General features: G+C 72.7%; 49 protein-coding genes. 16 read left to right on the plus strand and 33 right to left on the minus strand.

The window, feature by feature from the left end; all coding sequences use genetic code 11:
• Positions 1 to 23 precede the first annotated feature (23 nt).
• The 5 genes from ACWBNA_RS07640 to ACWBNA_RS07660 all read right to left on the minus strand — a co-directional run bounded on the left by ACWBNA_RS07640 (position 24) and on the right by ACWBNA_RS07660 (position 6,204).
• Positions 24 to 452, minus strand: a complete 429-nt coding sequence (locus ACWBNA_RS07640; RefSeq protein WP_482703448.1) for an OsmC family protein — start codon at positions 450 to 452, stop codon at positions 24 to 26.
• Positions 453 to 513: 61 nt separating this feature from the next.
• Positions 514 to 2,313 carry a vWA domain-containing protein gene (locus ACWBNA_RS07645; RefSeq protein ID WP_482703449.1) on the minus strand — a complete coding sequence of 600 codons (1,800 nt, stop codon included), beginning with the start codon at positions 2,311 to 2,313 and terminating at the stop codon, positions 514 to 516.
• A complete protein-coding gene (locus tag ACWBNA_RS07650; protein ID WP_482703450.1) occupies positions 2,310 to 3,371 on the minus strand; it encodes an ATP-binding protein in 1,062 nt (353 codons plus the stop codon). The genes ACWBNA_RS07645 and ACWBNA_RS07650 overlap by 4 nt, the downstream gene beginning before the upstream one ends.
• Positions 3,372 to 3,573: 202 nt before the next feature.
• Entirely contained in the window at positions 3,574 to 5,676 is a 2,103-nt protein-coding gene (locus ACWBNA_RS07655; protein WP_482703451.1) for a phage holin family protein, read from the minus strand.
• A 96-nt stretch (positions 5,677 to 5,772) separates the two neighbouring features.
• Positions 5,773 to 6,204 (minus strand): hypothetical protein, encoded by a 432-nt coding sequence (locus ACWBNA_RS07660; RefSeq protein ID WP_482703452.1) that lies wholly within the window; start codon positions 6,202 to 6,204, stop codon positions 5,773 to 5,775.
• Positions 6,205 to 6,288: 84 nt separating this feature from the next.
• On the opposite strand from ACWBNA_RS07660, the gene ACWBNA_RS07665 reads away from it, so the two are divergent.
• Positions 6,289 to 7,062 carry an MBL fold metallo-hydrolase gene (locus tag ACWBNA_RS07665; RefSeq protein ID WP_482703453.1) on the plus strand — a complete coding sequence of 258 codons (774 nt, stop codon included), beginning with the start codon at positions 6,289 to 6,291 and terminating at the stop codon, positions 7,060 to 7,062.
• A complete protein-coding gene (locus ACWBNA_RS07670; protein WP_482703454.1) occupies positions 7,059 to 7,685 on the plus strand; it encodes a DedA family protein in 627 nt (208 codons plus the stop codon). The genes ACWBNA_RS07665 and ACWBNA_RS07670 overlap by 4 nt, the downstream gene beginning before the upstream one ends.
• Here the strand turns inward: ACWBNA_RS07670 and ACWBNA_RS07675 are convergent.
• From ACWBNA_RS07675 to ACWBNA_RS07690, 4 genes are all read right to left on the minus strand, one after another.
• A complete protein-coding gene (locus ACWBNA_RS07675) occupies positions 7,682 to 8,752 on the minus strand; it encodes an MBL fold metallo-hydrolase (RefSeq protein WP_482703455.1) in 1,071 nt (356 codons plus the stop codon). The genes ACWBNA_RS07670 and ACWBNA_RS07675 overlap by 4 nt on opposite strands.
• Positions 8,749 to 9,996: an aminotransferase class I/II-fold pyridoxal phosphate-dependent enzyme gene (locus tag ACWBNA_RS07680; protein ID WP_482703457.1), complete on the minus strand. Its 1,248-nt coding sequence runs from the start codon at positions 9,994 to 9,996 to the stop codon at positions 8,749 to 8,751. The genes ACWBNA_RS07675 and ACWBNA_RS07680 overlap by 4 nt, the downstream gene beginning before the upstream one ends.
• A 168-nt stretch (positions 9,997 to 10,164) precedes the next feature.
• The gene (locus ACWBNA_RS07685) at positions 10,165 to 10,911 is read right to left on the minus strand and encodes a hypothetical protein (protein WP_482703458.1); all 747 of its coding nucleotides are present in this window, start codon (positions 10,909 to 10,911) and stop codon (positions 10,165 to 10,167) included.
• A 159-nt stretch (positions 10,912 to 11,070) separates the two neighbouring features.
• Entirely contained in the window at positions 11,071 to 11,865 is a 795-nt protein-coding gene (locus tag ACWBNA_RS07690) for an RNA polymerase sigma factor SigF (RefSeq protein WP_482703459.1), read from the minus strand.
• A gap of 249 nt (positions 11,866 to 12,114) precedes the next feature.
• Here ACWBNA_RS07690 and ACWBNA_RS07695 point away from each other — a divergent pair, with 249 nt between their 5' ends.
• Entirely contained in the window at positions 12,115 to 13,911 is a 1,797-nt protein-coding gene (locus ACWBNA_RS07695) for a thiamine pyrophosphate-requiring protein (RefSeq protein WP_482703460.1), read from the plus strand.
• Here ACWBNA_RS07695 and ACWBNA_RS07700 read toward each other — a convergent pair.
• Entirely contained in the window at positions 13,865 to 14,050 is a 186-nt protein-coding gene (locus ACWBNA_RS07700; protein ID WP_482703461.1) for a hypothetical protein, read from the minus strand. The two genes, ACWBNA_RS07695 and ACWBNA_RS07700, sit on opposite strands and share 47 nt — an antisense overlap.
• Before the next feature lie 130 nt (positions 14,051 to 14,180).
• Between ACWBNA_RS07700 and ACWBNA_RS07705 the strand changes: the two genes are divergently transcribed.
• From ACWBNA_RS07705 to ACWBNA_RS07725, 5 genes are read left to right on the plus strand one after another with little or no spacing between them, the layout of a single operon-like run.
• Positions 14,181 to 14,564 carry a DUF2795 domain-containing protein gene (locus tag ACWBNA_RS07705; RefSeq protein WP_482703462.1) on the plus strand — a complete coding sequence of 128 codons (384 nt, stop codon included), beginning with the start codon at positions 14,181 to 14,183 and terminating at the stop codon, positions 14,562 to 14,564.
• A gap of 26 nt (positions 14,565 to 14,590) precedes the next feature.
• Positions 14,591 to 15,016 carry a CBS domain-containing protein gene (locus ACWBNA_RS07710; protein ID WP_482703558.1) on the plus strand — a complete coding sequence of 142 codons (426 nt, stop codon included), beginning with the start codon at positions 14,591 to 14,593 and terminating at the stop codon, positions 15,014 to 15,016.
• On the plus strand, positions 15,013 to 15,534 hold the full coding sequence (locus ACWBNA_RS07715; RefSeq protein ID WP_482703463.1) for a hypothetical protein: 522 nt from the start codon (positions 15,013 to 15,015) through the stop codon (positions 15,532 to 15,534). The genes ACWBNA_RS07710 and ACWBNA_RS07715 overlap by 4 nt, the downstream gene beginning before the upstream one ends.
• Positions 15,516 to 16,058 (plus strand): type 1 glutamine amidotransferase domain-containing protein, encoded by a 543-nt coding sequence (locus ACWBNA_RS07720; RefSeq protein WP_482703464.1) that lies wholly within the window; start codon positions 15,516 to 15,518, stop codon positions 16,056 to 16,058. Before ACWBNA_RS07715 ends, ACWBNA_RS07720 begins: the two co-directional genes overlap by 19 nt.
• Entirely contained in the window at positions 16,058 to 18,175 is a 2,118-nt protein-coding gene (locus ACWBNA_RS07725; RefSeq protein ID WP_482703465.1) for a catalase, read from the plus strand. The genes ACWBNA_RS07720 and ACWBNA_RS07725 overlap by 1 nt, the downstream gene beginning before the upstream one ends.
• 22 nt (positions 18,176 to 18,197) lie before the next feature.
• Here the strand turns inward: ACWBNA_RS07725 and ACWBNA_RS07730 are convergent, their stop codons facing one another.
• On the minus strand, positions 18,198 to 18,476 hold the full coding sequence (locus ACWBNA_RS07730; RefSeq protein WP_482703466.1) for a DUF6158 family protein: 279 nt from the start codon (positions 18,474 to 18,476) through the stop codon (positions 18,198 to 18,200).
• 56 nt (positions 18,477 to 18,532) lie between these two features.
• On the opposite strand from ACWBNA_RS07730, the gene ACWBNA_RS07735 reads away from it, so the two are divergent.
• Positions 18,533 to 19,681 carry a baeRF2 domain-containing protein gene (locus ACWBNA_RS07735; protein WP_482703467.1) on the plus strand — a complete coding sequence of 383 codons (1,149 nt, stop codon included), beginning with the start codon at positions 18,533 to 18,535 and terminating at the stop codon, positions 19,679 to 19,681.
• Between the two features lie 171 nt (positions 19,682 to 19,852).
• On the opposite strand, the gene ACWBNA_RS07740 is transcribed toward ACWBNA_RS07735, so the two are convergent.
• Entirely contained in the window at positions 19,853 to 21,472 is a 1,620-nt protein-coding gene (locus tag ACWBNA_RS07740; protein ID WP_482703468.1) for an ABC-F family ATP-binding cassette domain-containing protein, read from the minus strand.
• Between the two features lie 50 nt (positions 21,473 to 21,522).
• Entirely contained in the window at positions 21,523 to 22,176 is a 654-nt protein-coding gene (locus tag ACWBNA_RS07745; RefSeq protein WP_482703469.1) for a histidine phosphatase family protein, read from the minus strand.
• A gap of 63 nt (positions 22,177 to 22,239) precedes the next feature.
• Here ACWBNA_RS07745 and ACWBNA_RS07750 point away from each other — a divergent pair, with 63 nt between their 5' ends.
• The 3 genes from ACWBNA_RS07750 to ACWBNA_RS07760 all read left to right on the plus strand — a co-directional run bounded on the left by ACWBNA_RS07750 (position 22,240) and on the right by ACWBNA_RS07760 (position 24,866).
• Positions 22,240 to 23,733: a phosphatase PAP2 family protein gene (locus ACWBNA_RS07750; RefSeq protein ID WP_482703470.1), complete on the plus strand. Its 1,494-nt coding sequence runs from the start codon at positions 22,240 to 22,242 to the stop codon at positions 23,731 to 23,733.
• 98 nt (positions 23,734 to 23,831) lie between these two features.
• A complete protein-coding gene (locus ACWBNA_RS07755; RefSeq protein ID WP_482703471.1) occupies positions 23,832 to 24,653 on the plus strand; it encodes a class I SAM-dependent methyltransferase in 822 nt (273 codons plus the stop codon).
• 42 nt (positions 24,654 to 24,695) lie between these two features.
• Positions 24,696 to 24,866 (plus strand): hypothetical protein, encoded by a 171-nt coding sequence (locus ACWBNA_RS07760; protein WP_053747436.1) that lies wholly within the window; start codon positions 24,696 to 24,698, stop codon positions 24,864 to 24,866.
• Between the two features lie 39 nt (positions 24,867 to 24,905).
• On the opposite strand, the gene ACWBNA_RS07765 is transcribed toward ACWBNA_RS07760, so the two are convergent.
• The 13 genes from ACWBNA_RS07765 to ACWBNA_RS07825 form a co-directional block, all read right to left on the minus strand.
• Positions 24,906 to 25,169 carry a gas vesicle protein K gene (locus ACWBNA_RS07765; RefSeq protein ID WP_053747435.1) on the minus strand — a complete coding sequence of 88 codons (264 nt, stop codon included), beginning with the start codon at positions 25,167 to 25,169 and terminating at the stop codon, positions 24,906 to 24,908.
• Positions 25,170 to 25,276: 107 nt separating this feature from the next.
• A complete protein-coding gene (locus ACWBNA_RS07770; protein ID WP_053747233.1) occupies positions 25,277 to 25,465 on the minus strand; it encodes a gas vesicle protein in 189 nt (62 codons plus the stop codon).
• Complete coding sequence (locus ACWBNA_RS07775) at positions 25,462 to 26,268, minus strand: GvpL/GvpF family gas vesicle protein (RefSeq protein WP_482703472.1); 807 nt, start codon at positions 26,266 to 26,268, stop codon at positions 25,462 to 25,464. Before ACWBNA_RS07775 ends, ACWBNA_RS07770 begins: the two co-directional genes overlap by 4 nt.
• A complete protein-coding gene (locus tag ACWBNA_RS07780; RefSeq protein WP_482703473.1) occupies positions 26,265 to 26,588 on the minus strand; it encodes a gas vesicle protein in 324 nt (107 codons plus the stop codon). Before ACWBNA_RS07780 ends, ACWBNA_RS07775 begins: the two co-directional genes overlap by 4 nt.
• Positions 26,585 to 27,724 carry an SRPBCC family protein gene (locus ACWBNA_RS07785; RefSeq protein ID WP_482703474.1) on the minus strand — a complete coding sequence of 380 codons (1,140 nt, stop codon included), beginning with the start codon at positions 27,722 to 27,724 and terminating at the stop codon, positions 26,585 to 26,587. Before ACWBNA_RS07785 ends, ACWBNA_RS07780 begins: the two co-directional genes overlap by 4 nt.
• Complete coding sequence (locus tag ACWBNA_RS07790; RefSeq protein WP_482703475.1) at positions 27,721 to 28,458, minus strand: DNA primase; 738 nt, start codon at positions 28,456 to 28,458, stop codon at positions 27,721 to 27,723. Before ACWBNA_RS07790 ends, ACWBNA_RS07785 begins: the two co-directional genes overlap by 4 nt.
• On the minus strand, positions 28,455 to 28,718 hold the full coding sequence (locus tag ACWBNA_RS07795) for a gas vesicle protein GvpG (protein WP_482703476.1): 264 nt from the start codon (positions 28,716 to 28,718) through the stop codon (positions 28,455 to 28,457). The genes ACWBNA_RS07790 and ACWBNA_RS07795 overlap by 4 nt, the downstream gene beginning before the upstream one ends.
• 7 nt (positions 28,719 to 28,725) lie before the next feature.
• On the minus strand, positions 28,726 to 29,505 hold the full coding sequence (locus ACWBNA_RS07800) for a GvpL/GvpF family gas vesicle protein (protein ID WP_482703477.1): 780 nt from the start codon (positions 29,503 to 29,505) through the stop codon (positions 28,726 to 28,728).
• Positions 29,502 to 29,927, minus strand: coding sequence for a gas vesicle structural protein GvpA (locus tag ACWBNA_RS07805; RefSeq protein WP_482703478.1), 426 nt, complete (start codon positions 29,925 to 29,927; stop codon positions 29,502 to 29,504). The genes ACWBNA_RS07800 and ACWBNA_RS07805 overlap by 4 nt, the downstream gene beginning before the upstream one ends.
• A 58-nt stretch (positions 29,928 to 29,985) precedes the next feature.
• Complete coding sequence (locus ACWBNA_RS07810; RefSeq protein ID WP_482703559.1) at positions 29,986 to 30,351, minus strand: gas vesicle protein GvpO; 366 nt, start codon at positions 30,349 to 30,351, stop codon at positions 29,986 to 29,988.
• 104 nt (positions 30,352 to 30,455) lie between these two features.
• A complete protein-coding gene (gene ligD, locus ACWBNA_RS07815; protein WP_482703479.1) occupies positions 30,456 to 31,418 on the minus strand; it encodes a non-homologous end-joining DNA ligase in 963 nt (320 codons plus the stop codon).
• Positions 31,415 to 33,265, minus strand: a complete 1,851-nt coding sequence (locus ACWBNA_RS07820) for a transketolase (RefSeq protein ID WP_482703480.1) — start codon at positions 33,263 to 33,265, stop codon at positions 31,415 to 31,417. The genes ligD and ACWBNA_RS07820 overlap by 4 nt, the downstream gene beginning before the upstream one ends.
• Complete coding sequence (locus ACWBNA_RS07825; protein WP_482703481.1) at positions 33,262 to 35,172, minus strand: NAD(P)/FAD-dependent oxidoreductase; 1,911 nt, start codon at positions 35,170 to 35,172, stop codon at positions 33,262 to 33,264. The genes ACWBNA_RS07820 and ACWBNA_RS07825 overlap by 4 nt, the downstream gene beginning before the upstream one ends.
• Before the next feature lie 162 nt (positions 35,173 to 35,334).
• Here ACWBNA_RS07825 and ACWBNA_RS07830 point away from each other — a divergent pair, with 162 nt between their 5' ends.
• Positions 35,335 to 36,297: an LLM class F420-dependent oxidoreductase gene (locus tag ACWBNA_RS07830; protein WP_482703482.1), complete on the plus strand. Its 963-nt coding sequence runs from the start codon at positions 35,335 to 35,337 to the stop codon at positions 36,295 to 36,297.
• A 132-nt stretch (positions 36,298 to 36,429) separates the two neighbouring features.
• Here the strand turns inward: ACWBNA_RS07830 and ACWBNA_RS07835 are convergent, their stop codons facing one another.
• The gene (locus tag ACWBNA_RS07835; RefSeq protein WP_482703483.1) at positions 36,430 to 37,488 is read right to left on the minus strand and encodes an SDR family oxidoreductase; all 1,059 of its coding nucleotides are present in this window, start codon (positions 37,486 to 37,488) and stop codon (positions 36,430 to 36,432) included.
• Between the two features lie 6 nt (positions 37,489 to 37,494).
• Positions 37,495 to 38,004 carry a phage holin family protein gene (locus ACWBNA_RS07840; protein WP_482703484.1) on the minus strand — a complete coding sequence of 170 codons (510 nt, stop codon included), beginning with the start codon at positions 38,002 to 38,004 and terminating at the stop codon, positions 37,495 to 37,497.
• Between the two features lie 163 nt (positions 38,005 to 38,167).
• Between ACWBNA_RS07840 and ACWBNA_RS07845 the strand changes: the two genes are divergently transcribed.
• Positions 38,168 to 38,518, plus strand: coding sequence for a VOC family protein (locus tag ACWBNA_RS07845; protein WP_482703485.1), 351 nt, complete (start codon positions 38,168 to 38,170; stop codon positions 38,516 to 38,518).
• 86 nt (positions 38,519 to 38,604) lie between these two features.
• Here the strand turns inward: ACWBNA_RS07845 and ACWBNA_RS07850 are convergent, their stop codons facing one another.
• The 5 genes from ACWBNA_RS07850 to ACWBNA_RS07870 all read right to left on the minus strand — a co-directional run bounded on the left by ACWBNA_RS07850 (position 38,605) and on the right by ACWBNA_RS07870 (position 44,539).
• The gene (locus ACWBNA_RS07850; RefSeq protein ID WP_482703486.1) at positions 38,605 to 39,180 is read right to left on the minus strand and encodes a GNAT family N-acetyltransferase; all 576 of its coding nucleotides are present in this window, start codon (positions 39,178 to 39,180) and stop codon (positions 38,605 to 38,607) included.
• A gap of 158 nt (positions 39,181 to 39,338) precedes the next feature.
• Positions 39,339 to 40,262, minus strand: coding sequence for a S66 peptidase family protein (locus ACWBNA_RS07855; RefSeq protein ID WP_482703487.1), 924 nt, complete (start codon positions 40,260 to 40,262; stop codon positions 39,339 to 39,341).
• The gene (locus ACWBNA_RS07860) at positions 40,259 to 42,382 is read right to left on the minus strand and encodes a prolyl oligopeptidase family serine peptidase (protein WP_482703488.1); all 2,124 of its coding nucleotides are present in this window, start codon (positions 42,380 to 42,382) and stop codon (positions 40,259 to 40,261) included. Before ACWBNA_RS07860 ends, ACWBNA_RS07855 begins: the two co-directional genes overlap by 4 nt.
• Positions 42,383 to 42,399: 17 nt before the next feature.
• Positions 42,400 to 43,713: a M20/M25/M40 family metallo-hydrolase gene (locus tag ACWBNA_RS07865; RefSeq protein ID WP_482703489.1), complete on the minus strand. Its 1,314-nt coding sequence runs from the start codon at positions 43,711 to 43,713 to the stop codon at positions 42,400 to 42,402.
• Entirely contained in the window at positions 43,706 to 44,539 is an 834-nt protein-coding gene (locus ACWBNA_RS07870) for a M55 family metallopeptidase (protein ID WP_482703490.1), read from the minus strand. Before ACWBNA_RS07870 ends, ACWBNA_RS07865 begins: the two co-directional genes overlap by 8 nt.
• Before the next feature lie 141 nt (positions 44,540 to 44,680).
• On the opposite strand from ACWBNA_RS07870, the gene ACWBNA_RS07875 reads away from it, so the two are divergent.
• The gene (locus ACWBNA_RS07875; RefSeq protein WP_482703491.1) at positions 44,681 to 44,908 is read left to right on the plus strand and encodes a hypothetical protein; all 228 of its coding nucleotides are present in this window, start codon (positions 44,681 to 44,683) and stop codon (positions 44,906 to 44,908) included.
• The gene (locus tag ACWBNA_RS07880; RefSeq protein ID WP_482703492.1) at positions 44,905 to 45,177 is read left to right on the plus strand and encodes a hypothetical protein; all 273 of its coding nucleotides are present in this window, start codon (positions 44,905 to 44,907) and stop codon (positions 45,175 to 45,177) included. Before ACWBNA_RS07875 ends, ACWBNA_RS07880 begins: the two co-directional genes overlap by 4 nt.
• The last annotated feature ends 28 nt before the right edge of the window (positions 45,178 to 45,205 follow it).

The raw sequence follows: 45,205 nt of genomic DNA on the forward strand, positions 1-45,205 counted from the left end.
ACGGTCGTGGTGTGCGGGTCCGGTCAGGCGAGCTTCGCGGACAGGGTGATCGGTACGGCCTTCAGGGCCTGGCTGACGGGGCAGTTCACCTTGGCGTCCTCGGCGGCGGCGAGGAAGCCGTCCTCGTCCAGGCCCGGCACGGTGCCCTCGACGGTGAGGTGGATGCCGGTGATGCCCTCTCCTGGCTGGAAGGTGACGTCGGCGGAGGTGACGAGCTTGGTGGGCGGGGTGCCGGCCCCGGCCAGGGCGTGCGAGAACGCCATGGAGAAGCAGCTGGAGTGGGCGGCCGCGATCAGCTCCTCGGGGCTGGTCTTGCCGTTCGCCTCCTGCGTGCGAGCAGCCCACGTCACCGGCTGCTCGTCGATGGCGCCGGAGGAGTCGAAGGTGACGACTCCGTTGCCCTCGAGCAGGTTGCCTTCCCAGACGGTGTGTGCGGAGCGCGTGGTTGCCACGGTCATTCCTTTCCTGTGGTCCCGAATCCGAGTTTCGGACTCCATACGATCACACTCCGGCTCAGCTCACCCGGAAGACCGGTCCGCGGACGCTGAACGGCAGCCGCGCCCCCTGCGGGATCAGGTAGGCGTGCTCGCGCCGCACCCGCAGGACGTCGCACCAGCCGTCGGTGATCACCAGGATGGGTGCGGCGGGCGGGAAGTCGTCGGCGCGGTGCAGCAGGTCGATGCCGGGCTGCAGCACGGTGCCGCCCCGGCCGTGCACCCGCACCCGGCCGGCGATGTCCGTGACCGGCAGGTAGCCGGCGTCGTGCGGGGCGGCGTCGCAGAACACGACCCGGGCGGCCGGTACGTCGCGGGCCTCGGCGTACGAGGCGATCGCGCCCAGCGCCTTGCCGAGCAGGGTCCGGTCCATGGAGCCGGAGGTGTCGAGGACGACGCCGAAGGTGCAGCGGGCGATCTCCTCGGGCGGGAAGTACCGTCCCGCGCGCGGGATGTCGGGGGTGGCCGCCTGGCGGCGGGAGGGACGCGCGAACGACCGCACCGGCTCCGGACGGGGCACGAACTCGTCGAACCAGCGGGCCAGTCGCGCGTCCCAGGGCAGCGGCGGGTGGCTGAGGGCGCGGATCTCCTGGACCAGGCCGCCGGGCAGGAAACCGCGGTCCTGCCCTTGGTGCAGGTCGAGGCCGTGGGCGAGGCCGCGCCGGTAGAACTCGTCGAGGTCGACGCATTCGCCGGGCGGGCGGAGCGGGCCGCCCAGGATGTCGCCGCGGCCCTTGCCGCGCAGCGTGGACAGGCGGCGCATCCGCCGCAGGTCGACGGCGATGCGGTCGTAGACCTCCTCCGCGGACAGGCCGGTCAGTTCCGGGTCGTGGAGCAGGCCCGCGGGCATGGTGCCGACCTGCATCTCGGTCAGCCAGCCGTTGATGACGTAGTCGCAGGCGACGTTGAAGAGGTACGGGTCGCGGGTGCCGCAGCGGTCGCCGTGCCGCAGGGCCGCGTGCAGCATCTCGTGCGCGAGGACGAACCGCCATTCCTCGTCGTCCAGTTCGCGCAGGGGGTTCACGTAGATCTCCCCCGCCTCGGCGTTCACCGCGGCGACGGAGATGCCGTGGGCGCGGGCGAGTTCGGCGTCGGCGACGAGTCGGATGCCGGCCGCGATGCCGCCCAGCAGCGGGTAGGAGGACACGAACCAGCTCAACGCCCGTTCCCAGGGCCGCAGTCGGGTGGGGCCGCCGGTCATGGAGTCGCGGCGGCCGCCCGCCAGGTCGAGGGCGGTGGACAGGGTGCGGGTCAGGGCGGTCGCGAACGCCGCCTGCCAGTCGGGCACGTGCGGGTCCCACTTGCTCCAGGGCACCAGGAGCTGGTCGGCCTCTCCGCCCGCCGTACCGCAGTGCTCGTACGCGCCCGGGATGCCGGCTCGCCGCCAGCCGGCGGCGAGCTGCTCCTCGTCACCGCCGGGGTAGGACGGCGGCAGATGGTCCGGCGCCCGGCCTACGGGAGAGGTCAGCAGGAAGCGGTTGACGACCGTGCAGCGGGCGGCGAGGTCGTGGCGGTCGGGCTGGACGCGCTCGCCGTGGGCGGCGGGGACGTGGCCGAAGCCGAGGTGGAGGAGGGCGTGGGCGATGGCCCAGGCCCAGGCGTCGGGCTCCGCGAGGCGGGTGGGGTGCAGGTGCACCCGGCCGTTGGAGGTGACGCGGGCGAGGCCGTCCCGGGGAGCCAGCTCGCACTCCTCGTCGCGGCACGTCGTGGCGTCGATCGCGGCGAGCGCCGGGTTCGCCCGCACCAGCCGCAGGCCCTCGGCGCACGCCTCGGCGGCCGGGTCCCTCCTGGGCATGGCCCGCTTGCCGCCTCGGCTCATCGGCGGGCCTCCACCAGCCGGGGCATGTCGCGGGCCGCCTCGATGAGGAACCAGGCGGGCAGGAGGGGGTTGCCGTCGGCGTCGGAGGCGATGACGCTCTGGGCGACCTCCACGGAGATCTCGGCGAGCTGCACGAGCAGGGACTTGGCGCGGTAGGCGGTCTGGCGGCCGTTCGCCGACATGTGTTCCTTGCCGGCCGGGAGTTCCTTGATCAGGCGGCCGCGGAAGGACTCGGCGAGGTAGTAGAGCAGGTCGCGGTCCTCCATGCGGTTCGGCCAGCGGGCGTCGCCGCGCAGGATCGCCTCGATGCCGAACCGGCTGCGGACGATCTTGACGTAGCCGCAGAAGGCGGTCGCGTGCGCGGGCGTCAGCGTGCCGTGCGCGAGGACCTTCAGGGTCTCCTCGTCGAGGCCCTGGCCGAAGGAGTGCAGGGCGTCGGAGAGCATGTGCCAGGACCGGGGTGTGGAGAAGGGTTCCTCGGTCTTCGGCGGCTTGGACCACAGGTGGTCGGGCCGGTTGGTGAGGTGGTCGAGGATCCACGGGTGGATGCCGTTGCCCGCCGCCCAGACGAGCCAGTCCTTGGCGGAGGCCTCCAGGTGCACGTGGGTGAGGCGGTTGACGAGGGCGGAGGCGATCGGGCGGGCCAGCGCGTTGTCGGTGGCGCGGTTGCCGGCGCCGATGACGATGGAGCCCTCGGGGAGCTCGTAGGTGCCGATACGGCGGTCCAGGATCAGCGAGTAGAACGCCTTCTGCACGTCCGGCGTGGCCGCGTTCAGCTCGTCCAGGAACAGGCAGTACGGCTCGGCGCGGGCGATGGTCTCGGGCGGGCAGAACACCGAACGGCCGTCGCGGATCTGGGGGACGCCGATGAGGTCCTCGGGGGCGAGCTGGGTGCCGAGCAGGCTCACGCACTCGAGGCCCAGTGAGTCGGCGAAGTCCCGCACCAGGGAGGACTTTCCGATGCCGGGGGCGCCCCAGACGAAGACCGGCCGCACGGTGGCGAGGCCGAGCAGCAGCTCGGGGAGGCGGGAGGGCGTGACGGTGACGGCTGCCTGCAAGTAGCGGCTCCTGGAGGGATGTTCGAGAAGGGCGCGCCGGTGTGCGGCGTCCGGTACGGACAGTGTGGGCGCGGCGGCCCGCGGGCGCAGCCCATTTTCCGGGGCCCGGTGTCGGCGTCGTGGCACCGCGGCCGCCTTCGGGCGGGGCGCGGGCAGGCGTGCTCGGTGACCGGCGGCGGGAGGCCGGCAACGCGCGGGGGGTTCAGGCGGCGCTTCGGTCCTGGCCCGCCGCCAGCGGTACCTGAGGGCCGTCCGTCTCGCGCAGCCAGCGGCGCAGCACCCGGTGGATGTGCTCGGCTCCGGCGAGGTGCGTGCCGTCCTCGGCGGGTGCGGACAGGGCGAGCGGCGACAGCAGGAAGGCCTTGGCCTGGGCGCCGCCGAGGCCGCCGTGCGAGCCGATCTGTTCCTCGAAGGCGAGGACTTCGCCGTCGGCGGGGTCGTACCAGGAGTTGACCATGATGTCGGCGGTGTGCGGGAAGGAGTGCGTGCGGCGGACGGCGTCGGCGGCGCCGGGCCCGAAGTCGGCGAGCGGGCCGGGGTTGTCGTCGAGTTCGTCCAGGGGGATCTCGGTGCCGAACGGGCCGAGGACGACTCCGCCGTGCTCCTCGCTGCGCACCAGCAGGAAGCCGATGCCGGGGTGGTTGGCGAGGGTGGTCAGCAGGGCGGGGTGGCGGGCGTCGATCTCCTCCTTGCTCATCCGGTGCGCAACGTCCGGGAAGGAGACCAGGCCGAGGTTGCCGGAGGCCAGCACGATGGGCTCCGAGCGGGGGCCGGTGGGGCGGTACTGTTCGCCGCCCTCCTCGACGGGCCGGTGCAGTGCGGTGCGTACGGCCGCGCGGGCCTCGGCGCCGCTGTGGGTGCGCCGGGCCTTGCGGGGCACGGGCAGCCCGCAGCCGGCCCGGACCAGGTCGCCGAGGGTGAGGCCGTAGCGGGTGCGGAAGGTCTCGCCGGGGCTCTGGCCGTGGTCGGACAGGACGACGATGCGGTACGGGCGCGGGGCGTGCTCGGTGACGTTCTCGATCAGGGCGAGGGAGCGGTCGAGGCGTTCGAGGACCTTGAGGGCGTCGCGGCTGGTCGGCCCGGAGTGGTGGGCCACTTCGTCGTACGCGACGAGGTCGGCGTAGACGGCGGTGCGGCCGGCGAGCATGTCGCCCGTCACCGCGGCGACGACGACGTCGCGTTCGACGACGGTCGCGAAGGCGCGGATGAAGGGGTAGAGGCCGCCGCGTCCCACGCGCGGGCGGACCTTGCGGGCGCGGGCCCGGGTGGACTGGGCGATCTCGCGGCCGGCTTCGGCGACGAAGGACATGGCGGTGCGCACGGCGTTGGCCGGGTCGGAGAAGTAGGCGAAGTAGCCCGCCCTGGAGCGGTTCTCGCGGCTGCGGCGGCGGGTCGCGATGGACAGGACGAGGGCCTGTTCGTCGGCGCCGCCGGAGAAGAGGTTGCCGCGGCTGGCGCCGTCGGCGCCGAGCAGTCCGCCGTCGCCGGTGGCCTCGACGGCGCGGCGCTGGAGTTCGGCGGCGCTGGTGGGGCGGTTGCAGACCATGACCTCGCCGCGGTCCTTCTCGTACCAGCGGAAGGCGGGCACGTCGTGGTTGCTGCCGTGCAGGATGCCGAGCTGGCTGGCGCCGGTCTGGCTGGACCAGTCGGTGCGCCACTCGGTGAGCCGGTGGGTGGGCCGGCCCCGGCCGCCGCCCCCGCCGGCGTTGTCGCCGGTGCCGAGCCAGCGGGCGACGGTGGGCATCAGGCCCTGGCCGACCGCGTCGAGCAGGATGCCGTGGCCGACGCCGTCGAGCTGGAGGAAGACGGTGCCGGGGGTGGCCGGGCAGGCCGGGGCGCCGCCTCTGCGGCGGCGGTCGGCGAGGCGGTACAGGCGGCGCCGGTAGGCGTCGTCGTCGCGCACGGCGAGTGTGGCGCCGGTGGCGGAGGCGACGGCCGACATCACGGCGGCGACGACGACCGCGGTCTCCGGGGCGGCGTCACCCTGCTCGGCCGGGTTCAGCCGCAGGGCGAGCAGCAGCAGCGCACCGTTGAGGAAGAAGACCAGCAGGCCCAGCACCAGGGCGGGGACGAGCAGCAGGAGGCGTACCAGGAGGGGCCAGAACAGGGCCGACAGCAGACCGAAGGCGCCCGCCCCGAACGCGGCGGTGACGGCGATCCGGGTGGCGCTGTCGCCGTCGGGGGACTGGAGCCTGAAGTCCGGCAGGATGCCTGCCAGGACGAGCATCGTGAGGGTGGAGACGGCCCACACGGCGACGCTCCGCCCGACCTGACTGGCGACCCGCCGCCAACGCCCTCCACGCACGCCCTGCACACCTCACGTCCCGGCCCGGCCCGTCATCGGTGCGGGCCCGGGGCAAGCCTGTCATACGGGTCTGTCCGAGCGGCCTGCCCGGCGGGGCTAGCGCCCGTCGTACCCGGCTGTCGGCATGGACAGTCTCCGGTGCACCCGGGCTTTCATCTGGGCGTCGTACGACGGTTCCGCGCGTCCCACCGTCTCGACCCGCACCCCGCGGCGCGTGCACTCGGCGGTGAACTCGTCGACCGACGACAGGGCGCTGTGCAGGACGCGCAGGCTCGGGGCGACGAACACGTCGCGGCCGGGCCGGACGCCCTCCCACAGGACGCCGTGGTCGGGCCGGAGCCCGCACACGAGGAGTTCCCGGGTGACGACGTAGCCGCGTTCGGCGGCCCAGCGGGCGCACATCGCGTGCTGGCTGCGGGAGTCCACCAGGAAGGGGTCGTCGTCGAGCGCCTCCAGGGGCGTCAGGCTGGCGATCGCCGTGACACGCAACGGCGGGCGCGTGCCCGAGGCACCGCGAACCTCTCCCATGGAGTCCCCCCTCACCTCCGGGTTTCGCCGCCGACCCTACTCCTGCCCGTAGGCTTCGGGGAGTCGCGCGAAGGAGGCAAAGAGGTGCCGGTGGAGATCACCTGGTGGGGTCACGCCACGTGCACGGTCACGGACTCGGACGTTCGTGTGCTCACCGACCCTCTGTTCGCCCGCCGCCTCGCTCATCTGCGGCGCCGTCGCGGGGCGTTGCCGCCGCCCGGCGCCTGGCGTGCGGACGTCGCGCTGGTGTCCCATCTGCACGCCGACCATCTGCACGTGCCCTCGCTGGCGCGGCTGGCACCGGGCACGCGCCTGCTCGTGCCCCGGGGCGCACCACGGTCGGTGCCGGGGCTGCGCCGGCTCGCGCATCTGAGGGTGAGCGAGGTGGCTCCCGGGGACGAGACGAGAATCGGCGACCTGCTGGTGCGGGTCGTGCCGGCCCGGCACGACGGCAGGCGGCTGCCGCTCGGGCCGCACCACTCCCCCGCCCTCGGCTTCGTCGTGGAGGGCGAGGGCCGGACGTACTTCGCCGGGGACACCGGCCTGTTCGACGAGATGGCGAAGGAGGTCGGCCCGGTCGACGTGGCGTTGCTGCCGGTGGGCGGCTGGGGCCCCTACCTCGGCGAGGGGCACCTGGACGCGGGGCGGGCCGCGGAGGCGCTGGCCCGGCTGGCGCCGCGCAGTGCGGTGCCCGTGCACTACGGGACGTACTGGCCGATCGGGATGGACGCGGTGCGTCCGCACGAGTTCCACACGCCGGGCGACGAGTTCGTGCGCCTCGCGGCCCAGCGGGCGCCGCGGGTGTCGGTGCACCGGCTCGGGCACGGGGAGAGTGTGCGGCTGGAGGCCGCCCGGTGACGTGGCTCGCGGCCGTCTCGACCGGTGTGACGCCGGAGTCCACCCAGCAGGCGATCGGCTATCCGACGCTGTTCGTGCTGGTGCTGCTCGGGGCGCTGATACCGGTGGTGCCGACGGGGGCGCTGGTGAGTTCGGCGGCCGTGGTGGCCTTTCACCAGACGGCGCCGTTCGCGTTGGCGCTGGTGTTCGTGACGGCCTCGGCGGCCGCGTTCCTCGGTGACATCACCCTGTACTGGCTGGGGCGGCGCGGCATGCGCTCGAAGAACGGCTCGCGCTGGCTGGAGGCGATCCGCTCGCGTGCGCCCGAGGACCGGCTCGCTCAGGCCCAGGCGAAGCTGGCCGGTCACGGGGTGGCGGTCCTGGTGCTGTCCCGGCTGGTGCCGGCCGGCCGGATCCCGGTCATGCTGGCCTGCCTGATGGCGAAGTGGCCGATGCGCCGCTTCGCCCGCGGCAACCTCCCGGCCTGCCTGGCCTGGGCGGTGACGTACCAGCTGATCGGGATCCTGGGCGGATCGCTGTTCAGCGAGCCCTGGCAGGGCGTGCTCGCGGCGGTCGCGCTGACCGTGGTGATCAGCGCGGCGCCGAGTGTGTGGAAGCGGGTCCGCCGTCCCGCGAAGGCCTAGGGCCCCTCGTCGAGGATCCGGGAGCCTCCCACCGGCAGGTCCCACAGGTCCTCGCGGTGCAGGGCCGCCTTCTCCCAGGCCGCCCGGACCCGGGTGAGCGGTTCGAGCACCGGCTCCGCGGACAGCACGAACGTCGCCCAGTGCATGGGGGCCATGCGCCGTGCCCCGAGGTCCCGCGCGGCGCGCACCGCCTCTTCCGGGTCGCAGTGGACGTCGCTGAGCCACCAGCGGGGGTCGTAGGCGCCGATGGGCAGCAGGGCGAGGTCGATGCCGGGGTAGCGCTGTCCGATGCGGGTGAACCAGTGGCCGTATCCCGTGTCGCCCGCGAAGTAGACGCGCTGTCCGTCGGGATCGGTGAGCACCCAGCCGCCCCACAGGGTGCGGCAGGTGTCAGTGAGGGAGCGCTTGGACCAGTGGTGGGCGGGCACGAAGTCGAGGCGGACGCCGTGCAGTTCGGCCGCCTCCCACCAGTCCAGCTCCGTGACGTTCGTGAAGCGGCGGCGGTGGAACCAGCGGGCCAGCCCGGCCGGCACGAACACCGGGGTCTCGCGCGGGAGTCGGCGCAGGGTGGGGGCGTCCAGGTGGTCGTAGTGGTTGTGGCTGATGACGACGGCGTCGATGCGCGGCAGGTCGCTCCAGGCGATGCCGACGGGGGTGATGCGGGCCGGGGTGCCGAGGATGCGGCGGGACCAGACCGGGTCGGTGAGGACGGTCAGACCGCCGATCCGCACCACCCAACTGGCGTGCCCCGCCCAGGAGACGGCGATGGTGCGCGCGTCCACGCGGGGCAGCGGGGCCGGTGCGAAGGGCAGCCGGGGGATGTCCGCGAGGCCCTCGCGGCCGGGGCGGATGGAGCCCTCGCGGGCGAAGCGGGCCATCGACTTCAGGTCGGGCAGCGGGGCGGTCAGCCGGTCGTGGAAGGAGCGCGGCCACACCCGGCGTTCGCCGAGCGGCCTCGGGGCGGGGAGGGACACGAAGGAGGAGGCAGGCGTGAGGGAGGACGGGGCCGCCGGGGCGTCGGTGTCGTGGTCGGGGGTGCTCGTGGTCGACTCTGACTGCTGCGTCATCGAGGAGGCTCCCATCGCTGAGCGTCGTCGCGGAGATCGTCGAAGACCGATTCCAGGAGGACCAACGCGCGTCGCACGTGGGGCAGTTCCAACGGCGAAGGTGAACCGAGGCAGGTGGCGTTCTCCTCGTCGGTGCCGCCCAGCAGCGGGCCCGTGGACAGCCGCACGCGCAGCGCCCCGAGGTCGTCGCCGAAGCGGTGGCCGCCCGGTGCGGGCATGCCGAGCCGGGCGGTGAGGTAGTCCTCCAGTTCCTGGGCGTCGCCGATGCCGTGCCCGGTGAGCGCGGTGCGCAGCGGACCGAGGTCGACGTAGAGGTGGCGGCCGGCCTGCGGGGGCAGGGCCAGGGCTCCCGCCGTGACGACGGCCGTGTGCGCGGCGGCGGCCACGCGCGCGTGCAGGCGTACGGCGGCTGCGACGCGGGCCCTCACCGGCTCGGGTTCCGTCAGGGCGTACGTGGCGGCGGCGGCGACCGGGGCGGCGACGCGGGCGCCGAGCGCGGTGAGCACGTCGAGCACACGCGCGCGCAGGGCGTCGCCGGCCTCGCCCTCGGGGAAGCGGGCGACGGCGGCCGGCCAGCCGGTGGGCAGCAGGGCGCCGGCCAGGTCGGTGACGACGGTGACCTGGGCGGGCAGCATCTCGGCCGGGCTGACCAGGACGGTGTCGTGCGGGAGGTGCAGGGTGTCGCGCCAGGTCTCGTCGCTGACCAGGTGCAGGTTCTCCGCCGCGGCGGCCTCGAGGGACTCGTGCAGCAGCTCGGGCGGGGCCACGGTGGCGGTCGGGTCGTCGGCGACGGAGAGTACGAGCAGCCGCGGGTCCCCGCCTTCCTCACGGACCCGGCGGACGGTCTCCAGGAGGGCGTACGAGTCCGGGACCCCGCCGCATTCCGCCGGTGTCGCGACATGGAAGGCGGGTCTTCCCAGCAGGCGTGCGTACGGCGCCCACCAGGCGGCGCAGGGGCGCGGCACCAGGACGTCCCCGCCGAGGGCGGCGGTCAGCGCGAGCAGCAGGGACGGCGAGCCGGGGGCGGCGACCACGCGGTCGGGTTCGGTGGGCAGGCCCCGCCGGTCCCAGTAGCCGCACGCCGCCTCCAGAAGGGGCCTGCCGCCGCCGACCGGTTCGCTGCCGGCGCGGCCCGCGGCCGCGGCCAGTACGGCGGACAGCTCGGGCAGCACGGGCAGCCCGTCCTCGGGAAGCGGTGGCCCGAAGCGGACGGGGCCGTGGCCTTCCGGGTCCGTCCGCGGCATGCGTACCTCCGGGGTGGGGGGCTTCTCTCTTCTGCAGTGGTCTTCGCCCGGACGGGTCGGGTGGCTCGTGCGGTGCGGGTGGTGCCCTCGGTCTGTGACTACCCCGACAGGCGCCGTGGCATGGGCGTCGATCCGGGTTGCGCGGGTCACACGGCGGCTACGGCGGTGTCAGTCGTCGGTGGCGGGTCCCTTCCGGCGCAGCCGGTACACGGCGCCGCCGAGCGCCCCCGCGATCAGCAGGCCGCCGGCGGCCAGGGCGGGCACCGAGTCGGTGAAGGTGCCGCCTTCGCCGGCCCGCACGCCGCGCTGGACGACGGCGCCGCCGCAGGAGTCGGTGTGCGACTCGACGCAGGCGGCGGTGGGCAGGCAGGAGTCGGTGTGCGGCTCGACGCAGGCCGGGGTCGGAGGGCAGGAGCCGGTGTGCGCGTCGTCGCAGGGGCTGGTGGAGGCGCAGGAGTCGCCGTGGGATTCGGTGCCGCACTGCTTGCCGCTCCCGTGGGACACCGTGAACGTGGCGCTCCACTGCGCGCCTTTCCCGCCCGGTGCCGCGGGGCAGGTGCCGTCGACGGTCCACGCGGAGTCCTGGCCGACCCCGTCGACGGCGCCTTCGAGGCTTTCCGCGGGGGCGATCTCGGCGGTGGCGCTGTAGGCGGGGCCGGAGAGTTCGTCGTCGCCGCCGGAGACCAGCCGCAGGGGGAGGGTGCCCGTCTCGAAGGCCTCGGAGGTGGCGTCGATCGTGTCGGGCGGTGAGCCGCCGGTCGGGTCGCAGGTGACGGAGACGGTGACGCTGCCGCCCGGGGAGACGCTGCTCGGTGCGACCTCGGCGGCCGGCTCCGCGAGGGCGGCCGGTACGGCGATGCCCAGGACGGCACCGGCCAGGACGGCGGCGGACAGGGCACGGGCGCTGCGGCGCATGGGGAGGGCTCCTTCGGCCGACGGCTGCGGGGGCACGACCGCCGTGTCCCCGCCCCCATCACAGCCCGCCCTCGGCTCGGTCGCGCGCGGCCGGACACCATTCGCGCGACGGGGACCGCCGAGCGGGTGACACCGCGAGGCCCCCTCGCCCTCGCGGTGTCAGGCGGCGGTGTCCCGCATGATCTGTTCCCTCATCCGCCCGCAGCAGCGGCTGATCAGCCGGGACACGTGCATCTGCGAGATGCCCAGCTGCTCGGCGATCCGGCTCTGTGTCATGTCCCCGAAGAACCGCATGTAGAGGATCGCCCGCTCACGCTCGGGCAGGGCGGCCAGCCGGGGCTTGACCGCCTCGCGGTCCACGACCGTGTCCAGCGCGGGGTCGGGCGAGCCCAGCGCGTCGCTGAGCGAGTAGCCGTCCTCGCTGCCGGGCAGCTCCGCGTCCAGGGAGAGCGCGGTGAAGCTCTCCAAGGCCTCCAGGCCCGCCCGGACGTCCTCCTCGCTGAGGTCGGCGTACTCGGCGATCTCCGCGACGGTGGGCCGGCGGCCCGGGATGCTCTGGGACAGGTCCTGGCTGGCGAAGCGGACCCGGTTGCGCAGGTCCTGGACGCGGCGCGGCACGTGCAGGGTCCACATGTGGTCGCGGAAATGCCGCTTGATCTCGCCGGTGATGGTGGGCACGGCGTAGCTCTCGAAGGCGTTGCCGAGTTCGGGGTCGTACCGGTCGACGGCCTTGACCAGGCCGAGGGCCGCGACCTGGCGCAGGTCGTCGAGGCTCTCGCCGCGGCTGCGGAAGCGGCCGGCGAGCCGATCGGCCATGGGCAGCCAGGCCTCGACGATCTGGCCGCGGAGGGTGTCGCGCCGCGGGCCGGGGGCGAGCTCGGCGAGCGTGCGGAACGCCTCTGCCGTGTCGGGTGCGTCGTCGTGCGGGTGCTTCGCGCTCACTTTGGTGGACATGGTGCGTCGCAACTCCCTGGGAGGGGTCCTCTGGGATGGACGGTCACCGTGGGGAGGGGGCGTCCGCGGTGCGGACGGACGCGGCCGTGGCGGCGTCCCGCCGCTCCCACGGACGTGCCTCCGGTCCGAAGCACTGCCAGTGCGCCTGCCCCCGGCCCCCGGACGCAAACACCGGGCAGGTTTTCCGTGGACGCGCAGGGTGACTCGTAGGGGTGCTGCCTGTGTCACCCATGACCGGGAGGTCCGTACATGAGCACCAAGGTCTCCGACCACGTCCTGGAGCGGTTGCGGGAGTGGGGTGTGGAGCACGTCTTCGGCTATCCCGGCGACGGCATCAACGGCCTGCTCGCCGCCTGGGGGCGGGCCGACAACCAGCCCCGCTTCGTCCAGTCCCGGCACGAGGAGATGTCCGCGTTCCAGGCGGTCGGCTACGCCAAGTTCAGCGGTCGGATCGGAGTGTGCGCGGCGACCTCGGGGCCCGGCGCGATCCATCTCCTGAACGGCCTGTACGACGCCAAGCTCGACCACGTGCCGGTGCTGGCGATCGTCGGCCAGACGCACCGCACCGCGATGGGCGGCTCCTACCAGCAGGAGGTGGACCTGCACTCCCTGTTCAAGGACGTCGCCTCGGAGTTCGTGGAGACGGTGACGGTCCCCGAGCAGCTGCCGAACGTGCTGGACCGGGCGATCCGTACCGCGTACGCCCGCCGCTGTCCGACGGCGATCATCATCCCGGGCGATGTGCAGGAGCTCGACTACTCGCCGCCCACGCACGAGTTCAAGATGGTGCCCTCCAGCCTGGACCTCGGTTCCTGGACGTCGGTTCCGTCCGACGAGTCCCTCAGGCGGGCGGCGGAGATCCTCAACGCCGGGGACAAGCCGGCGATCCTGGTCGGTCAGGGCGCGTCCGGCGCGCGGGCCGAGGTGGAGCACATCGCCGAGCTGCTCGGCGCGGGCGTCGCCAAGGCGCTGCTCGGCAAGGACGCCCTGAGCGACGAACTGCCGTACGTCACCGGCTCGATCGGGCTGCTCGGGACGCGTCCGTCGTACGAGCTGATGCGGGACTGCGACACCCTGCTGACCATCGGGTCGTCCTTCCCGTACACGCAGTTCCTGCCGGAGTTCGGCAAGGCGCGGGGCGTGCAGATCGACATCGACCCGCACATGGTCGGGATGCGGTATCCGTACGAGGTGAATCTCGTCGGCGACGCGAAGTCCACGCTGCAGCGGCTGATCTCGATGCTGGACGCGGACCGCGGCGGGCGCGAGTGGTCCGACACGGTGCGTGACAACGTGTCGCGCTGGCGCGAGGTGATGGAGCGGCGGGCCCAGCTGTCGGCCGACCCGATCAACCCCGAGTACGTGGCGCGCACGCTGGATCCGCTGCTGCCGTCCGACGCGATCGTCACCTCCGACTCCGGCTCCACGGCGAACTGGTACGCGCGGCACCTGACGATGCGCTCCGGGATGCGCGGCTCGCTGTCCGGGACGCTCGCGACTATGGGCTGCGGGGTGCCGTACGCGATCGGCGCGAAGTTCGCGCACCCGGACCGGCCGGTGATCGCGCTGGTCGGGGACGGGGCGATGCAGATGAACGGCCTGGCCGAGATGATCACAGCGGCGAAGTACCGCGACCTGTGGGAGGACCCGCGGCTGGTCGTCGCCGTCTGGAACAACCACGACCTCAATCAGGTCACGTGGGAGATGCGGGCCATGGAGGGCGCCCCGTCCTTCCTGCCCTCGCAGCAGCTGCCGGACGTGCAGTACGCCGCGTTCGCCCGCTCGCTCGGGCTGACCGGGATCCGGGTGGAGAAGCCGGAGGACGTCGAGGCGGGCTGGCGGGCCGGCCTGGACGCGGATGGCCCGGCGGTGATCGAGTTCCTCACCGACCCCGCCGTACCGCCGATCCCGCCGCACGCCACCTGGGAGCAGATGGAGGCCACGGCCGCGTCGATCCTCAAGGGGGACGCGGATCGCGGGGCCGTGGTCAAGCGGGGGTTCAAGGCGAAGATGCAGGAGTTCCTGCCGGGCCGCGAGAAGAAGTAGCGGCAACGGCCGGGGACGGGGCGGCGACCGGTTCGTACCGGTCGGCGTCCTCCTCGGGCAGCAGCAGTTCCTCGTAGCGGCCCAGTGCCAGCACCACGCCGAGCATGAGGAACGGGATGATCACAGCGAGCAGCGCCATGGCCTGTCCTTTTCCAGGAATGTGCGCGGGGGGTGCGGGACCGGGTCTCCCGGCATCGGCGGGGCAAACCCCGTGTCGGTGTCCGGTCCTCGGGTACGCGGTGCCCACCCCGAAGTTCTTGGAGGGAGCCATGCAACGAGGCAGCGACCGGCTGAGCCGTCATCGCGATGACGAGATGAAGCACGAACTGCAGGGTCTGCTCAGGTCCGGCCACCCCACGCGCAGCGAGGAGTGGCACGACCCGGAGCCGACCGCCGACGACGATCCGGCGGTCTGGGGCGGGCCCGTGGCACCGGGCCGGGCCGGGGCGTCGCTGGAGACCGTCCGCCTGGAACTGGCCCGGATCCTGGGCCGCAGTTCCTTCCCGGCCACTCCGGTGGAGCTGGCAGGCACCCTGCGCCGCAAGAACGCTCCCGACGTCCTCGTCGAGGCCGTGGAGGGACTGCCCCGCAACGAGTCCTACGCCACCGTGCAGGAACTGGCGCGGACGCTGACCAGGAGGGAGGGCGCCTAGTGGCGGCCGACTTCGTGAAGGACGTCATGACCCCGGGCGTGGTCGCCGTACGCCCGGACGCCTCGCTGGTCGAGGCGGCGCAGCTGATGCGCACGCAGGACATCGGCGACGTTCTGGTGGCCGACGGACAGCACGTCGTCGGCATGCTCACCGACCGGGACATCACGGTGCGTGCCGTCGCCGACGGCGCGGACCCGATGACGGTGAGCGCGCAGACGGTGTGCACACCGGACCCCGTGGTGGTCGCCCCGGGCGACACGGTGTCGACGGCGGCGGCGCTCATGCGTGAGCACGCCGTACGCCGTCTGCCGGTCATCGAGGACGGACTGCCGGTCGGAATGGTGAGCCTCGGCGACCTCGCCGAGGCCGAGGACCCGGAGTCGGCGCTCGCCGACATCAGCCGGGCCCTGCCGGACGACGGACGGAGCGCCGGCGGGCTGGACGCCCTGTGAGCCCTGGCCGCGACCAGGCCGCGACGATCGCCGCCACCGGCACCACCGTGGACGTCGGCGAGGTGACCACGCGCTACCCGCTGTACGGGCTGCCGCCCAGCTGGTCCGTGCCCGGTCCCACCGACTGGGCCGTGCACCGGCGCACCCGCATCGAGGACACCTCGCAGCACATCCACAGCTTTCCGGAGTCGCTGCCGTTCGGTGCGCCGGCCTCCTTGATGTGCCCGCACGCCGACCAGGTCAGGTCGCTGCTGCGGGGCGGCCGGGGCGAGCAGGACGCCTGGCGTCGCGTCCCGCGCCGGGCGCCGCACTCGCCCGGCTGCCTCGCGGCAGTCACCGCCGCGATCGGCGTCTGCGTGTCCCTGCCGTACGGCGAGGAGCTGCCGCGCTGCCGGCTCGCGGCCAGGGCAAGGAAGAAGCGCGCGGGAGCGACGAGGCCCACCGGCCCCCGCCCTCGACGCGCGCCAGGAAGCTTTTCAGGAAAGGTCGTTGAACCATCATGCGCATCGCGTTTCTGACCGCACCCGAAGGTGTGGAGCAGATCGAACTCACCGAACCGTGGCAGGCGGCGAAGGACGCCGGGCACGGACCCGTCCTCGTGTCGACGAAGTCCGGGCAGATCCAGGCGTTCAACCACCTCGACAAGGCGGACACCTTCCCCGTGGACGAGGTCGTGGGCGAGACGTCGGCCGACTCCTTCGGCGGGCTGGTCCTGCCGGGCGGCGTGGCCAACCCGGACTTTTTGCGGATGGACGAGAAGGCCGTGGCGTTCGTACGGGACTTCTTCGAGCAGGGCCGTCCGGTCGCCGCGATCTGCCACGCCCCGTGGACGCTCGTCGAGGCGGACGTCGTACGCGGCCGGGTGCTGACCTCCTGGCCGAGCCTGCAGAGCGACATCCGCAACGCGGGCGGCACCTGGGTGGACGAGCAGGTGAAGGTCTGCGACCACGGCAACAACAAGCTGGTCACCAGCCGCAAGCCGGACGATCTGTCGGCGTTCGACGAGACGTTCCTCGACGTGTTCGCCCAGGAGGCCGCCTGATGGCCCTGCCGAACGACCGCAAGCAGCACCAGCGCGAGGCGTCCCACGCGGACGACCCGGCCGCAGGTCCGCTCACCACCGACCAGGGCGTGGAGGTCGACCACACCGACGACGCGCTGACGGCGGGCGAGCGCGGGCCGACCCTGATGGAGGACTTCCACTTCCGGGAGAAGCTCACCCACTTCGACCACGAGCGGATCCCGGAGCGGGTGGTGCACGCGCGGGGCGCGGGCGCGTACGGCTACTTCGAACCGTACGAGTCCTGCGCCGAGTTCACCCGCGCGGCCTTCCTGCAGGACCCGGCGGTGAAGACGCCGGTGTTCGTGCGTTTCTCGACCGTGCAGGGCCCGAAGGGCTCGGCGGACACCGTGCGCGACGTGCGCGGATTCGCCACCAAGTTCTACACCTCGGAGGGCAACTACGACCTGGTGGGGAACAACTTCCCGGTCTTCTTCATCCAGGACGGCGTCAAGTTCCCCGACTTCGTGCACGCGTTGAAGCCGGAGCCGCACAACGACATGCCGACGGGCGCCTCCGCGCACGACACCCTGTGGGACTTCGTGTCCCTGCAGCCCGAGACGCTGCACGCGATCATGTGGCTGATGTCGGACCGTGCGATCCCGCGCAGCTACCGCATGATGCAGGGCTTCGGTGTGCACACCTTCCGGTTCGTGAACGCCGAGGGGCGCGGCACGTTCGTGAAGTTCCACTGGAAGCCGCGGCTCGGTGTGCACTCGCTGGTGTGGGACGAGGCGCAGGAGTGCCAGGGCCGCAACCCGGACTTCAACCGGGGTGACCTGTGGGACGCGATCGAGGCGGGCGAGTACCCGGAGTGGGAGCTGGGCGTCCAACTCGTGCCGGAGGAGGACGAGTTCGCCTTCGACTTCGATCTGCTCGACGCCACGAAGATCATTCCGGAGGAGCAGGTGCCGGTCCGTCCGATCGGGCGGATGGTCCTGAACCGCAACCCGGAGAACTTCTTCGCGGAGACCGAGCAGGTCGCCTTCCACACGGCCAACGTCGTCCCCGGCATCGACTTCACCAACGATCCGCTGCTCCAGGCCCGCAACTTCTCCTACCTGGACACCCAGTTGATCCGTCTCGGCGGTCCCAACTTCTCCCAGCTCCCGGTGAACCGTCCGGTGGCGCCGGTACGGACGAACCAGCGTGACGGCCACCACCAGAGCGCGATCCACCGGGGCACGAACTACTTCCCGAACTCGCTCGGCGGCGGCTGCCCGGCCCACGCCGGCGCCGACGGTCATGCGTTCACGCACTACGCGGAGCGCGTGGACGGCCACAAGATCCGGCGGCGCAGCCCGAGCTTCCAGGACCACCACAGCCAGGCCGCGCTGTTCTGGAACAGCATGGCCGACTGGGAGAAGCAGCACATCGTCGAGGCCTTCCGGTTCGAGCTGGGGAAGGTCGACGCGAGGTCGGTCCGGGCCCGTACGGTCGACGAACTCAACAAGGTGGACGGCGAGTTGGCGGCGGCGGTGGCGCGCGGCATCGGCGTGCCGGAGCCGTCACCGGCCGACGGCACCACCGTCGACGCCCCGCACAAGCTCTCCTCCCCCGCGCTCAGCCTGGAGTCCGTGCGCGGCGACGGCTCGATCCGCACCCGGCAGATCGCGGTCCTCGTCTCCGACGGCGTCGACGCCGAGCAGGTGACCTCCGTGCGGGAGGCGCTGGCCGCCCAGGGCGCGATCGTGGAGGCGCTGGCGGCGACGGACGGCACCATCACGGGAGCCGACGGTGAACTGTATGCGGTCGACCGTGCACTGCCGACCGTGGCCTCCGTCCTGTATGACGCCGTCCTGCTGCCGGGCGGGCCGGTCGGCACACCGCCCGCGGCGGCCGACCCCGACGTCGTCCGCTTCGTCCGGGACGCCTACCGGCACGGGAAGCCGGTGGGCGCGCTCGGCTCGGGCGTGGGGATCCTGTCGGCGCTGGAGCCGGAGGGGCTCGGGCTTTCCACCGAGTTCCACCGGGTCGTGACGGACCGGGGCGTGGTCACGGACACCTCGCCGGGCGCCGCGAGCGAGGAGTTCACCCGGGCGCTGGTGGAGGCGATCGGCGGGCACCGCTACTGGGACCGGCCGCCGGTGCGCCACTGACGGTCGAAGCTCAGGAGCGGGCTCAGGAGCGGGGAGTCGCCGACTCCCCGCTTCGGCGTTCCCGGGCCCCTTCGCGCGTGCGGCCCGCGGCGACCGGACGGTTCGGGTTGCGGCGCAGGAACTCGCCCTCGAGCTGAGCCATGCGGTCGTTGTGGGCCCGCAGCGCGTCGTTCGAGGCGTACAGCAGTGTGTCGTGGCGCGTGCGGTGGATGGTCTCCAGCTCCTTCATGAGCTGCTGGTCGTCCAGCCGGTCGGCGTCGACTCCAGTCATGGTCATGTCCCGCTCGTCGTGTTCGTTCATGCCCTTCGGGTACCCGCCCGAGAGCACTACCCCCAAGCGGCACCCGGGAGGGAGCCATGGATCTCGCCTTTCTGCATCCACTCTACGAACAATCGGGCCCCTGGGCCTCCGTCTACGTCGACACCTCCCGGCACACGGAGGACACGCCCCACGAGCGGCATCTGACCGCGATCGCGCTGTCCCGTGAGCTGGCCGGGCAGGGCGCCGACGAGCAGACGTGCCAGGCCGTGCTGGACGCGGTGGAGGAGCTGCGGCACTCCTCCGAGCCGCACGGGCTGGCCCTGTTCGCGCGGGCCGGCGAGGTGGTACTGGATCCGCCGCTGGCCAGGGCGCCGGGCGGCAACAGCGCGCACTGGGCGCCGCTGCCGCACGCCGCGCCCCTGCTGGAGCTGGCCGGTGAGGACCCCGTGTGCGTCGTGGCGTACGTCGACCGCAAGGGCGCCGACTTCGAACTGCGCAGCGGCCTCGGCCGCCAGGACGCGGGTACGGTCACCGGTCGGCAGTATCCGGTACACCGTACGCGGACGAACGACTGGTCGGAGCGGCACTTCCAGCTCAGGGTGGAGAACACCTGGGAGCACAACGCGGCCGAGATCGCGGACGCGCTCGCCGTCTGCCAGGAGGAGACCCAGGCCGACCTGCTGATCCTCGTCGGTGACGACCGGGAGCGGCGGAGCGTGCACGAGCGGTTGCCGAAGCGGCTGCACGACCTGGCGGTGGAGGCTCCGCACGGCACCGGCAGCAGGCTGCTCGACGAGGACGTGGAGCGGGCGCGCGCCGCGCATGTGCGCCGGCGGGCCGAGCGGGAGGTGGAACGGTTCCTCGCGGCCCGCGCTCCGGGCGACGACGGGCGCGCCGGGGCGGTCGAGGGCGTGCCGGCGCTGGTCGAGGCGGCGCGCGAGCACCGTATCGACGAGCTGCTGATCCGTCCGGACGGTCCCGACGCGCACCGTGAGGTGTGGATCGGTGAGGACCCCGACCAGCTGGCGGTACGCCGTACGGACCTCAAGATCCTTGGCGAGCAGAACTCCTGGCCGGCCCGCGCGGACGACGCGCTGATCCGCTCGGCGGTCGCGACGGGCGCCCCGGCGATCTCGGTGACGCCGGTGACCGGCCAGACCGTGCAGGCCGGTCCCGGCCAGGCCGAGGAGGCCGTGCGGGAGGTCCCGGTGGGCGGTCTGGGGGCGCTGTTGCGCTGGACGTGAGCGGGCCGGGCGGCCGAGAGCCGCCGAGTGACTGAGCGGTGTGTGAGAAACGGGCCCGGTGACCCCTGTGGTCACCGGGCCCTTCCACGCCACCAGCCACCGGGCCCCGTCACACCGGCCACCGGCCCCCTTCACGGGGACCGGGTCCGCGAGGCCCGGTTCCCGGCCGTCTCAGCGGGCGCGCTCCACCCTCCGCTCGTCCCACACCGGCTCCGTCGTCTCCCGTACCCGGCCGTCGCTGCCGAAGACGAGATAGCGGTCGAAGGAGCGGGCGAACCAGCGGTCGTGGGTGACCGCGAGGACCGTGCCGTCGAAGGCCTCCAGCCCCTCCTGGAGGGCTTCGGCGGACTCCAGGTCGAGGTTGTCGGTCGGCTCGTCCAGGAGCAGGGCCGTGACGCCCTGGAGCTCCAGCAGCAGGATCTGGAAGCGGGCCTGCTGGCCGCCGGAGAGCCGGTCGAAGCTCTGCTCGGCCTGGCCGGTGAGTTCGTAGCGGCGCAGCCGGGACATGGCGGCGCCCCGGTCCTGGGCGTGCTCCTTCCACAGGATGTCCAGGAGCGTGCGGCCCTCCAGTTCGGGGTGGGCGTGCGTCTGGGCGAAGTGCCCGGGCACCACGCGTGCCCCGAGCTTCCACTCCCCCGTGTGCGCCACCTCGTCGCCGGCCAGCAGCCGCAGGAAGTGCGACTTGCCGGAGCCGTTGGAGCCGAGGACGGCGACCCGTTCGCCGTAGAAGACCTCCAGGTCGAAGGGGTTCATCAGGCCGGTGAGCTCGAGTCCCTTGCAGGTGACGGCCCTGACCCCGGTGCGGCCGCCCTTGAGCCGCATCCTGATGTCCTGCTCGCGCGGCGGCTCCGGCGGCGGGCCCGCCTCCTCGAACTTGCGCAGCCGGGTCTGGGCCGCCTGGTAGCGGGAGGCCAGCTCATGGCTGATGGAGGCGGCCTGACGGAGGTTCAGGACCAGCTTCTTCAGCTGGGCGTGCTTCTCGTCCCAGCGCCTGCGCAGTTCCTCGAAGCGGGCGAAGCGCTCGCGCCGGGCCTCGTGGTAGGTGGCGAAGCCGCCGCCGTGCACCCAGGCGTCGGCGCCCGCGGGCGACGGCTCGACGGAGACGATCTTCTGGGCGGCGCGGGACAGCAGTTCGCGGTCGTGGGAGACGAACAGGACCGTCTTGCGGGTCTCCTTCAGGCGCTCCTCCAGCCAGCGCTTGCCGGGCACGTCGAGATAGTTGTCGGGCTCGTCGAGCAGCAGCACCTCGTCGGTGCCGCGCAGCAGCGCCTCCAGGACCAACCGCTTCTGCTCGCCGCCGGAGAGGGTGCGTACCTGACGGAACTGCGCCTTCTCGTAGGGCACCCCGAGCGCGGCCATGGTGCACATGTCCCACAGCGTCTCGGACTCGTAGCCGCGCGCCTCCGCCCAGTCGGACAGGGCCTGCGCGTACTGGAGCTGGGCGGCCTCGTCGTCGACGGTCATCATGGCGTGCTCGGCCTTGTCGACGGCCTGGGCGGCCTCCCGGATGCGGGGCGGCGCGACCGACGCGAGCAGGTCCCGTACGGTCGTCTCGTCCCGTAGGGACCCGACGAACTGGCGCATCACCCCGAGGCCGCCGCTGACGGTGACGGTCCCGCCGTGCGGTTTGAGCTCGCCGGAGATCAGCCGGAGCAGGGTGGTCTTGCCGGCGCCGTTGGGGCCGACGAGGGCCACGACGGCTCCTTCGCCCACCCGGAAGGACACGTCGCCGAGCAGGGCCCTCCCGTCGGGGAGGTAGTACTCGAGGTGTGCTGCTTCCAGATGTCCCATGAGGCCGCATTGTGCGGGCCACCGGTGAGGACGGGCAAACCGATAAGTGCTCAGGCCGGGTCGACCGGCCGGCCCGCGGGGCCGCCCTCGCCCGCCGGGGCGACGACCGCACCCGCCCACGACAGGGCTTTCCAGCCGTCGGAGGGGGATCCCTCCAGGATCACCACGCCGGTGTTGTCCAGCGGGCGGGCGGCCGCGAAGGCCACGTCGACGTTGTCCGCGCGGGCCGCCGTCCACATCCTGATCGCCGCGCCGTGACTGACCATGGCGACGGCGAAGGCGCCGCTCGCCGCGGCCTCGGCGACCACGGCGTCGTACCGCGCCAGCGCCTCGGTTCCGCTCTCCCCGCCCGGCATCCGCAGCCCGGTGTCGCCGGCCGACCAGGCGAACACGGTCTCCATGTACCTCCGGCCGTGCTCCGAGTCTCCGGGCAGCATCTCCAGGTCTCCCGCGGACAGCTCCCGGATGCCGTCCCGTACGCGCACGTCGAGGCCGCGGGCGGCGGCCAGGGGGGCGGCGGTGAGCTGCGTGCGGACGAGGGTGGAGGCGTACAGGGCGTCGAGGTCCTCGTCGGCGAGGGCCTGGGGCAGGGCGGCGGCCTGGCGCTCGCCGAGTTCGGTGAGACCAGGGCCCGGGACGGCGGTGTCCAGCAGGAAGCGCACGTTGGTGGGGGTCTGGCCGTGACGGACGAGCAGCAGACGCATGGGGTCCTCCAGGTGCACGGCCCGCCGGACAAGAAACGGCCGCTTCAGGGTATCCGGGAGTGCATGAGCCCAGACGTCGACCTCACCGTCCTGAAGCCCGGCCCGCACGTCCTGCGCGACCGGCTGCTGTCCTTGGACTGCCGGTTGTTCGAGTTCGCCGCCGGGCGTGACTGGCCCGCCGCCGAACCGGTCCTGCCGCGGCTGAGCCGGAGCGCGAACCACGGGGTGCTGTGGTTCGCGACGGCGGCCGCGATGGCCGCGAGCCGCACTCCTCGGGCCCGCCGGGCGGCGACGCGGGGTATCGCCTCGCTCGCTCTGGCCTCGCTGACGATCAACACCCTCGGCAAGCGCTCGGTGCGCCGCCCGCGGCCGGTCCTGGACCCGGTTCCGCTGGTGCGGCAGCTGAAGCGGCAGCCGATCACCACGTCGTTCCCGTCCGGCCACTCGGCGTCGGCGGCGGCGTTCGCGGCCGGGGTGGCCCTGGAGTCGCCGTCCTGGGGCGCGGTCGTGGCCCCGGTCGCCTTCTCGGTGGCCATGTCCCGCGTCTACACCGGCGTCCACTTCCCGAGCGACGTGCTGGCGGGCGCGGCGCTGGGCGCCGGCGCCGCGTTCGCCGTACGGGGCCTGGTGCCGACCCGCGCCCAGGGGGTGCCGCCGGCCCGGCCCCGCGCGGACGTTCCCGCGCTGCCGGACGGCGAGGGCCTGGTCATGGTCGCCAACACCGCCTCGGGCACCGCCGACCGGGTGCGCGCCCTGCGGGACACGCTGCCGGCCGCCGAGTTCGTCGAGTGCGAACCGGCCGACGTCCCGGACGAGTTGGAGAAGGCGGCGGCCCGCGCCCGGGTGCTCGGCGTGTGCGGCGGCGACGGCACGGTCAACACCGCGGCCGGGATCGCCCTGCGGTACGGCCTGCCGCTCGCGGTGCTGCCCGGCGGCACGCTGAACCACTTCGCCTACGACCTGGGCGTGGAGGGCGTCCGCGATCTGGGCCGGGCCCTCCAGCAGGGCGAGGGTGTGCTGGTGGACGTGGGCACCTTCGCGTGCGGCGAGCGGCAGGGCGTCTTCCTCAACACGTGCAGCCTGGGCGTCTATCCGGAGCTGGTGCGCGAGCGGGAGCGCTGGTCGCCCCGGATCGGCGGCTGGCCGGCCGGAGTCCTCGCGGCGCTGCGCGTGGCACGGGCGGGCGGGCATCCGCTGGAGGCCGAGTTCCGCGGCGAGGCGCGGCCGCTGTGGCTGCTGTTCGCCGGCAACGGCACCTACCACCGGATGGGTCTGACGCCCGGGCGCCGCCGGGACCTCGCGGACGGGCGGCTCGACGTGCGGGTGGTGCACGGCGGGCGCCGGCCCGCGCTGCGCCTGCTCGCGGCCGCCGTCGCCGGGCCGCTGACCCGCTCCCCCGCGCACGCGGCGGTCCAGGTGGGCCGGCTGAACCTGTCCGGTGTCGCCCCGGGCACGCTCCTCGCCTACGACGGTGAGGTCACCGAGGTGGAGGGCGAGGTGACCCTGGAGAAACTGCCCGGGGCGCTCACGGTGTACCGTCCGCTTCCCGCAAGCTGACGGCTCGTCAGTCCATATAGCAAAACGTCGGTCTCATTATTCGACATGCGCGCGTACGGTGAGGCGTACCCGAGGAGACGCCGAACAGGGAGCCGTCCATGTCGAAGTCGCAGGAGACCGCCGTCTACACGCACGGACACCACGAGTCGGTGCTGCGCTCCCACACCTGGCGCACCGCCGCCAACTCGGCGGCCTACCTCCTCGGTTCGCTGAAGCCCCACATGAAAATCCTGGACATCGGCTGCGGACCCGGCACGATCACCGCCGACCTGGCGGCACTGGTCCCCGACGGACATGTCACCGGCGTCGACCACGCGCCGGGCATCCTGGACCAGGCCCGGGCCGTCGCCACCGAACGCGGCCTGGCCAACGTCGACTTCGCGGTCGCGGACGTGCACGCCCTGGACTTCCCGGACGACACGTTCTGCGTGGTCCACGCCCACCAGGTGCTGCAGCACGTCGGCGATCCGGTGCAGGCGCTGCGCGAGATGAGGCGGGTCACCGCCCCGGGCGGGTTCATCGCCGTCCGGGACTCGGACTACGCCGCGATGACCTGGTATCCCGAGACGCCGGGCATGGACACCTGGCTCGACCTGTACCGGCGGGTGGCCCGCGCCAACGGCGGCGAGCCGGACGCCGGACGCCGGCTGAAGTCCTGGGCGCTGCGGGCGGGCCTGACCGACGTCACGGCGACCTCCGGCACCTGGACCTTCGCCACCGCCGAGGAGCGGGCCTGGTGGAGCGGCCTGTGGGCGGACCGCACGCTGGCTTCGGCGTACGCCGAGCGGGCCCTGGAGGGCGGGCACGCGACCTGGGAGCAGCTGCGGGCGGTCTCGGCGGCCTGGCGGGAGTGGGGGCAGCAGGAGGAGGGCTGGTTCAGTGTGCTGCACGGAGAGATTCTGTGCCGAAAGGAAGTCTGAATCCGCATTTCCGGGAAACACGGAATGCAGGAGGTTCACACTATGGTTCCCATCCTGCTGGTACTGCTTCTGGTACTGATCCTGTTCGGTGCCGGGTTCGCAGTAAAAATTCTCTGGTGGATTGCGCTGGCTGTTCTGGTGCTATGGCTTCTGGGCTTCCTGATGCGGAGCACAACCGCGGGTGGAGGCAGGGGCCGCTGGTACAGGTGGTGAACTGACCCGGGAATGAATCCCGGGCAGGAACCCCGGGATTCATTCCCGGGGAAGAAGAGGTCCGAGCGGCCCGAGGTCCAGATTGAGGTCCTCGGGCCGCAGTCCGTACCGCTCACGCAGTTCGGTCATGCGGTCGTCGAGCAGCATCAGGGTGAGCCCGATGCGCTCCTCCTGCTCCTCGCTCAGGCCGCCTTCGTCGAAGCGGCGCAGCGCCTGGCGTTCCATGAGCTGGCGCAGCAGCTCCACCACGGTCAGGACGAGCTTGACCAGGTCCCGCTCGACCGTGTCGGGGTCGAGGTCCATCCGGTTGTGCCGTTCGGTCCGGTTGCGCGGCCCGGCGGCCCGATGGTTCGGCTCGGCCCGATGTGGCTCGGCCCGACGGTCCGGCTCGCTCCGGTCGTGCCGCTCGGTCACGACAGCTCCCCCCACGGTGACGGCACCTGTTCGTTCACCGAGCTGATCAGCGCGTTCAGGTCGATGCGGACCAGGTCGACGTCCGCGATGCGCAGGGTGATGTCGCCCGTGATGACGACCCCGCCGGCGAGCAGCCGGTCCAGGAGGTCCACCAGCGCGACCTCACGGCGCTCGATCACCGTCACCGGTCCTCCTCCCCCGGGGACTCACCCGCGAAGGAATAGGCGGCCCAGGGGCCGGTGAGTTCCACGCGCATTCCCGGTACCTCACCTTTCGTACGGTCCACGAGTTCCACGAATTCCTCGGATTCGGTGCGCGAGACGAGATAGGCCGCATTGAGCACGTTCTGTCCGGAGACACCGGAAAGGGCGGGATTCTGCGGGGCGTGCAGCCGGGAATCCTCGGCGTGCGCGGAAAGCCTTTCGTGCAGCCGGTTGGCGAAGGCTTCCGCCTGCTGCCACCGGTTCTCGTTCGTGCGCACCGCCATGCGCCGCTGACGCAGATAGTCCCGTCCCGACGCGGGCTTTTCCGACGAGGCCCCGTTTCCCCCGGCTGCCTCGTTCTCCGCGTTTCCCGCATTGTCGGCGGTTGGTGTCTCGACGTACACCTTGACGCCCCACTCCACCCGCCCCTGCAGCCGGTCGAGGGTGCGCCGGAAGCCGTCCTCGCGCTCCTCCATCATCACGCGGACGCCGCTGTCGTCCCGGAAGACGGTTCCCAGGCGCAGCGGCAGCGGGGTGGTGACGACGGTGAGCGCGTCGATCACGCCCTGGTGGGCGCGGGCGGTCGCGGTCAGCCAGTCCAGGTCCTCGAGATGCCGGTGGAGCGGTCCTTCGGCGAAGTCCCGCTCCGGCACATGGCTGACCACGGCGACCAGCCCGTGATGATGCAGCAGTCTGGGCGGGTCGCCGGCCACGCCCGTCAGCTGGGCCTGCAGTGGTGTGCCGAAGGGACGGCAGACGGCGTAGACGTACCGCAGTCCTGTCATGGTGCCTCCTGGCCGTCGGCGGACTCCAGCTCAGCCAGTCGCTCCCGCAACTCGGCGTTCTCCCGGGCGAGTTCCTTGCGACGGGCGCCGGAGGACAACGCGGGGTCGTCCTCCCACCAGTCGATGCCCATCTCCTTGGCCTTGTCGACGGAGGCGACGATGAGGCGCAGCTTGATGGTGAGGAGTTCGATGTCGAGCAGGTTGATGCGGATGTCACCCGCGATGACGATGCCCTTGTCGAGGACGCGTTCCAGGATGTCCGCGAGATTGGCGCCACTGCCTTGACCGTAGGGGTCGGGCAGCCGGCTGGGCGTCGTCATCGTCGCTTCCCGCCGTCCGCGTCCGCGTACTCGTAGTCGTCCTCTTCCTCGACCTCGTCCTCGGTCTCGGCCGCCGGCTCCTCATCCTCCTCCGGCTCCTCCTCCTCGTCGTACTCGGCCTTCCCCTCCTCTTCGTCCTCCTCGGGCTCGTCCTCGGCCTCTTCCTCGTCGTACGGGCCTTCTTCCTCGTCCTCGTACGCCTCCTCGCCCTCTTCCTCGGGGGCGTCCTTGGCCGACTCCTCCTCCTCCTCGGCCACGGCGTCCTCGTGGCTCTTCACGACCTCGCCGTCGCGGATCTCGCCGCGCCAGCTGTCCTCGGCCTCGCCCTTGAGGGTGATGTGGCGGGCGAAGTTCTTCAGGTCGAGCCGGGCCCGGCGGCCCTGGGCGCGCCAGATGTTGCCGGTCTTCTCGAACAGACCCGAGGGGTAGTACTCGATGAGCAGCAGGACGCGAGTGAGGTTGTCGGCAAGGCGGTGGAAGGAGACGACGCCCCTGGTGGTGCCCTTGGCGCCCTCCGAGTTCCAGGAGATCCGGTCGTCGGGCACCTGCTCGGTGGTGTGGGCCTTCCAGCTGCGGCTGGACCAGAAGACCTTCAGCTGCCAGTCGGAGTGCGTGTCGTCGGCACGGTTCGCGCTCTTGACGCCCTTGGCGAACGTGCTGAAGTCCTTGTACTGGGTCCACTGGTCGTAGGCGGTGCGCAGCGGGACGCCGACATCGATGAACTCGATGATGACGACCGGCTTCTGGCCGCCCCCGCCCTTCTTCTTGCCCTTGCCCTTGCCGCCGAGGTTCTTGAACGCGCTGACCACGCTGTCCTTGGCGTGCGAGGCGCCGAGCTCCATCGCGGACCGCAGCGGGCCCTTGCCCTCGGCGAGCTTGCGGCCGCCGTCGAGGGCGAGCTTGGCGAAGCCCGGGCTGTTGCCCTCGGCGATGTCGTTCAGCTTGCCCGTGGTCTCGCCGAGCTTGCGGCCGGCGCCGACCAGCAGGCGCTGGGCCTGGGCGGCGAGGTACTCCTGCACCTCGGCCTTGAGCCGGTCGACGGCCTCGCTCTTGGCCACGTCGGTCAGCGGGTTGCCCGTCGCCTGGTCCTTGGCCTTGTCGGTGACGCCCCGCGCCGTTCCCAGAGTGTCGGTCATCGCTCAGCACCACCCTTCGACGCGCGGGTCCGGGCGCCGCGGGCGGCACCCCTGGTCGCGGTCGTCTTCTTCGCGCCCGTCTTCTTGGCGGGAGCCTTCTTCGCAGGGGCCTTCTCAGCCGTCTTCTTCGCCGGGGCCTTCTTCGGCGGGGCCTTCTTCGCGGCCTTCTGCGCCGTCGGCCTGCGGCGCGGCTCGGAGTCCTCGTCGGAATCGTCAGCCTCGTCGGAATCGTCGGCGTCTTCGGCCTCATCCGCTTCTTCGGCCTCGGGTTCCTCGTCCTGCGCCTCGGGCTCAGGCTCCTCGTCCTCCGCCTCGGCCTCAGGCTCCTCCTCTTCGGCCTCCGGCTCCTCGTACTCCTCCTCCGGCTCCTCGTCCTGCGAGTCGTCCTGGGAACCGAGGTCCGAGGGATCCGGCACCACGCCCGCGAGCTGGTCGCGGACCTGGGAGGTACGGCCGTGCAGGCGGTCGGCGATCGAGTCGATCTGCCGTTCCACCATGGCACCGGAGGCCGCCTTGCCGACGCCGCGCAGATCCTCGCGCAGCTGGTCGCCTATCTCCTTGAACTGCGGGTTGTTCCGCAGTTGCTGAGACGCCAGGTCGGCGAGCGCCTTTGGGTTCAGGTGCATCCGCTTGCCGGCCACGAGGCTGCCGACCGCGAACGCCATTTTCGCCTTCTTGGTACGTCCGAGGACGTACCCGGCCCCTATCGCGAGGCCCAGTCCCACTCGGTTCACTGTGCCGTCCCGTCCCCGGTCCCCGCGCCACCGCGAAGGCCGATCTCCAGTCGGTCGAGGAGTTCGTCCTCTCTGCGGTCGAACTCCTCCTCGTCGATCTCGCCCGCCTCGAGCTGCTCTTCGAGTTGGCCGAGTTCGGCCCGGACCGTAGCCGGGTCGTAGTAGAGGCGTTCCGCCTCGTTCAGTACCTGTCTCATGACCCAGGCGCTGCCCCGCACGGGTGCGAACGGCAGCAGCAGCACCTCTCCGATGAGTCCCACGGCGGCCTCACTCCTCCGCGTGTTCCGCGTGTTCCGCGCCCAGGGTGGTGCCCGCGGGCTCCGCGGGGCCGGGTTCGACGAAGCTGTACGGCGGCAGCGGGCCGTTGACGCGCAGTTCGAGGTGCGGATGGCCCTTGCGGACCTGATCCACCGCGGCCAGGAAGGGCGCGGCCTCGTCGCGGGCCACCAGGAACGAGAGGTTGGCGAGCCAGCCGCTGGACTCGGGACCCACGCTCACCGCCTCGGCGGCCGGTTCCAGCGTGTGCTGCACGTCGGTCGCGTCCTCGGACTCCCGGGCCTTGACCGCGGCCGCCACCATCTCGCCGAGATGGAGCCGCTGCTCGTAGCTGCCGCCGCCGGCCTGCCGGTTGGCTTCGGTGAGGGCGCGCACCTCCGGATTCTCGGACATGACCCGGTGCAGCACGGCCTCCTCGTTGTGGATGGCCTTGACGTTGTACTCGACCTTGCCGTCCAGGCTGCGCAGCCGTTCCAGGTAGTGGTCGACGCGCTCGGTGAGGACTCCGGTGACGGTGTCGTCGTCGGGGGCGAGGCTGCCGAACCGCATGGGCAAGACGCAGCCGGCCGCGCCGGACTCGCTCAGGACGTTCTGGTGGGCCAGCAGGTCCCTGCGCTTGGGCCGCAGTCCCTCGGGGGCGTCGCTGACGACCGCCGCCAGCTCACCCGCCTTCAGGATGCGCACGGGACGCGGCGGGTCGCCGACGCCCCCCATGCCCTCGGGCAGCGAAGGATGAGATGCGGCCGTGATGCCGTAGACGTACGTGCTCACTCCCCTTCCTCCTTCCTACGCGAAGCGGTCGACTTGCGGGGCCGCTGCCGGGACTCGGTCTGGCCTTCCTCGCGGGCCTCCTTGAAGGCGCCGGAGATGGTCTCCGCCGCGCCGGACAGCGCTCCCTTGGACTTGCCGCGCGCGCCGGACTCGGTGATCTCGCCGACCATGTCGGGCAGGCCGGGGCTCTTGCGCGGGCCCGCCTCCAGGTCGAGCCGGTTGCACGCCTCGGCGAAGCGCAGGTACGTGTCGACGCTGGCCACGACGACACGGACGTCGATCTTCAGGATCTCGATGCCGACCAGGGAGACCCGTACGAACGCGTCGATGACGAGACCCCTGTCGAGGACGAGCTCCAGAACGTCGTAGAGGCCACTGCTGCCGCCTCCGCCGCCGCTCTGCTGGGCCGGGACAACGGTCATGTCGACCGCGCCTCCTTGTCTGTGGGCTGGTTAACGGGTACTGGGACGGGCGGGCGACCTAGCGACCGCCCTGCCTGTGCGCGTCGGCGCGCCCGCGCTCGTAGCGGCGCACGCGCCGGTAGCCGGTGAGCTCCCCCTGCGGGTCGAGGTCGACCTGGTAGCTCGCCATCAGGCTCATCGTGTCGGGCACGCGGGAGAGTTCGAGAACCTCGATCTCCAGCGACCAGCCGTCCTCCGTCTGCTCGAAGGACGAGACGTTCTCGGCGGCCATGCCGGTGAGCTCCGCCAGCTGGGTGCGCGCCTGGCGGAGCACCTCCATGGGGTTCGGCCGGTCTTCCGCCATGTTGCGCTCCGTGTCCTTTTCTTCGCTTCTGCGGGAATTCTGTGAATCCTGTGATTCTGAAGTGCTCTTTGTGTTCGCCATGGCCACCTCTAACTCCGGGTGGCCGCTCGGCCGTTGGCCAAACCTGCGGGCGGGCATATGTCCGTTAGTGGGCGCGTCACGCCTGGTCAGAGGGGGTACATGCGTCAGCCACGCAATGCGTTCAGCCGACGTCTGGCAGGGCCGAGCGCCCTCCCCCGGTTCATCACACCGGCCCACGGGTTCGTGCGGGCCTGGTCGACGGCGTCGCCGATGGTCCAGCGGCGGGCGTCGAGGTCCGGGTCGTCGAGCTGGCTCCAGGCGAGGGGGGTCGCCACCGGCGCGCCCCGCGTGGCGCGGACCGTGTAGGGCGCGACCGCGGTCTGCGCGTAGGCGTTGCGCTGCACGTCGAGGTAGAGCCGCTCGCCGCGCTCCTTCTTGCGGGCCGCGGTCGTCAGCCGGTCGGGGTGGCCGGCGACGAGGGTGTCGGCGACGTCCCGGGCGAAGGCCCGCACCTCGTCGAAGTCGTGGCGCCCGTCGACCGGCACGATCACGTGCAGCCCGCGCGAGCCGGTGGTCATCAGCGCAGAGGGCAGTTTCAGCTCGTCGAGCAGCTCCCCCAGCAGCACGGCCGCCTCGCGCACCGCCGCGAACTGGGCCCCCGAGTCCGCGGAGCCTGCGGAACCCCCCGCGTCCCCGTACGGGTCCAGGTCGAAGACCATCCGGTCGGGCCGGTCCGCCCGTCCGACGCGGGACAGCCAGCGGTGCAGGGTGAGGGCTGCCTGGTCGGCGAGGTAGAGCAGGGTGGCGGTGTCCTCGCACACGGTGTGGCAGACGGTGCCGCCTTCCTTGGCCAGCTCGGCCCGGGTGATCCACTCCGGGTAGTTCTCCGGAGTGTTCTTCTGCATGAACCGGGGTCCGCCGACGCCGTCCGGGTGCCGCTCCAGCATCAACGGGCGGCCGCGCAGGTGCGGCAGCATGAAGGGGGCGACCGAGCGGTAGTAGTCGACGAGGTCGCTCTTGGTGTACTCCTTCGCGCCGCCGTCCCCGGGGAAGAGCACCTTGTCCGGGCGGTGCACCTGAACGGTGCGCCGCCCCGCCCGGACAGTGCGAGGTCCGTCGCCGCTCACCGCACGACCGCCTCCTCCACCAGCAGCTTCCCGGCCGCCGCGATCGACTGGGCGTCGATGCCCGCGGCGTGCAGCTGCTCGTCCGGGGACCCGGAGCCGGGCATCGTGCGGACGGCGAGGCGCACCAGCCGCGGTACGGGCCGCCCGTCGAGGAAGGCGTCGAGCACGGCGTCACCGATACCACCCTCCTCGTGGTGGTCCTCCACCGTCACCAGGCAGCCGGTCTCCTCGGCGGCCCGGCGCAGGGTGAGCCGGTCGACGGGCTTGACCGAGTACAGGTCGATCACCCGGACCCGGATGCCCTCCTGCTCCAGCGCGTCGGCGGCGGCCAGCGCCTCGGGCACGGTGACGCCCGCCGCGACGATGGTCATCCGGTCCTCGCCGGAAGAGCGCAGCACCTTGCTGCCGCCGATCGGGAACTCCTCGTCGGGCCCGTAGATCACCGGGCTCTCGCCGCGCGAGGTCCGCAGGTAACGGACGCCCTCCAGGCCCGCCATCTCGGCGACGAGGTGTGCGGTCTGGTTGGCGTCGCACGGGTACAGCACGGTCGAGCCGTGGATCGCCCGCATCATCGCCAGGTCCTCCAGACCCATCTGGCTGGGCCCGTCCTGGCCGATCGCGACACCCGCGTGCGAGCCGACCAGGTTGATGCCGGAACCGCTGATGGACGCCATGCGGATGAAGTCGTACGCCCGCGTCAGGAAGGCGGCGAAGGTGGAGGCGTACGGCACCCAGCCACGCGCGGCGAGTCCGACGGCGGCGGCGACCATCTGCTGTTCGGCGATGTAGCACTCGAAGTAGCGGTCGGGGTGCTCCTTGGCGAAGAACTCCGCGCGCGTGGAGTCGCCGACCTCACCGTCGAGGGCGACCACGTCACCGCGTCCGGTGCCGAGCGCCGCGAGGGCCTGCCCGAACGCGTCGCGGGTGGCCACGTCATCGCCGCCCTTGTCCCAGCGCGGCAGTTCCAGGTGTCCCGCGCGCACGGCGTGCAGCATGCGGGCGGCCGGCGGCTCGTGCACATCGACGCGGATGTCCCGCACCCCGCCGAGCTCGTCGATGGCCTCGTCGGCCTTCTTCAGCGGCTTGCCGTGCAGACCTTCCCGGTCCTCGACGTCGGCGACCCCCTTGCCCTTGAGGGTGCGGGCGAGGATCGCGGTCGGCTGCCCCGCGGTGGAGACCGCCTCGCCGTACGCCCGGTCGATGGCGTCGACGTCGTGGCCGTCCACCTCGACGGTGTGCCAGCCGAAGGCCTGGAAGCGGCGCGCGTAGGCGTCGAGGTCGTGGCCGTGCCGGGTCGGGCCGCGCTGGCCGAGCCGGTTGACGTCGACGATCGCGGTGAGGTTGTCGAGGTGCTCGTGGCCGGCGTGCTCGGCGGCCTCCCACACCGAGCCCTCGGCCATCTCGCTGTCACCGCACAGCACCCACACCCGGTAGCCGGTGCGGTCGAGGCGCTTGCCGGACAGCGCGATACCCACGCCGACCGGCAGCCCCTGCCCGAGCGAGCCGGTGGCCGTCTCGACCCACGGCAGCCGCCGGGGCGTCGGATGCCCTTCGAGCCGGCTGCCGAGCTTGCGGAACGTCAGCAGTTCCTCGTCGTCGACGGCGCCGGCCGCCTTGTAGGCGGAGTACAGCAGGGGCGAGGCGTGCCCCTTGGACAGGACGAAGCGGTCGTTGCCCGGGTGGGCGGGGCGGTCGAAGTCGTAGCGGAAGTGGTTGGCGAGCAGTACGGCCATCAGGTCCGCGGCGGACATCGACGAGGTCGGGTGCCCGGAGCCCGCGGCGGCCGAGGCACGCACGCTGTCGACGCGCAACTGCTGGGCCAGTTCGACGAGTTCACGGGTGTTCATGAGTCTCCTTCAGCGGGGGTTTCGTCGGCGCGCCGGACGGGCCGGGGGGCGTCGCGGGTCTCATCGGCGGGTTGGTCCCCGGCGGATGCACCACCGGGCCGGTCCGCGGCGGGGGCAGGGCCGGGCTGGTTCTGGGCGGGGGCAGGGCCCGGCTGGTTCTGGGCGGGGGCGGGGCCCGGCTGGTTCTGGGCGGGGGCAGGGCCCGGCTGGTTCTGGGCGGGGGCAGGGCCCGGCTGGTTCTGGGCGGGGGCAGGGCCCGGCTGGTTCTTCGCCGGCTCAGAACCTGGCTGATTCTTCGCCGGCTCGGGACCTGGCTGGTTCCTGGCCGGCTCGGAACCCGGCTGGTTCCTGGCCGGCTCAGAACCCGGCTGGCTCCTGGCCGGCTCAGAACCCGGCTGGCTCCTGGCCGGCTCAGAACCCGGCTGGCTCCTGGCCGGCTCGGCGGCCGGCTCGGACGCCGGTCGTTCCGGCTTCGTGTCCTCCGCCGTCGCCGCGCCGGGCCCCGACCGGGCCTCCGCTTCCTGCCTGTCCTTCCGCCGGCTCGGCCCGTCCTGCCTACCCTGCCGGTCCTGCCGGCCCTGCCTGTCCTGCCGCCGCTCCGCCCCGCCCGGCATCCGTGGCAGTTCCGGCGACGCCGTGTCGAGGGGCACCGACCATGACCGTACGAGCCCCAACTGGACGGCCTGGCGGGGCAGTACGGAATCCAGCAGCCAGTCCGCGGCGACCCGGACCCGGTTGCCGGGCATCGCCGCGAGGTGGTAGCCACGGGTGACCGCACCGGCGGCCGGCCCGGACAGCGGGATGCCGAGCGGGTTGGCGGCGGCCTTCGCGCCGCCCAGGTCCACCACGAACCCGAGGTCCTTGTGCCGGTAGGGCCGCTTCTCCCCGACGCCGAGCGAGGCGGCGACGTTACGGGCCACCGTCCTGCCGTGCCGCCAGGCGTGCTGCGCGGTCATCGGCGTGTACTTCCCAGGGTTGTTCAGATCCGGTACGGCGGCAGCGTCCCCGCACGCGAACACCTCGGGCCGGCCCGGGAGTTGCAGGTACGGGTCGACGATGATCCGCCCACGCTCCAGGGGCTGCCCGGTGCTCTCGACGAGCGGATCCGGCCGTACGCCCACGCACCACACCAGCGTCCGCGTCTCGACGAACTCGCCGTCCGTCAGCAGCACCCCGTTCGGTGTGGCCTCCTTCACGGAGGTCCCCATGCGCACCTCCACGCCCCGCTCCCGCAGGGTGCGGTCGGCGGTGCGGGACAGGTGCTCGTCCAGTTCGGGCAGGACGCGCGGCGCGACGTCGAGGAGCAGCCAGCGGGGCCGCATGCCCTCCCGCAGGGGGTGCTTGCGCACCTGCGCGTCGGTGTACAGCTGCCCGTGCGCGGCGACCTCCGTGCCGGTGTAGCCGGCGCCGACCACCACGAAGGTGCAGCGTGCGGCGCAGCTTTCCGGGTCCTCGGCCGCGGCGGCGAGCTCCACCTGCCGGGTGACGTGGTCGCGCAGGTACAGCGCCTCGGGCAGTCCGCGGAAGCCGTGCGCGTGTTCGGCGACGCCGGGGATCGGAAGCAGCTTGTTGACGCTGCCGACGGCGAGCACGAGCCGGTCGTACGGCAGGGTGCCCTCGCCGCCCTCGGGGTCGGTGTAGTGCACGGTCTGCCCGTCGAGGTCGATTCCGTCGGCCTCGCCGAGCACCAGGCGGACTCGCGGCAGGGTGCCCGACAGGGAGACCGTGACCCGGCGGGGCTCCAGGACCCCGGCGGCGACCTGGGGCAGCAGGGGCAGGTAGAGGAAGTAGTCGGTCGGGTTCAGCAGGGTGATGTCGGCCTTGCCGCGGGACATCCGGGACAGTTCTCGGGCCGTCCGGTATCCGGCGAAGCCGGCACCGACGATCACGATGCGGGGTCGACTCACGGTTCGCCTCCGGGGCTGGTCGCGTACCTCGGGAGCCTTCCGCGTCCCCCTGGCCGGGGCACCCAAACGTGCGCCGCCGGCCGCATGGGCCCGGTTTCCGCCCGGACGGCCGGGTACTCGGGACGGCGAACCACCCGCCCACCTCGTGGAGGCACACCCCCCATGCCCGAGTACGGCTACTTCCTCTCGTGCGAGCAGTACGGTCCCGCGGAGCTCATCGAGCAGGCCCGGATGGCCGAACAGGCCGGGTTCCAGTCGCTGTGGATCTCCGACCACTACCACCCGTGGAACGACGCGCAGGGCCAGAGCCCCTTCGTGTGGTCGGTGATCGGCGCACTGTCCGAGGCCGTGTCCCTGCCCGTCGAGACGGCCGTGACCTGCCCGACCGTGCGCATGCACCCGGCGGTGGTGGCGCAGGCCGCGGCGACCAGCGCAGTGATGACCGAGGGCCGCTTCCGGCTGGGCGTCGGCAGCGGTGAGGCGCTCAACGAGCACGTCCTCGGCGACGCCTGGCCGCCCGCCCACGTACGCCTGGAGATGCTGGAGGAGTCCATCCAGATCATGCGCCGGCTGTTCACCGGCGAGGAGGTCAACCACCACGGCCCGCACTACACGGTGGAGAACGCCCGCCTGTACACCGTCCCCGACGAGCCCGTCCCGATCGACATCTCCGGCTTCGGACCGGCGGCGACCAAGCTTGCCGGCCGGGTCGGCGACGGCTACATCACGATGATGCCGGACGCGTCGATGGTCGAGCAGTACCGCAAGGGCGGAGGCGGCGGAAAGCGGGTCAGCGGCGGCACCAAGGTCTGCTACGACACCGACAAGGACGAGGCCGTACGCACCGTCCACCGGCTGTGGGCCAACGAGCAGCTGCCCGGTGAGCTGAGCCAGGTGCTGCCCTCGCCGAAGCACTTCGAGCAGGCGCAGACGCTGGTCACCGAGGACATGGTCCGGGAGAACCGGGTGTGCGGCGACGACGTGGACGAGCACGTGGCGGAGCTGAAGCAGTTCGCCGACGCCGGCTTCGACGCCGTGTACGTCAACCAGATCGGCCCGGACACGCGCGGCTTCTTCGACTTCTACCGCACCAAGGTGCTGCCGCAGCTCCAGCAGGCCTCCTGAGGATCCGGCCCGGCGTGTCCGCGACACCGTGCCGACCGACGCCCCCGGGCCGACGGCACGCCGGCCTGGGACAGCGCGACCGTGGTGGTCGCCGAGGTCACCTCTCACCTGCTTGCCTGCTTGGTCGCCGCCTCAACGGTGGCCGGCCCCCCGACGCAGCCCCGCCGTCACCACGGCCCCCAGCCCACCGGCGACCACCAGCCCGGCTCCCATCCGCCCCCGGTTCCGGGACACCCAGTCCTGCGGGCTCCCGGACGCCGACTCGCCGTCGAAACGGCCGTGCGCGCCGAAGTCGTGCCCGTGCGGCCCGTCCGCCGGCGCCCACAGGTTGCCGGGGGCACCGCCGTGTTCGGCTTCGGTCTGTGCGTCCTGCTGCGAGTCGAACCCGGTCCGCGCCAGATAGCGGTCCAGCAGCCCGGGCGCGACCGCGTTGGCGATCAGCGCGGCCACGGTGGACCCGCCGACCCAGTACTCGCGCCGCCGCCCGTGCGAGGCCGCGTGCACGATCGCCCGTGCGGCGACCTCCGGCTGGAACACCGGCGCGACCGGCCGTGCCCGGCCCGGCATCCGGCTCAACACCCAGTCGAACTGCGGGGTGTTGACGGCGGGCAGCTGCACCATCGTCGTACGGACACCGCTGCCGGTGTGCAGCAGCTCGCAACGCAACGACTCGTTGAAGCCCTGGATGGCGTGCTTGGCACCGCAGTACGCCGACTGCAGCGGAACCCCGCGGTAGGCGAGGGCGGAGCCGACCTGCACGATCGTGCCCCGGTCGCGCGGCAGCATGTGGTGCAGCGCGGCCCGGGTGCCGGACACGTAGCCCAGGTACGTCACCTCGGTCACCCGCCGGAACTCCTCCGCGCTGATCTCGGTGAACGGGGCGAACACCCCGGCGAAGGCGTTGTTGACCCAGACGTCGATGTGCCCGTAGGCGTCGACGACCTTCTGGGCGGCGTCGTCGACCGCCTTGGCGTCGGCCATGTCCACGGTGACGACGAGCGCCTCACCGCCGGCCCGCTGCACCTCGTCGGCCGCCGCGGCGAGGCCCTCGCGGCCCCGGGCCAGCAGGGCGATCCTGTCCCCTCGGGCGGCGAAGGCCCGGGCGGTGGCCCGGCCCACGCCGCCGCTGGCACCGGTCACCACGACGACCTTGCCGTGCTTGGGCAGTGAGCCCTTGCGGAAGTCACGCACCGCGCATCACGCCCGATGGTGCGGCTGCTCGGGGTCGATGTCGTCGGGGCGCGGCGCCGCGGTCCCGCCGGCTGTCGGGGTGCCCGCGCCGGGCGCGGTGGGCGGCATCGGCGGGTACGGCATGCCGAGCCCGCTCGGCGGAACGCCCGGTGCGCTGCCACCGACGACGCGCTGCCCGCCGCCCTCGGGCAGATCGGCGTCGTGCCGGGGCGCGGGGCGGGACGTGTGGGGCCGGGCCGCGCCGCGCAGTGCGTAGGCCACGACGCCCAGGATCGCCGCGGTGATCAGGGCGGCGGCCCAGTCGGGCAGGCCGATGGCGAGGGCCAGCCCCACGGCGAGCGCGAGGGCCGCGCCCGCGTACAGGGCGACGGCGCCCGACGCGCCGTACAGCATGGCCTTACGGCGTTGCCTGCGGGTCTGCTCGCGCAGCTCGTCGCGCACGGTCTCGCGCGCCACCTGCGCCAGCTCGTCGACCAGGTGCCTGTCCAGATGCTCCAGATGCTCCAAGCGGTCCATGGTCGCCGGGTACCCGCAGCCATCGGCGGGTAACGCTCCGGGGCAGGGGCGCCCGCCCCGCTCGCGGGCGCTTCGGCCCTCACGGGGGCGGCCACGACGGCGGCGACGAGGGGATCATGTGAAACGATCTCACTCTCCCCGCCGCCCCAACTAGGCTCTCCACATGGACATTCTGGGAGCCACGCTGCGCGTATGCGTCGACGACCTGGAGGCCGCGGTCCCCTTCTACGAGCGGCTGGCGGGCGGCAGAGCCCTTCGTTTCGAACGCGGCGGCGTGCAGGTCGCCGCGGTCGGCTGCTTCCTGCTGATGAGCGGGCCGGAGGCCGAGCTGGAGGTGCTGCGCAAGGTCACCGCGACGATCGCCGTCAAGGACGTCGACGAGGCCAACCGGGTGCTGACGGAACTGGGTGCCCGCGTCATCGCGGGCCCGGTCCCCACACCGGCGGGCCGCAACCTGATCGCGATGCATCCGGACGGAGCGGTGTACGAGTACGTGGACCGCGGCGGGGTGTAGCGGTCCGCGGCCGGTACCGCCCCACGCGGCACGTCACGGTGCGAGGCGCCGGGCCGGAGCACGACGGCGTTCGTCCGGGAGGCGGGTCATCCGCGTCGGCGCACAGGCCGGCCGGCAGCCCGCATCTCCGTGGTGATGGCCCACCGTTCGTGATCCCGCCAGGCCCCGTCGATGAAGATCATGTCCGGCGAGAAGCCCTCCAGCCGGAAGCCGCAGCTGCGCGCCAGCGCGATCGACGCGGCGTTGCCGGGCTGCGCGTTGATCTCCAGCCGGTGCAGCCGCATCGGCCCGAAGGCGTACCCGACCACGAGGTCCAGCCCCTCCCGCATCAGCCCGCGCCCGGCGGCGTGCGCGAAGGCCCCGTACCCGAGCGACCCGCACTGGAAGCCGCCCTCGACGATGTTGTTGATGTTGATGAACCCCGCGACGGCACCCCCCTGCTGCTTCTCACAGACCAGGAATCCCGCCTTGGTGGGATCCTCGATCAGCCGTCCGGCGTACGCCGCGTAGGCACCGGCACTGTCCGGCGGGAAGAGCCACGGATGATGCAGCTCCTTGCTCTCGCGGACCCGGGCGGTGAACTCGGCACCGTCCTCGTAGGTGAAGTGCCGTATGCCCACGCGGGGGCCTTCGGTGAGATAGGGGGAGGCGTTGTGCGGCATCCCGCCACCCTACGACCCGCCGGCTCGGGCCACCGGCGGGGCAGTCGCCGGGACGAGTGTTTCCCGACGGGTCGCGGTTGGGGTTGGGGTTGGGGTTGGGGTTGGGGCTCGGGCTCGGGTTCGGGTTCGGGTTCGGGTTGCGGTTTCGGTGCGGGGAATCAGCGCAGAGCGGGTTCGTCGAGCGTCAGCGTGCCCGCGTCGGCGTCGAGTGCGGCGGCCACTCCGAAGGGGATGGTCAGCGCCCCCGCACAGTGCCCGAACCCGAACTCCTCCAGCACGGGCACGCCGAGGGCTCCGAGCCGGTCGGCGAACATCGGACGCAGTTCCTCGTAGGGGCCGCAGCTCTCCCACGAGCCGAGAACGATGCCCTTCACCCCGTCGAGCCAGCCGGTGCGAAGGAGTTGGGTGAGGCTCCGGTCGAGGCTGTACGGGCGCTCCCCGACGTCCTCGATCAGCAGAAGACCGCCATGGGCGCCGGCCCGGGTGTGGGGCGTGCCGTAACCGGTGGCAAGCAGCCGCAGACAGCCGCCCACCGTGACGCCCCGGGCCCGCCCCGGCACCAGAGGGACCCCACGGGAGGTGATCGAGGCGACGGTCTCGGGGGCGAAGAGCGTGGACCTCAGATGCTCCTGCGCCCGGGCGTTCTTCACGAAGTCGACGCCGGCGGCGGCGGGCCCGTACAGCGTGACCAGGCCCAGCCGCACAGCGAACGCCTCGTGCAACGCGGTGCTGTCGCTGAAGCCCACGAACACCTTCGGTCCCGCCGCCCGCATCGCCTCCCAGTCGAGGAGGTCGACCATCCGCTGGATCCCGTATCCCCCGCGAGCGCACAGCACCGCGTCCACGGACGGGTCGCACCAGGCCTGTTGCAGGTCGACGGCACGCTCGGCGTCGGAGCCCGCCAGGTACCCCAACTCGCCGTGCACGTCCAGCACATGAGGGGCGACCACCGGATCCAGGTCCCAGCCGCGCAGGATGTCGAGCCCGGCCTGCAACCGGTCCTCCGCCACCGGCCCGCTCGGGGCGACGACGGCCACCCGCGCACCGGGGGCGAGTCTGGACGGCCGTACGAGTTCCTTCACCTGGTGAGCTCCAACGTCGGGATGCCGGGCGGATTCAGCCCGAAGACCTGTGCGTACAGGGAGAGTTCGGACTCCAGGGCCTGCACCGTCGTCTCGGCCCGCCGGAAGCCGTGCCCCTCCCCCTCGAACGCGATGTAGGCGTGCGGCACCCGGCGCCCGGCCATGCGGGCCAGGAAGCGCTCGCACTGCGCGGGCGGGCAGATCACGTCGTCGAGCCCCTGGAGCAGCAGGAAGGGCGCGCCGATCCGGTCGGCGTGCTCGGTGGGTGAGCGCTCCGCGTACCGGGCGGGCACCTCGGCGTACGGCCCGATCAGGCTCTCCAGGTACTGCGACTCGAAGTCATGGGTCTCGCCCGTCGCCCAGCCGGCCAGGTCGAGGATGGGGTAGATGATCGTGCCGCAGGCGTAGACGTCGGTGGTGGTGAGCGAGACCGCCGCGGTCCAGCCGCCCGCGCTGCCGCCGCGCACGGCGAGCCGGTCGCGGTCGGCGGTCCCTTCGTCGGCGAGGGCGAGCGCGACGGCCGCGCAGTCCTCGACGTCGACCACGCCCCACTGCTCGCGCAGCCGGCCCCGGTACTCGCGGCCGTACCCGGTCGAGCCGCCGTAGTTGACCTCGGCGACGCCGATGCCCCGCGAGGTGAAGTAGGCGATCTCCAGGTCGAGCACGAGCGGGGCCCGGCCGGTGGGTCCGCCGTGCGCCCAGACGACGTACGGCGGCAGTTCCTCGCCCGGCGCCACGCACCCCGGGTTGTGGGGCGGGTAGATGTGGGCGTGGATGTCGCGCCCGGCGGGTCCGGTGAAGGTGCGGATCTGCGGCTCGGGGTAGTAGGCGGGGTCCACGGCGTCGTCGTGGGCGGCGCCGACCACCCGGGCCCGTCCGGTCCGGGCGTCCAGTTCCACCACCTCGTACGCGCTGCGCGGGCTGGCCCCGACGGCGACGACGCGCTCGCCGTGCACCGCGAGGGTGGGCGCGAACTCGGTCCAGGGACCCGCCGCGTCGACGACCTCGCCGGTCTCCGGGTCGAGGATGCCGAGGGTGGTGGCGCCACGGCCGTGCACGACGGCGATCAGGCCACTGTCCAGCGGTGCGAACCAGCGGTGACCCAGCTTCCACAGGGGGCCGCCGAACTCCTCCTCGCGAGGGCACAGCGGTACCCCGGCTTCCGCGTCCGGCACATCGCCCGCTGTGTTCCGGACACCGCCTGCTGCGGGCCGTACACCGCCATCCGTGTCCGGTACGCCGTTCTTCGTGTCCGGTACACGGTCGGCCGCGTCCGGTACACCGTGTTCCGCATCCGGTACACCGCCGCCCGCATCCAGCACACCGTCCACCGCATACAGGTTCCACCAGCCCGTACGGTCGGCCGCGTACAGGAGACGGCCGCCCGTCGACCAGTCGACCTGGGCGATGGACTCCTGCGGCCCGCCGGCCACCGTCCGCGCCCCGCGGAAGAGGCCGTCCTCGCCGACCTCGGCGACGACCAGTTCCGTCCCGTCCCACGGCATGCGCGGATGGTCCCAGGCGAGCCAGGCCGCGTGCCGTTCGTCGGGCGAGAGGCGAGGCCCGGTGACGAACCGGTGCCGTTCGTCGGTGAGTTCGCGTACGCCGTCCCGGTCCTGGGCCGCCGAACCGTCCAGCGGCACGGCGGCGAGCACCCGGCGCACGTCGACGGACTCGTCGCCGGTGAACTCCTCCAGCACGCACCACACTTCACCGCGGTCGGCCAGCACCCGCGGATCGGCCCATCTCAGCCCGCCGCCGACCGGGGACACCGGTGTCAGGGGGCGCGGAGTGCCGCCCGGCCGGTACCGGTACAGCCGCTGGTCGGCGAAGTGCACGAACACGACGAGCGGTTCGCCGTCGACGACAGCTCCGGCCCAGGGCTGTCCGCCGTACTCGATCACCCGGCTGCGCACGTTCCACGGCGGGGGGAGCACGGACTCCTCGGTGCCGTCGGTGCCGCGCCGCACCAGGGCGCGGCGGCCGCCCTCGGCGGGGCGCGGCTCGGTCCACCACGCCTCGTCGCCGACGAAACCGACGTACTCGGGATGCCCGTCGTGCGCGGCGGCGAGCGCCGCGTCGATGGGCGAGGGCCAGGAACCGTAGGCCAGCGTCCGCACTTCGTCCCCCTGTGTGCCTAGGCCGTGCGCAGGAAGCGGTCGAGTACCCGGACGCCGAAGTGCAGCGCCTCGACGGGCACGCGTTCGTCGACTCCGTGGAAGAGGGCCTGGTAGTCGAAGCCCTCCGGGAGCTTGAGCGGCGCGAAGCCGTAGCCGGTGATGCCGAGGCGCGAGAACTGCTTGGCGTCGGTGCCTCCGGACATGCAGTACGGCACCACGTGCCCCTCCGGCGCGAACTTCTCGACGGCGGCCCGCATCTTCGCGTACGTCATCGAGTCCACCGGCGCCTGGAGAGCGACCTCCCGGTGTTGGAACTCCCACTCCACGTCAGGTCCGGTGAGCCGGTCAAGGGTCGTGCGGAACTCGTCATCGGAACCGGGGAGATACCGTCCGTCGACGTACGCCACGGCCTCCCCCGGGATCACGTTGATCTTGTAACCGGCGTCGAGCATGGTCGGGTTGGCGCTGTTGCGCACGGTGGCCTCGACCAGCGCGGCCGCAGGGCCGAGCTTGTCCAGGAGCGCGTCCGCGTCGGCGAGGCCGGTCTCGATGCCGTACACCGCGGCAAGTTCGGTGAGCGCGGCGCGCACGGTCGGGGTCAGGCGCAGCGGCCACTCGTGCTCGCCGATCCGGGTGATGGCGGCGGCGAGGCGCGTGACGGCGTTTTCCCGGTTCACCTTGGAGCCGTGCCCGGCGCGGCCGCGCGCGGTGAGCTTCAGCCAGGCCGTGCCCCGCTCACCGGCCGCGATCGGGTAGAGCTCCCGCCCGCTGCCGTCGTGGAAGGTGAACGCCCCCGACTCGCTGATGCCCTCGGTGCAGCCCTCGAACAGTCCTGGGTGCTCGTCGGCGAGGAATCCGGAGCCGTCCTCGGCGCTGGCCTCCTCGTCGGCGGTGAAAGCGATGACGAGGTCCCGCCGGGGCCGCACGCCCTGCCGCGCCCAGTCCCGCACCACGGCGAGGATCATCGCGTCCATGTTCTTCATGTCGACCGCGCCCCGCCCCCAGACGACCCCGTCGCGGATCTCCCCGGAGAACGGGTGCACGCTCCAGTCCCGCGCCTCGGCGGGCACCACGTCGAGGTGACCGTGGACGAGCAGCGCGTCGGCCGACGGGTCGGTGCCCTCGATGCGGGCGACGACGTTCGTCCGGCCTTTGGTGCGCTCCAGCAGGACGGGTTCCAGGCCCGCTTCGGCCAGCCGCGCGGCGGCGTACTCGGCGGCGGGCCGCTCCTGGCAGTCGCCGCCGCCCCGGTTGGTGGTGTCGATGCGGATGAGGTCGGAGGTGAACTCGACGACCTCGTCCAGTGCCCGCTGCTCGGGCTGGTCAGCCATACTGCTCCTCCACCGCGGCCGAGACGATCGTGGTGACCGCCTTGAAGGCGCGGATACCGTCGTACATGGTGCCGCTGGTGTACGCCACCTTCCGCTCCCCGACACGCGTCACGCCCGGCACGACGGTGGCGGCCATCGCCAGATGCTCCGCGTCGAATTCGAGGGCGACTGTATACGGTCCGCCGTCGACCGGATGGTGTCGCACGGCCAGTCCGGCCGCCTCCTTCGCCGCGGCCCGGATGTCGGCGGCGGTCCTTACCGGCGTACGGCAGACGGCCGCGTACCGCGAGACGTGGTCCTTGACGGCGACCTTCAGCGCCCCGGGGGCGTAGCCGAGCGCGTCCTCGCAGGCCACGTCGTCGCCGGTGACCAGGACGACCGGCACACCGTACTCGGCGACGACGTGGGCGTTGAGGAGTCCCTCGCTGGCCCGTACGTCGTTCAGCCACACGCCGGTGATGGAGTTGGCGAGGTAGGTGTGGGCGAGGACGCCCTCCATACCGGCGCCCGCGTGGTAGCCGACGAAGGCGATGCCGTCCACGTCGCCGTGCTGCACGCCCTCGACCATGGACAAGGACTTGTGCCGCCCGGTGAGCATTTCCACCCGCTCGTCGATCTGTTCGAGCAGGAGGTTGCGCATCGTCGAGTGGGCCTCGTTGACGAGGACCTCGTCCGCGCCGCCGTCGAAGAACCCCAGGACGGCGGCGTTGACGTCCGAGGTGAACATCGAGCGGCACCGCTCCCACTGCGGTGTGCCGGGCAGCACGTCCGCCGGCCAGGTCACCCCGGTGGCGCCCTCCATGTCGGCGCTGATCAGGATCTTCATGCCCCGTCACGTTACGCGCCGCAGGGGGAACCGGCCAGGAAGCCGCCCTTCCTGCCGCACCCCGGCCGCGAGCGGTTGCCTGCGGCCGAGGCCCCGGGCGAGCCTGGAGCTCCTCACGTCCCGTGGATCCGGTCGACGAGGATGTCGATCACCAGCGGCGTCCGTGGGCCGGCTCAGCAGGACCCCGTCCAGGCCCGCCTCGACGCCCGCGTCCACCGCCCGGGCCGCGTCAGCCGCTTCACGGCCGCCGCGGGGCGCTCGCTCGCGGACGCCGGGGACGCGTCCGTCCCCGGGGAGGACGTGCCGGACGCGCCGCCGCCACAGGCGGCCGTCAGCACACCCTGTCCGGCGACCGCTCCCAGGACGTGAAGGTCCCGGTCGCCTTCGCCGGCCAGGAGCCGGTGGACACCGACCCCGGCACCGGTGACACCGGCGGCACGGGCGGCTCCGCCTCCCCGGGCACGACCGGCGGCGGCACCTTGACCTCCACGACGGGTGGCACCGGCACGACGGGCACCTCGACCGCGGGCGGCAGCCTCGCCTCCACCGGCGTCACCGTGTTCTTTGTGGCCGCGGTCGCGGCCGCACTGCTGACCGCGGGCCGGGTGGCGTACCGCCGCGGCCGCGCGGTGGACTGACCGGGGCGGGGGGGGGGGGGGGCCGCGC

The sequence above is a fragment of the Streptomyces sp. Q2 genome, assembly GCF_056820935.1.

Excerpts from the sequence above, each read along its gene's own strand:
- ACWBNA_RS07725 (WP_482703465.1), top strand. The coding sequence starts at position 16,058 with ATGGCCCTGCCGAACGACCGCAAGCAGCACCAGCGCGAGGCGTCCCAC.
- ACWBNA_RS07660 (WP_482703452.1), bottom strand. The coding sequence starts at position 6,204 with ATGGGAGAGGTTCGCGGTGCCTCGGGCACGCGCCCGCCGTTGCGTGTC.
- ACWBNA_RS07780 (WP_482703473.1), bottom strand. The coding sequence starts at position 26,588 with ATGACGACGCCCAGCCGGCTGCCCGACCCCTACGGTCAAGGCAGTGGC.
- ACWBNA_RS07745 (WP_482703469.1), bottom strand. The coding sequence starts at position 22,176 with ATGCGTCTGCTGCTCGTCCGTCACGGCCAGACCCCCACCAACGTGCGC.
- ACWBNA_RS07765 (WP_053747435.1), bottom strand. The coding sequence starts at position 25,169 with ATGGACCTCGACCCCGACACGGTCGAGCGGGACCTGGTCAAGCTCGTC.
- ACWBNA_RS07645 (WP_482703449.1), bottom strand. The coding sequence starts at position 2,313 with ATGAGCCGAGGCGGCAAGCGGGCCATGCCCAGGAGGGACCCGGCCGCC.
- ACWBNA_RS07680 (WP_482703457.1), bottom strand. The coding sequence starts at position 9,996 with ATGCCGCGGACGGACCCGGAAGGCCACGGCCCCGTCCGCTTCGGGCCA.
- ACWBNA_RS07870 (WP_482703490.1), bottom strand. The coding sequence starts at position 44,539 with ATGAAGATCCTGATCAGCGCCGACATGGAGGGCGCCACCGGGGTGACC.
- ACWBNA_RS07710 (WP_482703558.1), top strand. The coding sequence starts at position 14,591 with ATGACCCCGGGCGTGGTCGCCGTACGCCCGGACGCCTCGCTGGTCGAG.
- ACWBNA_RS07720 (WP_482703464.1), top strand. The coding sequence starts at position 15,516 with ATGCGCATCGCGTTTCTGACCGCACCCGAAGGTGTGGAGCAGATCGAA.
- ACWBNA_RS07750 (WP_482703470.1), top strand. The coding sequence starts at position 22,240 with ATGAGCCCAGACGTCGACCTCACCGTCCTGAAGCCCGGCCCGCACGTC.
- ACWBNA_RS07865 (WP_482703489.1), bottom strand. The coding sequence starts at position 43,713 with ATGGCTGACCAGCCCGAGCAGCGGGCACTGGACGAGGTCGTCGAGTTC.
- ACWBNA_RS07850 (WP_482703486.1), bottom strand. The coding sequence starts at position 39,180 with ATGCCGCACAACGCCTCCCCCTATCTCACCGAAGGCCCCCGCGTGGGC.
- ACWBNA_RS07840 (WP_482703484.1), bottom strand. The coding sequence starts at position 38,004 with ATGGACCGCTTGGAGCATCTGGAGCATCTGGACAGGCACCTGGTCGAC.
- ACWBNA_RS07740 (WP_482703468.1), bottom strand. The coding sequence starts at position 21,472 with ATGGGACATCTGGAAGCAGCACACCTCGAGTACTACCTCCCCGACGGG.
- ACWBNA_RS07675 (WP_482703455.1), bottom strand. The coding sequence starts at position 8,752 with ATGACGCAGCAGTCAGAGTCGACCACGAGCACCCCCGACCACGACACC.
- ACWBNA_RS07760 (WP_053747436.1), top strand. The coding sequence starts at position 24,696 with ATGGTTCCCATCCTGCTGGTACTGCTTCTGGTACTGATCCTGTTCGGT.
- ACWBNA_RS07820 (WP_482703480.1), bottom strand. The coding sequence starts at position 33,265 with ATGAACACCCGTGAACTCGTCGAACTGGCCCAGCAGTTGCGCGTCGAC.
- ACWBNA_RS07785 (WP_482703474.1), bottom strand. The coding sequence starts at position 27,724 with ATGACCGACACTCTGGGAACGGCGCGGGGCGTCACCGACAAGGCCAAG.
- ACWBNA_RS07735 (WP_482703467.1), top strand. The coding sequence starts at position 18,533 with ATGGATCTCGCCTTTCTGCATCCACTCTACGAACAATCGGGCCCCTGG.
- ACWBNA_RS07805 (WP_482703478.1), bottom strand. The coding sequence starts at position 29,927 with ATGACCGTTGTCCCGGCCCAGCAGAGCGGCGGCGGAGGCGGCAGCAGT.
- ACWBNA_RS07845 (WP_482703485.1), top strand. The coding sequence starts at position 38,168 with ATGGACATTCTGGGAGCCACGCTGCGCGTATGCGTCGACGACCTGGAG.
- ACWBNA_RS07810 (WP_482703559.1), bottom strand. The coding sequence starts at position 30,351 with ATGGCGAACACAAAGAGCACTTCAGAATCACAGGATTCACAGAATTCC.
- ACWBNA_RS07730 (WP_482703466.1), bottom strand. The coding sequence starts at position 18,476 with ATGAACGAACACGACGAGCGGGACATGACCATGACTGGAGTCGACGCC.
- ACWBNA_RS07685 (WP_482703458.1), bottom strand. The coding sequence starts at position 10,911 with ATGCGCCGCAGCGCCCGTGCCCTGTCCGCCGCCGTCCTGGCCGGTGCC.
- ACWBNA_RS07830 (WP_482703482.1), top strand. The coding sequence starts at position 35,335 with ATGCCCGAGTACGGCTACTTCCTCTCGTGCGAGCAGTACGGTCCCGCG.
- ACWBNA_RS07690 (WP_482703459.1), bottom strand. The coding sequence starts at position 11,865 with ATGTCCACCAAAGTGAGCGCGAAGCACCCGCACGACGACGCACCCGAC.
- ACWBNA_RS07700 (WP_482703461.1), bottom strand. The coding sequence starts at position 14,050 with ATGGCGCTGCTCGCTGTGATCATCCCGTTCCTCATGCTCGGCGTGGTG.
- ACWBNA_RS07695 (WP_482703460.1), top strand. The coding sequence starts at position 12,115 with ATGAGCACCAAGGTCTCCGACCACGTCCTGGAGCGGTTGCGGGAGTGG.
- ACWBNA_RS07875 (WP_482703491.1), top strand. The coding sequence starts at position 44,681 with ATGTCGATCACCAGCGGCGTCCGTGGGCCGGCTCAGCAGGACCCCGTC.
- ACWBNA_RS07775 (WP_482703472.1), bottom strand. The coding sequence starts at position 26,268 with ATGACAGGACTGCGGTACGTCTACGCCGTCTGCCGTCCCTTCGGCACA.
- ACWBNA_RS07755 (WP_482703471.1), top strand. The coding sequence starts at position 23,832 with ATGTCGAAGTCGCAGGAGACCGCCGTCTACACGCACGGACACCACGAG.
- ACWBNA_RS07705 (WP_482703462.1), top strand. The coding sequence starts at position 14,181 with ATGCAACGAGGCAGCGACCGGCTGAGCCGTCATCGCGATGACGAGATG.